This window comes from Streptomyces sp. NPDC048603 (assembly GCF_043199475.1).
Classification (GTDB): domain Bacteria; phylum Actinomycetota; class Actinomycetes; order Streptomycetales; family Streptomycetaceae; genus Streptomyces.
Window position 1 is genome coordinate 1 of record NZ_JBICVY010000002.1, and the last position, 55,906, is coordinate 55,906.

The window sequence follows — 55,906 nt, forward strand, 5'->3', positions numbered from 1 at the left end:
GGCCAGCCGCCCATCCGGGCGGACGCGGAATCGAAGTCGATCAGATCTACGTCATCCAGCTCGGCCCACGCGCACCAGATCGCTACGCGCTTCTCATTTCTCGGCGGATGCGGGCCGCCGGGGCCGGACATAGACCGCCCACGATCGCTACGCGCTCCTGCCGGACGGCGGGCGCGGACTGCCGGGGGCTGGGTGGATGACGCCAACGATCGCTACGCGCTCCTGCCGGACGGCGGATGCGGTCCGCCGTGGGCGGGGCGTGGATCGCCATCAGTGCTCCGATGTCCTCCGACGTCCTCCGAAGTCCTTTGATGGGTGCGGGGATCGGCAGGATGGAAGTGAGGATCCGGGATCGCGAGGGGATGCCCTCCAGCCCCTCCCTCAAATGTGCAAACTGGGTGATTTTGGAGCGGCTGGGGAGGTGGTGGCGGTGGGAGGGTCGCCTGTCGGATTCTCAGTTCCATTGGGTCGACTTCCGGGACCGGAAGGCCCGACAGGCGGGCCGTCAGCTGTCCGATCTGGCGGATGGCATCAGCCGGTGGCCTCTTCGCCTGCCACCGGCGGCCGGGATGCCGCCTGTCCGCCCGTACTACGTGCATGCCTCCGCGCGTTGTCGTGCCGGAAGGCCCCGGCACTGGGCGACCAGCCGGTCATCATCCCGGCAGAAGCGCGCGTACCGAGCGTGGGCGGCTTCTTCCCAACCCCCGGCAGCCCGCACCCGCCGCCCGGCAGAAGCGCGTAGCGATCGATGGCGGTCTATGTCCGGCCCCTGGCGGGCTGCATCCGCTGAGAGACAGGAGCGCGTAGCGATCTGGTGCGCGTGGGCCGAGCTGGTGTGCTGGGATCTGATCGACTGTGACTCTGCGTCCGCCCGAATGGGCGGCTGGCCGAGCAGGGCCGCCGCTCGTGCCCGCCAACGTCACAGCCAGGCCGGCCTTGGGTCCCTCCATGCCATTCCCCCGGGGGCCGCCCGACAGTCCTTGTCGTTCCGGGACGGACGTCGGGGTCAAGGGTGGCCCGAAGGGCCATCGCCGGAGGCGACGCGACAACGTCGCGCCCTTGACGCCGGCGGCCGGCACGGAAAGACACTGGGACTGACGGGCAGCCCCCGGGCACCTCCCTGACGCCGTCCAGGCGAAGCCTCGGCGACCCCCACCCCACCCCGCCCGCTTCGCGGGAAGCGGCCGGGTCGGAGCGTGCTCCGCTACCCGCCCCACTACTCGCTCCGCTCGTGGTGCGGTGCCGGGAGGTGGGTGGGCAACCCCCGACCGGGCCCGGCATGGCTCAGGGGGTGAGGCGGGCCGTGGTCATGATGTTGTTGAGCAGGTCGGCCTGTTCCAGCGCGTCGTCCAGGGCGTGGTGCGTGTGCCGGCGGCGGGAGAGCAGGTCGCGGGGCATGGTGCCCTTGTTGACCGCGCGGAGCGGCAGTCCGGCCTTGGTGGCGTAGAGGGTCTTCATGTCCAGGCAGCCGGAGTGCCCGAAGGGGCTTTCGCCGGTGAAGCGGATCAGGTACCAGTAGACGAAGGTCCAGTCGTAGGCGGCCGGGTAGCCGCACATCACCGGCTGGCCGGTGCCGTCCGAGACCTGTCGGACCCAGGCCGTGAACTCCCGCATGGCGGTCTCCGGCGCAGCGCCCTCGGCGAGCAGCCGGTCACGGTCCAGGCCGCTGACGGCGAGTGCCTCCGGGACGAAGTCCTCGCTGATCGGGCGGAGTTCGCGGTAGAAGGTGTGCTGCTCCGGGTCCGCGGGGGCGTAGCCGTCCGCGTCCTGACGGCCGGCGACCGCCGCGCCGATGCTGATCATCGAGTAGGGGCCGGGAATGGGGCCGTCGGCCTCGATGTCGACGGAGATGTAGAGGCTTGGTTTGATCCTGCGGGCTGCCATGCCGGTGAGCATGGCAGCCCGCGGGGCGGTACCCCCAGCGAATTTCGCCGCCGGCACGGCGGCGGGGCTACGGCGCCGGGGTCAGGTACATCCCGGTGTGGTCCTGGCTCGCGGTGTTCCTGCAGGACGAGGCGGACCCGGCCGGCTGTCCCACGGCCAGGGCCAGGCAGCGGCCCAGGGCCAGCTGGCCGTAGTGGTTGGGGTGCATGGACTCCTGGACCGGACCCTGCGTCTCGTTGTTGTCGATCCAGCGCGCCCATTCGCTGGTGCCGGCGGAGGCCGGCACGGTGGAGCTCACCTGCTTGCTCGACTTGGCGCACACCTCGCGGCCCTGGAGCATGTCCCGCAGGTCCAGGAACTGCACCCCCTTGGCCGTCGCGACCGTCTTGAGCCGGTTCGCCATCTGCGGCACCAGGGAGTCCCGCGCCCAGTCGGAGTCCCGGTTCCAGAAGGGGCAGCCGCCGGTGTTGTAACGGCTCCAGTCGCTCTGCGGGTACCGGTTCTCCGCACCGCGCGGGATCGGGGACGGGTAGGACTGCAGCACGATCCGGTAGGCGGAATCGGCGTACCCGGCGGCCCGCATCACGGCCCGGATCTCGTCCACCGACTTGCCGACCTTGGTCATCACCCCGTCGATCTTCTGGTCCACCGCGTACTGCTGGTCGTCGTGGCAGTAGGAGTTCCACAGCACGAAGTCGTAGGCGCAGTTCTCGATGATGTCCGCGAAGCCGAGGTCGTTGCCGCCGACGGAGAGCGTGATCACGCGGACGTCGTGGGTCGCGGCCACCGCGGCCAGCTGGTCGGCCTGCGGGGCCTCGCCCTTGAAGGACAGCCCGCCGCTGACGGACCGGAACACGTTGTCCGTGACGGCACCGGAGCAGGCCAGGTTCACGGCCACCTCGGCGATCGGTCCGGCGCTGCGCACCTCGGAGGAGTCCGAGCGGTGGCAGCCGTTCGCGGCCGTGGTCCCGTATACCTTCGACGGGTCGTACGACGATCCGCTGAGCCAGGCGCGGTCGGTGCCGTTCCGGTTGCCGGAGTTGGTGAGGCTGTTGCCCTTCCAGCGGCCGGCCTCGCCGGATATGTAGCTGTCGCCCATGGAAACGACGGCGGTGGGACCCTGCCCGGGGCCGGCCGCAGCCGTCCCGGCGCCCGCGGTCAGCACACCCGTGAGAGCCAGCGGGAGGGTCAGCATGGCGCCGGCCAGTCGTCGTCCCCGACGGGCTGTCGGCCGGCCCTTGTTCGCATTGCGGAATCCGGTCACTGCGGAACTCCTGCGTTCGGCCACGCCGAAGACAGGAACAACTCCGCTGCGTGGCTTGGTGAGTGGGGGTACCGCCGGCCGGTGGCTGGCCAGAATGTGGCACGCGCCGAGTTGTTACCGCTAGGTAGCGTCAGGTTACGAGTGAGTAACGACCGACCGGTCGTTCGGCGCGGGGTCCGGCGTAGCCGTGGGCACTCAGTTCAGGACGTCGCCGAGCCGCTCTTCGACCTCGGTCAGGACGAGGTCCTCCAGGGCGTCCCGCCACCGGGCGAACGCCTCCGCGGCGTCCCGCCAGGCCGGGGCGGTTCGTCTGCGCAGGCGGTCGGCGACCCGGCCCGCGAGGTGGCCGATCAGCGCGACCGTCAGGGGCAGGAAGAAGGCGATGGCCAGGACGAGGGCCGGCGGCGGATGCCTCGGCGAGCAGGGCGGACCGCCCGGCCATGAGGTCCGCGCGCTGCGGGAGCACGGGCGCACATCCTGCCGTGCCGTGTGCGCCCCTCGCGCCCCTGCCCTTGGAGGCGTCCCGCCCCACAGCGGCCGGTGTGCGGGAAACGCCGCCGCCCCCGGTGCCGTGGGCACCGGGGGCGGCGGCTGTCGACTTCGACCGCTGTGCGAGTCAGCCGAAGAGGATCAGTTGGCGACCAGTCGCTCGTACGCCGGGAGGGTCAGGAAGTCCGCGTAGTCCGCGTCCAGGGAGACCTGGAGGAGGAGGTCGTGGGCCTGCTGCCACTTGCCGGCCGCGAAGGCCTCATCGCCGACCTCGGCGCGGATGGCGGCCAGTTCCTCGGCCGCGACCTTGCGGGTGAGGTCCGCGGTGGCCGTCTCGCCGTTCTCGAAGACGACGCCCGCGTTGATCCACTGCCAGATCTGGGAGCGGGAGATCTCGGCGGTGGCCGCGTCCTCCATCAGGTTGAAGATGGCCACGGCCCCCAGGCCGCGCAGCCACGCCTCGATGTAGCGGATGCCGACCTGGACGGCGTTGCGCAGGCCGTCGTAGGTGGGCTTGGCGTCCAGCGAGTCGATCGCGATCAGTTCGCCCGGGGCCACCGAGACGTCCTCGCGGAGCCGGTCCTTCTGGTTCGGCTTCTCGCCGAGGACCGCGTCGAAGGAGGCCATCGCGATCGGCACCAGGTCCGGGTGGGCGACCCAGGAGCCGTCGAAGCCGTCGCCCGCCTCGCGGTCCTTGTCGGCCTTGACCTTCTCGAAGGCGACCTTGTTGACCTCGGGGTCCTTGCGGGACGGGATGAAGGCCGCCATGCCGCCGATGGCGTGGGCGCCGCGCTTGTGGCAGGTGCGGACCAGGAGTTCGGTGTACGCCCGCATGAACGGGGCGGTCATCGTCACCGCGTTGCGGTCCGGCAGGACGAACTTCTCGCCGCCGTCACGGAAGTTCTTGACGATGGAGAAGAGGTAGTCCCAGCGGCCCGCGTTCAGGCCGGCGGCGTGGTCGCGCAGCTCGAAGAGGATCTCCTCCATCTCGTACGCGGCCGTGATGGTCTCGATCAGGACCGTCGCGCGGACGGTGCCCTGCGGGATGCCGACGTAGTCCTGGGCGAAGACGAAGATGTCGTTCCAGAGGCGGGCCTCCAGGTACGACTCGGTCTTCGGCAGGTAGAAGTACGGGCCCTTGCCGAGGTCGATCAGGCGCTGCGCGTTGTGGAAGAAGTAGAGGCCGAAGTCCACCAGCGAGCCGGAGGCCGGGGCGCCCTCGAACTGGATGTGGCGCTCCTCCAGGTGCCAGCCGCGGGGCCGCATCACGACGGTCGCGAGCTCCTGGGCGGGCTTCAGGGCGTAGGACTTGCCCGTGCGCGCGTCGGTGAAGTCGATCCGCCGCTCGTAGGCGTCGATCAGGTTGACCTGGCCGAGGACCACGTTCTCCCAGGTGGGGGCGGAGGCGTCCTCGAAGTCGGCGAGCCAGACCTTCGCGCCCGAGTTCAGGGCGTTGATGGTCATCTTGCGGTCGGTCGGGCCGGTGATCTCCACACGGCGGTCGTTCAGCGCGGCCGGGGCCGGCGCGACCTTCCAGTCACCCTCGCGGATCTGTGCGGTCTCCGGGAGGAAGTCGAGCGTGGAGGTGCGGGCGATCTCGGCGCGGCGCTCGGCGCGCCGGGCGAGCAGTTCGGCCCGTCGGGGGGCGAACCGCCGGTGGAGCTCGGCCACGAAGGCCAGCGCCGCTTCCGTGAGGACTTCGTCCTGTCGGGGCAGGGGTTCGGCATCGACGATGGCCAGCGATGACGGCGCTGGTGCGGACATATCTGTCACTCCTTGCAGCGGCGGTGCCTGGCGGCCGCGGGGAATGCTCGCGCGCGGGACGGCACGGAGTGCCGTCGAGTGTGGAGAGTTCCAAAAACGGTCGCGGGCGCCGTCTGTTTGGTTCAGGGCGCTTCTGACCAGTGGATAGTAATTTCCTCATGGTGGAAGTTCAATGGTTTGTTGATGTCGAGATTCTCTGAGTCGACAGAAATGTGGGCGCTCATGGCGCTCAGTGCCACACCGATCACACCCTGCACCCCCGGACCTGCGGTGGAGTCGTTCCGAGGCCGTCCGGCGGTGCGCGGCCGCACCGCCGGACGTGCTGCGGCTCACACCTCGTCGAGGCGTGCCAGGTCCGCCGGCACGTCGATGTCGTAGGGCTCCGCCACATCCGCGCACTCCACCAGAGTGAGCTCCGCGGCGTGCGCTGTCAGGTGGACACGCGCACCTTTGTCCCCGGTCGCCGTGGCCACGATGTCCGGCCAGCGGTCCGCGCCGAACAGCACAGGGTGCCCGCGCTCGCCGTCGTACGCCGCCGCGACCAGGCTCGCGGGGGTGCGGTACCCGGCCCGCACCCGGGCCACCGCGGCCGGCCCGATGCCCGGCTGGTCCACCAGCGAGACCAGCGCCGCCGAGGCGCCCGTACCGGCCAGCGAGGCGAGGCCGACCCGGAGCGAGGACCCCATGCCCTCCGCCCAGTCCGGATTGTCCAGCACCACGCAGCCGGAGAGGTCGGCCCGTTCGCGCACCTCGGCGGCCGAGGCGCCGAGGACCACGTGGACCGGGCCGCAGCCCGCCTCGCGCAGCACCCGGACGGCGTTCTCGACGAGCGGCCGGCCGCGGTAGGGGAGCAGCGCCTTGGGGCGGCCGCCGAGCCGGCGACCGCCCCCGGCGGCGAGCAGCAGCCCCGCGATCAGAGGGCCGCCGGATGCGCCCCGGCCGGCTGGGGTGGCTGAGGTGAGTGGTTCGGCTGACATGTCAGCGATTCTCGCCCGTCCCGCCCATGTCGTGGCCGCCGCCGGAACAGGCCCCGTACGGCGGCCAGCGCGGCCCCGATCCGGACCGGCTCGGCGATCCGGTTCTCCGCGGCGAGCAGAAGAGCGCGTTCGTCGCGATCCGTGAGGATGTCGTACATACCTGAAACTCCTTGCCGATCGGGGGCCAATACAGCGAGTCTGGACCCCGATTGGCCTGGCAGGCAGAGCCAATCGGGGGAGGTTGGCATGGCAAACGGGCGAGTGGTCCAGACGGCGGACAGAACCATCGGCAGCCGGCAACTGGCCGCGATGCTGCCCGCGGAGGTCCGGGCCCGCCCCGGCTACCGCACCCTCGCGGACGCCGTCCGCACCCTGCTCCTCGACGGCCGCGTCGCCCTGCACGTGCGGCTGCCCGCGGAACGCGAGCTCGCCGAGGCGCTCGGCGCCAGCCGTGCCACCGTCACCGGCGCCTACGACCTGCTGCGGGAGAGCGGCTACGCCCGCAGCCGGCGCGGCTCCGGCACCTGGACCGAACTCCCCGAAGGGCACCGGCCCGTCGGCGCCCACATGCTGCTCGGCACCGGCGGCGACCACGAAGAGGGCATCGACCTGGCCATCGCCGCCATGGGCGCCCCCGGAGGCAGCCTGACGGAGGCCCTGACCTGGGCCGCGCCCCGGCTGCCCGCGGCCGCCGCACTGCCCGGCTACCACCCGTTCGGACTGCCCGACCTGCGCGCGGCCGTCGCCGACCGGTTCACCGCGCGGGGCCTGCCGACCCGCCCCGACCAGATCCTGGTCACCGCGGGCGCCCAGCAGGCCCTCGCCCTGGTCATCTCGCTGCTCTGCCGGGCCGGCGACCGGGTGGTCACCGAGAACCCGACCTACGCCAACGCCCTGGACGCCGTACGGCTCGCCCGGCTGCGCACCGCCTCCATCGCGGTCTCGGACACCGGCTGGGACATGGAGGTCGCCGAGTCCACGCTCCGCCAGACAGCGCCCCGGCTCACGTACGTCATCCCCGACTTCCAGAACCCCACCGGCGCGCTGATGCCCGGGGAGCAGCGGCTGCGGCTGCTCGCCGCGACCCGCAGGGCCGGCAGCCTGCTGGTGGTCGACGAGACCATCGCCGAGATCGCCCTGGACGTGCCGGCGCCGCCCCCGCTGGCCTCGCTCGCCCCGCGCGGCGGCGCCGACCACGTGATCACCATCGGCTCGCTGAGCAAGACCCACTGGGGCGGGCTGCGGGTCGGCTGGGTCCGCGCCACCGCGAAGCTGATCGCCGAGCTGACCTCGGTCCGGGTGGCCGCGGACATGACCGGCTCGGTGCTGGACCAGCTGGTCGCGATCCCGCTGCTGGAAGGCCTGGAAGCCGGTATGCCGGCCCGCCTGGACCTGCTCCGCGGACAGCGGGCGGCGCTGGTCGAGGCGCTGGCGCGGCACACCCCGGAATGGTCCTGGACCCTGCCCCCGGGCGGTCTCTCGCTCTGGGTGGACCTCGGTGAGCCGGTCAGCTCGGCCCTGGCCGAACGGGCGGCAGCCGCCGGGGTCCACATCGGCCGGGGTGCCCGCTTCGGGGTGGACCCGGGCACCTTCGAGCACCGCCTGCGCATCCCGTACACCCTGCCGGCCGGGCAGCTGGACGAGGCGGTCCGGCGCCTCGCGGCGGCCTTCCACGACGGGGTGCCGCTCCCGCCGTCGGTGGACCGTCCGTACTGGGTGGCCTGACCGGCCTCAGCGGCGCGCGGCCGTTTCCCGCGGCCGTGTGGTGCCGGCCGTTGCTCTGGCCGGGGCGGCCGTACCGCACCGCCGTGGTGGGCGGGCGGCCGCGCAGCCACCGCCGTGTGGGCAGGCGTGCCGCAGGGCGGCACGGGTGGGCACACGGCACACCGGCCCGCGCCGGTTCGCGCAGCGTGTGCCTGCGCCCCGACCCCGCAGACGGGTCGGACCCCGTCCGGGCGGAGCTCCGCTCCCGGCGGTGCCGGGTCCGGCGGAGCCCCGCCCAGGCCTGGGGGCAGCGGCTGCGGCCGGGGCCGGCCATGGCTTCGGTGGGGCGGGAGCGTTGCCTGCGGGGCGGCGTTCCGGTGTGCCCACCCGTTCCGCCCTGCGGAACGCCTGCCCACACCTTTCGCGGAGCCGCCTGCCCACACCTCGGCGGAGGCGCCGCCCACACCTCGGCGGGGGCGCCGCCCACACCTCGGCGGAGGCGCCGCCCACACCTCGGCGGGGGCGCCGCCCACGCCTTTGGCGGAGCCGCGCCCACACCGGCGGGGGAGGCGGCGCGCAGGCCTCGGCGGGGCCTACGGGGTGCGGATCAGGCGGCGGGCTCCGGCTGCGGCGACCGCTGCCGTGCGGGAGTCCACGCCCAGCTTCGCGTAGATGTGCACCAGGTGGGACTTGACCGTGGCCTGGCTCAGGAAGAGCCGCTTCGAGATCTGCTGGTTCGACAGCCCGTCCGCGACCAGCTGGAGCACCTCCAGCTCCCGCTTGGTCAGGGCCTCCGCCGGCGTCCGCATCCGGTCCATCAGCCGCAGCGCCACCGCCGGGGCCAGCGCCGACTGCCCGGCGGCGGCGGTCCGAACGGCCGCCGCCAGCTCCTCCGGCGGGGCGTCCTTGAGCAGATAGCCCGAGGCGCCCGCCTCCACCGCCGCCAGGATGTCCGCGTCCGTGTCGTACGTGGTCAGGACGAGGACCCGGGGGGCGCCCAGCCGGGCGGTGATCGCCGCGGTCGCCTCCGAGCCGTGCATGCCCGCGCCGAACTGCAGGTCCATCAGCACCACGTCCACGGCCGCCTCCGCCGACGCGGCCAGTTCCACCGCACGCTCGGCGGTCGCGGCCTCGGCCACCACGGCGAAGCCGGGCTCGGTGTCCAGTACGGCGCGCAGCCCGGCCCGTACCACCGGGTGGTCGTCGGCGAGCAGCAGCCGGATCGGGCGGTCGGGCTGGTCGGGCCGGTCGGTCATCGGGATGCCTCCACTGGCAGCGGCAGGGTGACGGCCACGGCGGTGCCCTGGCCGGGGGCGGACTCCACGGTGAAGGTGCCGCCCAGCGACTCGGCCCGGGACCGCATGGCCGGCAGCCCGAAACCGCCCCCGTCGGAGGCCGCCGCCGAGCCGGGGTCGAAGCCCCGGCCGTCGTCGACGACGTCCAGGGCCACGGAGGAGTCCATGAAGGTCAGGGTGATCTCGGCGCGTCCCGCCCCCGCGTGCCGCACCACGTTGGCCAGCGCCGACTGGGCGATCCGCAGCATGGCCACCTCGTACGGCGTGGGCAGCGGCACCGGGCCGCCGCTCACCGAGAACCGGGCCCGGAGCCCCGGCGCGGCCGAGCACAGGCGCTCCAGCGCGGCCGCCAGCGAACCGTGCGCGAGGTCGGGCGGGGTGAGTGCGCGGACGAACCGCCGGGCCTCGGCGAGGTTCTCCTGGGCGGCTTCGCGGGCCCGCGCGATGTGCGCCAGCGCCGCGGCGGGCCCGGCCGCGTGCTCGGCCGGGGCAGTCGACGTAGCAGGCGCGGTCGCGGTAGCCGGCGCCGTCGACGCAGCCGGGGCAGCCGACGTCGCCGACGCGTCCACCACGGCCGGTGCCGTCGACGCGGCCGGGTCGGCGGTGCCCTCGGAGAGCGACCGTTCGGCCGCCCGCAGCAGCAGCTGGATGGACGACAGGCCCTGGGCGAGGGTGTCGTGGATCTCCCGGGCCAGCCGTTCCCGCTCCGCCATGATCCCGGCCCCGCGTTCCGCCGCGGCCAGCTCGGCCCGGGTGGCGATGAGCTCGTCGATCAGCTCGCGCCGCCGCTCGCTCTCCCGGTACAGCGCCTGGTAGCCGAGGACCGTGGCGATCGCCACCGCCCCGCCCAGCAGCGGCCCCAGGAAGGCGCCCGGCGTGACCGCGCCCGCCGTACTGTGCGCGAGGAAGCCGCCGATGGCCGCGGCGGCCGTTGCCCCGACCGCGGCCACGCCCCAGCGCAGCGGCAGCAGGTGCAGCTGGAGGAAGTACAGCGGGAAGGCGATCCACAGCCCGTCGGGGGAGACCGCCAGCAGGGCGAGCCAGGCCGCGCCGAGAGCGGCCAGCCAGAGCGCGGCGGCGCGCGGGGAGCGGCGTACGGCAGGGGTCCGTACGCCGGCCGCGTAGACGGCGGCCAGCAGCACGGCCGCGGTGACCGCCCAGCCGGCCCAGGGGGACCGGTCGGCCAGGGCCCTCGCGCAGGCCAGCGCGAGCAGTCCGGACAGCAGCGCGTGCAGGCACAGGCGCAGCACCCGGGAGACCGGGGTCAGCGCACGAGCCGGGGGAGGGAGGGCGGGCGAAAGCACAGACATGACCCGAACAGCCTAGAACGACCCCCGGCGGCCCCGGTCAACCAAAAGTTTGATGTCCGCACGGTCCCTTCGATACGAGGATCGCTCCCGTGGCGCGATGCCTCGCCGCCACACCCGCGAGCAGGGTGGGGATCATGTTCGTCGCATGGAGAGACCTACGCTTCGCCAAGGGCCGCTTCGCCCTCATGGGCGCCGTCGTCGTCCTGATCACACTGCTCGTGGGCCTGCTGTCGGGACTGACCGCCGGCCTCGCCCGGGAGAACGTCTCGGCCGTCACCGGCCTGCCCGCCACGCACCTGGCCTTCGCCGTGCCCGCCGGGGACCGGCAGGTGTCGTTCACCGACTCGCGGGTGCCGGAGAAGGCCTGGCTGGAATGGCGGAAGCGCCCCGGCGTGCGGTCCGCCGACCCCCTCGGCATCCGCACCACCAACGCGGTCTCCGGTGAACGCACCGCCGCCGTGTCCGTCTTCGGCGTCGAGCCGGACGCCGGTCTCGCCCCCGACCGCCTCGCCCGGGGCGAGGTGATCCTCTCCGAGAAGGCCGCGAAGGAGCTCGGCGGCCTGCGGGCCGGCGGAACGATCGGGATCGGCTCGCTGGAGCTGACCGTCCGGGCTGTCTCCGGCACCGCCGCCTACAGCCACACCCCGGTGGTGTGGGCGGACCTCGGCGACTGGCAGCGCATCGCCAACCCCGGCACCTCCGCCGACACCCTGGCGACGGTGATCGCCCTCGACGCGGAGCCCGGGACGGACCTGGCCGCGGGCGACGAGGCCGCCGCCACCCGCACCGAGACCGTCGACGGGGCGCTCGGCGCCATCGGCTCCTACCAGGCGGAGAACGGTTCGCTGCAGCTGATGCGCGGCTTCCTCTTCGCCATCTCCGCCCTGGTCACCGGGGCCTTCTTCACCGTGTGGACCATCCAGCGCAGCGGCGACGTCGCCGTGCTGAAGGCGCTCGGAGCGTCCACCCCGTACCTGCTGCGGGACGCCCTCGGCCAGGCCCTGATCATGCTGGTCGCCGGCACCGGCCTCGGTTCCGCGCTGGCCGCCGGCGTCGGGGCGCTGATCAGCGGCGGGGACGTGCCCTTCGTGCTCGACGCCCCCACCGTGCTGGCCCCCGCCGCCGTGATGACCGTTCTCGGCGCGGCCGGAGCGGCCCTGTCCATCCGCCGGATCACCGCCGTCGATCCCCTGACCGCCCTCGGGAGCGCCCGATGACCCTGCTCGTCGACGACGTCACGCTCACCTATCCGGACGGCGACGGCCGGCTCATCGCCCTGGACCGGGTCCGCCTCGACGTGCCGGCCGGGACCATGACCGCGGTCGTCGGACCCTCCGGCTCGGGCAAGTCCAGCCTGCTGGCGGTCGCCGCGACGCTGGTCACCCCCGACTCCGGCCGGGTGGTGGTGGCGGGCCGGGACACCACGGGGCTGTCCGCCGCCGAGAAGTCCGCCCTGCGCCGGGGCCGGATCGGGATCGTCTTCCAGCACCCGAACCTGCTGGCCTCGCTGACCGCGGTCGAGCAGCTCCAGGTGATGGCCCACCTGACCGGACGGCGGCCCTCCCGGCAGCTGCGCCGCCGCGCGCTGGAGCTGCTGGCGGCGGTCGGCCTCGCGGACAAGGCGGACCGGCGCCCGCACCAGTTGTCCGGCGGGCAGCGGCAGCGGGTCAACATCGCCCGCGCCCTGATGAACGAACCGTCGGTGCTGCTGGTCGACGAGCCGACCAGCGCGCTGGACCACGAGCGCGGCGCGGCGGTGCTGGACCTGCTGGCCACCCTGACCCGGGAGCGCTCCACCGCGACCGTGCTGGTCACCCACGACCGGTCGCACCTGGCCGCCGTCGACCACACGGTGACGATGACCGACGGCCGGCTGTCCGAGGGCAGCCGGCCCGCCGACCCGGCCGCCGCTCCGGCGCCCGCCTAGCGGGAGCCGGAGCCGGGCGGTGCAGGGACCACAGGGGGGTTCCGGCCCGGCCCGGCCGGATGACACGGGGCCCGGCTGCTCGGGGAGGGGCGGCCGGGCCCCGGACGCGCCGAAGGCCCCGTACGGCCCCCACAGGGGCTCGTACGGGGCCTTCGGTGCCGTGTGTACGCGGGTCGTACGCGGGTCGTACGCGGGCGTGTGCGTGAGCTCCGGGAGCTACGCCGGGTTCTGGTTGGCGAGGGCCACCGACAGCTCGGCCGCGATGCCCTGCAGGATCGGCACGAAGGACTCCGCCACCGCCTCGGTGACCCGGCCCGCCGGGCCCGAGATGGAGATCGCGGCGGCGGTCGGCGAGTTCGGCACCGAGACGGCCAGGCAGCGGACGCCTATCTCCTGCTCGTTGTCGTCCACCGCGTAGCCGGCCTTGCGGACCTGCTCCAGCGCGTCGAGGAAGCCCTCGGGGGTGGTGATGGTCTTCTCGGTCGCGGCGGGCATGCCGGTACGGGCGAGCAGCGCGCGGACCTCGTCGGCGGGGGTGTGCGCCAGCAGCGCCTTGCCCACACCGGTGGAGTGCGGCAGCACCCGGCGGCCGACCTCGGTGAACATGCGCATGGAGTGCTTGGAGGGCACCTGCGCGACGTACACGATCTCGTCGCCGTCGAGCAGTGCCATGTTCGCCGTCTCGCCGGTCTCCTCGACCAGCCTGGCCAGGTACGGGCGCGCCCAGGTGCCGAGCAGCCGGGACGCGGACTCGCCGAGCCGGATCAGACGCGGCCCGAGGGAGTACCTCCGGTTGGGCTGCTGGCGTACGTAGCCGCACGCGACCAGGGTGCGCATGAGACGGTGGATGGTGGGCAGGGGCAGGCCACTGGCGGCGGAGAGCTCGCTCAGACCGACCTCGCCCCCGGCGTCGGCCATCCGTTCGAGCAGATCGAAGGCGCGCTCGAGGGACTGGACGCCACCGGTTGCGGCGGTCGTCTTGGCGGAAGCGTCGGTGGTGCTGGCGCTGGACGTCGGCACGGCGCGGTCCTTTCGGTGCTGGCAGGCAAGGAAGCAGCCTACCCGGCGGTGGCCGTCGGCCACAGTCCCGGGGAGATCGCGTCTTTGCCGGTCAGAGGGGGTTTGTCCGGGTGGCGGACATCCTCGGGCCGGTGCCTGCCGTGCTGCCGGTGGTGGTAGCTACGTTCTGTAGAGCGAAATCTTAATTCCATTCTGTGGAAACCTCCAAGAGGGACTCGGGCGTGTGGGGTGTCCCTCCGGGCGGTCTTGACTGGTCACGAATCGGGGTGAAGACTCCGTCAACAGAACGTTGAATTTCGCTCTGTGGAAGTAGATGGGGAGGTTCCGGGTGTCCGACGTGGCTGTGGAACTGGTACTGCGCTCGACGCGCGTCATCACCCCGGAAGGGACGCGCGCCGCTTCGGTGGCCGTCGCCGCCGGGAAGATCGCGGCCGTGCTGCCGCATGATGCCGAGGTGCCCGCCGGTGCCCGCCTCGTGGACCTCGGCGAGGACGTCCTGCTGCCCGGCCTGGTCGACACCCACGTCCACGTGAACGACCCGGGCCGCACCGAGTGGGAAGGCTTCTGGACGGCCACCCGCGCCGCCGCGGCCGGAGGCATCACCACGATCCTCGACATGCCGCTCAACTCGCTGCCGCCCACCACCACGACCGCCAACCTGGTCGTGAAGCAGGACGTGGCCCGCGCGAAGGCCCACGTCGACGTCGGCTTCTGGGGCGGTGCCCTGCCGGACAACGTCAAGGACCTGCGCCCGCTGCACGACGCCGGCGTCTTCGGCTTCAAGTGCTTCCTGTCGCCCTCCGGCGTGGACGAGTTCCCCGAGCTCGACCAGGAGCAGCTGGCCGCGTCCCTCGCCGAGGTCGCCGGCTTCGGCGGCCTGATGATCGTCCACGCCGAGGACCCGCACCACCTCGACTCTGCGCCCGTCGTGCCCGGCCCGAAGTACGCCGACTTCCTGGCCTCCCGCCCGCGCGACGCCGAGAACACCGCGATCGAGAACCTGATCGCCCAGGCCAAGCGGCTCGGCGCCCGGGTGCACGTGCTGCACCTGTCCTCCAGCGACGCGCTGCCGCTGATCGCCGCCGCCAGGGCCGAGGGCGTCCAGATCACCGTCGAGTCCTGCCCGCACTACCTCACCCTGACGGCCGAGGAAGTGCCCGACGGCGCCAGCGAGTTCAAGTGCTGCCCGCCCATCCGCGAGGCGTCCAACCAGGACCTCCTGTGGGGCGCGCTCGCCGACGGCACGATCGACTGCATCGTCTCCGACCACTCGCCCTCCACCGCGGACCTGAAGACCGACGACTTCTCCACCGCGTGGGGCGGCATCTCCTCCCTGCAGCTGGGCCTCCCGGCGATCTGGACCTCGGCGCGCGAGCGCGGGCACTCCCTCGAGGACGTCGTCCGCTGGATGTCCGCCGCGCCGGCCAGGCTCGCGGGCCTGTCCCAGAAGGGCGCCATCGAGGTCGGCCGCGACGCCGACTTCGCGGTCCTGGCCCCTGAAGAAACGTTCACTGTGGACCCGGCCGAGCTCCACCACCGCAACCAGGTCACGGCGTACGCGGGCAGGACCCTGCACGGCGTCGTGAAGTCCACCTGGCTGCGTGGGCGGCAGATCGCCGACCACGGCACCCCGTCCGAGCCCACCGGCCTCCTCCTCGAAAGGCAGAACTGAAAGTGGCGATCCCTTCCTTCACCGGCAACGCGAACCCGTACGGAGGCGGCGACCCGTACGCCGACTACCGCTCGGCCGAGTTCCCGTTCACCCAGTACGCCAACCTCGCCGCGCGTGAGCTCGGCGCCGGTGTCATCGCCGCCAACGACGAGTTCTTCGCCCAGCGCGAGAACCTGCTGATCTCCGAGGCCGCGCACTTCGACCCCGAGGACTTCGGGCACAAGGGCAAGGTCATGGACGGCTGGGAGACCCGCCGCCGCCGCGGCGTCTCCGCCGAGAACCCCTGGCCGGCCGCCGAGGACCACGACTGGGCGCTGGTGCGCCTGGGCGCCCCCGGCCTGATCCGCGGCATCGTCGTGGACACCGCCCACTTCCGCGGCAACATGCCGCAGTCCGTCTCCATCGAGGCCACCAACTGGGAGGGCGCCCTCGCGCCGACCCCGGAGGAGCTCCAGGGCGACGACGTGAAGTGGACGACCATCGTCGCGCGCACCCCGGTCGGCGGCCACGCGGCCAACGGCTTCGAGGTCACCGTCGAGCAGCGCTTCACGCACCTGCGCGTCAACCAGCACCCGGACGGCGGCATCGCCCGTCTCCGCGTCTACGGCGAGGTCCTCCCGGACCCGAAGTGGCTCGAGGCCCTCGGCTCCTTCGACGTGGTCGCGCTGGAGAACGGCGGCGCCGTCCAGGACGCGTCGAACCGCTTCTACTCCCCGCCGACCAACACCATCAACCCGGGCCGCTCCCGGAAGATGGACGACGGCTGGGAGACCGCCCGCCGCCGTGACAACGGCAACGACTGGATCCGCTACCAGCTGGTCGCCGAGTCCGAGATCCGCGCGATCGAGATCGACACCGCCTACCTCAAGGGCAACTCGGCCGGCTGGGCCTCCCTGTCGGTCAAGACCGGCGAGGAGGGCGAGTGGCAGGAGTTCCTGCCCCGGACCCGCCTGCAGCCCGACACCAACCACCGCTTCGTGCTGGACGCCCCGGCGGTCGGCACCCACGTCCGGATCGACATCTACCCGGACGGCGGCTTCTCCCGCCTGCGCCTGTACGGCTCGCTGACGGAGAACGGCGCGGCCGCGCTGACCGCCCGCAACCAGGAGCTGGGCGGCTGACGCTGCCGTGACGACGTCCCCGGGGGCCGACACCCCCGGGGCGTACTGGGGTCCCCGACCGGCCCCGGACAGCCCGTGGGGCGCACCCGAGCATTCCGCTCCGGTGCGCCCCGTCGGCATTTTCCGGCCGTACGGCAGCATCCCCGGCCGGACGGAGTGGGCGTCCGGAGTCAGGCGGCGTGGCCGCCGTCCACCGAGAACTCGGCGCCGGTCACGTACGCCGCCTCCGCGCTCGCCAGGTAGGCGACCATCGAGGCGATCTCCTCGGGCCGGCCGAACCGGCCCACCGCCGTCATGTCCGCCTGGCCCTTGGCGAACGGCCCGTCAGCCGGGTTCATGTCGGTGTCCACCGGCCCCGGGTGCACCAGGTTCGCGGTGATCCCGCGCTCACCGAGCTCGCGGGCCAGCGCCTTGGTCATGCCGGACAGCGCCGACTTGCTCATCGCGTACAGGGTTCCGCCCGGGCCGGGCACCCGCTGCGTCATACAGCTGCCGATGGTGACGATCCGTCCGCCCTGTCCCATCCGCGCCGACGCGGCCCGTGCGGCCAGGAACGCGCCGCGGACGTTGACGGAGAGCACCCGGTCGATGTCCGCGAGGGTGAGGCCGCCGATCGGGCCGAGCACCCCGATCCCCGCGTTGTTGACCAGCACGTCGAGCCCGCCCAGGGTGTCGGCGGCCCATTCCACGGAGCCGGCCGCCTCGGAGGCGTCGCCGGCGTCGGCGCGTACGGCGTGGGCCCGGCGGCCGAGCGCTTCGATCCGCCGGACCACCCCGCCCGCGGCCTCCTCGTTCCCGGCGTAGGTGATCGCCACGTCCATGCCCTCCCGGGCCAGTCGCAGCGCGATCGCCGCGCCGATGCCCCGGCTGCCGCCCGTGACCACCGCGGTCCTGCTGTCCATGAACTTCTCCTCGCCGATTGGTTGTTCGTTCAACGAGTTCTATGGAACCGGGGCGTGGAGGCGCACGCTGGCAGGAAACCGACCTGGCGTTTCACGGGAGCGCGTGCGGGCGGGAGGGCGGTGACCGGTGTGCGGCCGTGGCCGCCGCGGCGGTGACCGGTGTGGGGCCGCGCCTGACCGGTGTGGGCCCGTTCCGACCGCCGCGGCGGGCACCGCTACAGTTCGCGGCGGATCAGGTTGGTCCACTCTTCGGCAGGGGCTTCTCACATGTTCAAACGCCATCTCCCCGTCGTGGCCGCGGCCGTCGGCTGCCTCGTGCTCTCCGCCTGTTCCGGCGTTCCGGGATCCGCGACCGACGGCCACGGCCCCGTGGGGACGCCCACCCCCGCCACGCCCTCGGGCGCGCGTACGCCTCCTGCGCCTTCCTCCTCGGTTCCGCTGCCGACGCGGGGAGCGGCCGGCGCAATACCGGACACCGCGCGGCTGAGGCAGCTGGTGCTGCAGCCGGGCGAAGCCGACGGGGTCCAGGGCCCCGGCGCCGGCGTCCACGACATGCACCCGTCCGAGCTCGACGGCGACGCCGGGGCGGAAGTGGGACCGGCCCCGTGCCGGACCATGTGGGCCTTGCTCAACCAGCGGGGCGCCCAGGCGGCCGTCACACAGACCTTCGGATCCGTTCCGCCCGGGAACCCGCAGGTGACCTTCCTCGCGTCCCATGCGGGGACGGGTGCGACGACGGCCTTCGGGCAGCTGCGTGCGGCCCTCGCCGCGTGCCCCCCGCACGCCTCCGACGGCAGGAAGGCGACGGTGCGGTACGAGGACCTCGACGCAGCGGGGTTCCCCGAGGACACGCTCCGCATCCGGATCACCGTCCAGGACGAAGGCTCCGACCAGCCGGCCGACGTCTTCGACCGCATCGTGGCCCGGGTCGGCGTGTGCATCGTCGACATGGTGGGGATGGGGCCGGAGCCGCAGCCCCGCCTCGCCGAGCAGCCCGTTCTCCGGCAGATCCAGCGGGTCCGGGCCGCGCAGGGACTGTGAGGCCGGCCCGGCCGGTCCCCGTCGCGTCACGGCCGGCCGCGTCCCGGTCCGCTCAGGACGCCCGCCAGACCGACATCTCCACCGTCACGTGGGCCGCCGCGGGCGTGGCGGTCGACTTCCCCTGGACCACGAGCAGTGCGATGTCCCCCGACGGGTGCCGGACACAGATCTGGCTGCCGACGGCCGCTCCGGCCAGGGGCAGGGTGCGGGCCTCCTCGGGTGACTGCCCGAGCTGGTCGGCGACGTCGAGGGCGGCCCGGCAGGTGGCGAGGGTGGCGCTCTCCTCCAGGTAGTGCATGGCGAACCTGCTCGTGCCGCTTTCCAGGGCGCAGCCGACCGAGTGCGCGCTCTTGCAGGTGAAGCGGATGTCGCCGGAGCGGTCCTCGCGGTCGACGGGCTCCTTGATGCCGACCGAGGTGTTCGCGTCCAGCCACTGCACGGCGTACGGAACGGGCCGCGGCGGCCCGGACGGCGCCGGAGCGGGCGAGGAGGCCTGCGCCCGGCCGCCCTTCCCGTCCCCGGCCTTCCCGTCCCCGGCCTTTCCGTCTCCGGCCTTTCCGTCTCCGGCCGTTCCGGGGAGCGCGGTTGATCCGCCGGACCGGGGTGTCTGCCCGCCCGGCTGCGCGTTCTGCCCGGTCGACTGCGACGGTCCCGTGCTCCGGTCCCGGAACCGGTCCACCGCGTCCCGCACCGTCAGGGCCGCCCCGGTCAGCAGCAGGGCCCCGGCGGCCACCGCCACGGCGGCGATCACCGCGGTACGCCGCCTGCGGGAGCGGCCCGGCCCGGAGCCGGACGGCGCTGCCCGATCCGCGGTCGGCGCCGGGGGCCCCTGGGGCAGGGTGCCGGCGGTCAGGGTGCCGACCGGGGTGGGGTCCGGAACCGGGCCGGGGACGACCACCTGCGGCCCCATGACCTCCCGCCACACGCCGGGGCCGCCGCCGGCGTCCGGATCCCCGCCCAGATGCTTCCGGCACCACTCCACGATCTCGCCCGGGGTGGCCCGGTCCGCCGGATCGGCGGCCAGGCAGAGGCCGAAGAGCGGCCGCAGCGAGGACGGCAGGGCCGACAGGTCGGGCTCGTCGTGGACGATCCGGAACAGCACGCTCAGGTGGGGCCCGTCGCCGTAGAGCGGCTTGCCCAGCGCCGCGTACGCGGCGGTCTGGCCCAGTGCGAAGACGTCGGTGGCGGCGGTGACCGCACCGGCCGTCGCCTGCTCGGGCGCCATGAACTGGGGTGTGCCGATCGCGGCGCCCGTGGCCGTGTGCGAACTGACGCCCGAGGCCAGCGAGATCCCGAAGTCGATCACCCGCGGCCCGTCGGCGGCCAGCAGGACGTTCGACGGTTTCAGGTCCCGGTGCACGATGCCCGCCCCGTGGACGGCCTGCAGGGCCTCGGCCACCCCGGCGACCAGCCACAGCACGGCGGCCACGGGCAGCGGTCCGCGGAGCGCCACGGCGTCCGCCAGCGAGGGTCCGGGCACGTACAGCGTGGCCAGCCAGGGCACCGGGCTCTCGGTGTCGGCGTCGATCAGCTCGGCGGTGTACGCCCCCCGCACCCGCCGGGCCGCCTCCACCTCGCGGCGGAACCGCCGCCGGAAGTCCGGGTCCTCGGCCAGTTCCGGCCGGACCACCTTGATGGCCACCGGGCGGCCGCCCTGGGTGTGCGACAGGTAGACGCGGCCCATGCCGCCCGCCCCGAGGCGGGCCGCGAGCCGGTAGCCGCCGACCACGCCCGGGTCGTCCGCCTGCAGGGGCCGGAACACCTCGGCCGTGCCGTCCATCGGTCTCCCCCGATCCACTGGTCAACCGTCGGTTGACGGACAGCAGCCTAAGGGGCGGCATCGGCCGGATTCGTCCGGGTGGCCGCGCGTGCCGCGGCGATGAGTTCCGGCAGGAGCGGGAGTCTGAACGGGGGACGGAACCCGACCGAGACCAAGGAGCGCGGAGCCATGGGCAGACTGACCCTCACCACCTTTGTGACCCTCGACGGTGTGATGCAGGCCCCCGGAGGCCCGGAGGAGGACACCACCGGAGGCTTTGAATACGGAGGCTGGGTCGCCCCCTACCTCGACGACGAGTTCGGCGGCTTCATCACCCAGGTCTTCGACCGGGCGGGGGCCTTCCTGCTCGGCCGGCGGACGTACGAGATCTTCGCCGGGTACTGGCCCGAGCACGACGATCCCGCGGACCCGGTCGCCTCGAAGCTCAACGCCCTGCCGAAGTACGTGGCCTCCACCACGCTGGGGGAGTCGGACGTGGACTGGGCGCACACCAGCGTCATCGACGGCGGGCAGCTCCAGTCCGAGGTCGTGCGGATCAAGGACGCCCTCGACGGGGAGCTCCAGGTCCACGGCAGCGGGATGCTCGCGCAGTACCTGCTCGCCCGCGACCTGGTGGACGAGTTCCACCTGCTCGTCTTCCCGGTCTTCCTGGGGGCGGGGCGCCGGCTGTTCCCGACCGGGGGGCTGCCGACGGCGTGCGAGCTGGTGGCGCACCGGACGACGGAGAAGGGCACGACGATCCACACCTACCGACCCGCGGGCCGCGCCACGTTCGGCCTGGTCGGCACCTGACCCCGCCGGGGGCTCTGCCCCGCCCTGGCTGGGGCGCGGCTCAGCCGAGGTGTGGGCGGCGCCTCCGCAGAAGGTGTGGGCAGGCGTTCCGCAGGGCGATGGGGGTCCCCCCTGCTCGAGCGAATTCGAGAGCTTGGGGGTGGGGGTCCCCCCGGACGGAGTCTGGGGGAGGTGGGCACACCGGAACGCCGCTCCGCAGGCTCGCTCCCGCCCCACCGAAGCCATGGCCGGCTCCGGCCGCAGCCGCTGCCCCGGGTCCGGGCGGGGCTTCGCCGTCCCCGGCGCCGCCCGGGAGCAGTGCTCCGCACGGACGGGGCCGACCCCGGAGCGGGGTCGGGGCGCGGGCACACGCTGCGCGTCCGGCGCGGGCCGTCGTGCCGTGTGCCCACCCTCCCCCAAGCTCTCGAATTCGCTCGAGCAGGGGGGACCCCCATCGCCCTGCGGCACGCCTGCCCACACGGCGGTGGCTGCGTGGCCGCCCCGCCGGCCACGGCCAAGGGAACGGCACGCCCGCCCGCGCGGCGCGGGGCTGTGGCGGGAAGGGGCGGGCGCCTGGGGCCGGGTAAACGCGTCGACCCGCAAGATCGGCAGCGGGTACGGTGGGCGCGCCCCCGTGCGAGCCGCCGAAGTCTCCACCCCCCGCAAGCGGTTGGAGACCGCATGACCACCGCCGCCCCCGCGCCACCCCTCGCTCCCCACCGCCGCCGGGCACGGTCCGCCGATCTGCCCGTCCTGCTCGTCGCCGTCGTCTGGGGCGGCAGCTACCTCGCCGCCAAGGGCATCACCACCGCGAACACCGTGATCGCCGTACTCGTGCTGCGCTTCGGCGTGGTGCTCCCCGTGCTCCTGGCCGCCGCCCGCCGGCGGCTGCGGGCCCTGCGCCCCGGCCAGGTACGGGCCGGCGCGCTCCTCGGGCTGGTCCTCGGCGGGATCTTCCTGCTGGAGACCTACGGGGTCGTGCACACCTCGGCCACCAACGCCGGCCTGATCATCAGCCTGACCATGATCTTCACCCCGCTGGCCGAGGCAGCCGTCCGGCGCACCCGCCCCTCCGGGGCCTTCCTCGCCGCCGCGGGGCTCTCCGTCGCCGGAGTCGTGCTGCTCACCCAGGGCGGGGGGTTCACCGCCCCGTCCCTCGGCGACCTGCTGATCCTCTGCGCGGCCCTCGCCCGCACCCTGAACGTGCTGCTCACCGCCCGGATGGCGGAGGTCAGGGACGCCGACTCGCTGTCCCTGACCACCGTTCAGCTCGGCGGGGCCTTCCTGGTGTTCGCGCTGCTGGCCGCCCTGCCCGGCACCGGGGCCGGCCCCTGGTCCGCGGCCGCCGCTTTCGGCCCCGCCGAATGGGCCGGGCTCGCCTTCCTCGCCGTCTTCTGCACCCTCTTCGCCTTCTTCGTGCAGACGTGGGCCGTCCGCCGGACCTCCCCCTCCCGGGTCAGCCTGCTCCTGGGCACCGAACCCCTCTGGGCGGCCGTGGCCGGCATCCTGCTCGGCGGCGAGCAGCCCGGCCCGGCCGGTATCGCGGGCGCCGCCCTGGTGCTCGCCGGGACCGCCTGGGGCCGCCGCGCCGCGGCGTGAACGCCCCGCGCGGCGGCGTGAACACGTGTCCGGATAGCGACCCCGTCGGCTGAGCGGCCGCTTACGCTGCCCGGAACGACGGGGGAAGGGACTGGACCCATGCCGAGCCTGGACATCAGCGCATACGCACCGGACTTCAACGAGAATCCGTACCCGTACTACGCGAAACTGCGCGAGGCCGGGCCCGTGCACCGGATCACCTTCCCGGGCGGCGGCCAGGCCTGGCTGGTGGTGGGCCACGAGGAGGCCCGCCAGGCCCTCACCCACCCCGCCTTGTCCAAGGACTGGCGGCAGGCCACCGGATACTTCGACGGACTCGTCCCCAGCCCCGCCAACGACCACATGCTCGACTCCGACCCGCCGCGCCACACCCGCCTGCGCAAACTGGTCGCCCGCGGGTTCACCGCCCGCCGGGTGGAGGCCCTCCGCCCCCTCGTCCAGCGCACCACCGACGACCTGCTGGAGCAGCTGGCCGGCCGCGCCGACCGCCGTGCCGACCTCATCCAGGCGCTCGCCTTCCCCCTCCCGATGACGGTGATCTGCGAGCTGCTCGGCGTACCCGACCTCGACCGCGACCCGTTCCGGCGCTGGTCCAACGAGATCGTCGCCCCCACCACGCCCGAGAACACCTCCCGGGCGCTGGCGGAGGCGTCCGCGTACCTGACCGAGCTGATCGAGGACAAGCGGTGCAGCCCCGGTGACGACCTGATGAGCGCGCTGATCCGGACACGCGACGCGGGCGACCGGCTCAGCCCCGACGAGCTGATCGGCATGGCCTTCCTGCTGCTGGTCGCGGGCCACGAGACCACCGTCAACCTGATCTCCAACGGCGTACGGGCCCTGCTCGACCACCCCGCCCAGCTCGCCGGCCTGCGGGCCGACTGGGGGCTGCTGGACGGTGCGGTGGAGGAGATGCTCCGCTACGACGGCCCGGTGGAGAGCGCCACCACCCGCTTCACCACCGAGGAGACCGTCCTCGCGGGGGTCCGCATGCACGCGGGCCAGGCCGTGATCGTGTCGCTGGCCGGAGCGGACCGCGACCCGGAGCGGTTCCCCGCGCCCGACACCTTCGACATCCGCCGCGCCCCCCAGGGCCACCTGGCCTTCGGCCACGGCATCCACTTCTGCCTGGGCGCCCCGCTCGCCCGGATGGAGGGCCGGATCGCGATCCGCTCCCTGCTGGAGCGGTTCCCCGAGCTGGCCCGGGACCCGGACGCAGGACCGCCGGTCTGGCTGCCCGGAACCCTGATACGCGGGGTCACGAGCCTCCCGGTCCGCTGGTGAACCCGGACGGCGCCGGCGGCTGCGGGACGGAGGCGGAGCCGTCCGCCACCGGTGTGCGTCCCGCCGGCCGACACCGCCCCACGGCCCTGCCGCTCAGCAGGTCACAGGCCGGGCACCTCGGCCAGGGGCACCGGCCTGTGCTCCCGGCGCGAGATCTCGCACGCCTCCGCGACCCGCAGGGCCGCCAGGCCCTGCCCGCCGTCGCAGGGGTTGCTCCCCTCGCCGCGGACCAGCCGGACGAACGCCGCCAGCTCCGCCTCGTACGCCGGCCCGAACCGTTCCAGGAAGCCCGTCCACGGCCTGCGCGCGGGCGGCGGGCCGTGAGGCTCGGTCGAGGCGATCGGCGTACGGTCGTCCAGCCCGGACGAGACCTGGTCCAGCTCCCCGGCAAGCTCCATCCGCACGTCGTACCCGGCGCCGTTGCACCGGGTCCCGGAGCAGGCCGCCAGCGCCCCGCCGTCGAGCCGGAGCACACAGGCGGCCGTGTCCACGTCACCGGCCGCCCGGAACTGCGGCGGACCTGCGTCCGAGCCCATCGCGTACGCCTCGGTGACCTCCTGCCCGGTCACCCACCGCACCATGTCGAAGTCGTGCACCAGGCAGTCCCGGTACAGGCCCCCCGAGGTCTCCAGATACCCGGCGGGCGGCGGCGCGGGATCCGCGGTCATGGTCCGTACGGTGTGCAGCCGGCCCAGCGCCCCGGACCGCACCAGCTCCCGGGCCGTCCGGTAGCCCGCGTCGAAGCGCCGCATGAACCCCAGCTGGAGCACCCCTCCGGCCGCCGCCACCTCCCGGAGCACCGCCAGGGTCCCGGCCAGGTCGGGAGCCACCGGCTTCTCGCAGAACACCGGCAGCCCGGCCCGCACGGCACGGATCACCAGCTCCGGATGCGAGGCCGTGGAACTGGCCACGACCAGGGCGTCCACGCCCCAGTTGAACACCTCGTCCACACCGGGCGCGGCGGTCGCCCCCAGTCGGGCGGCCACCTTCGCCGCCCGCGCCGGATCGGCGTCGGCGAGGAGCAGGGACCCCGCCTCCGGGTGCCGGCCGAGCGCGGCCGCATGGAACGAGCCGATCCGGCCCGTACCGATGATCCCGATGCGCATGGACTCAACGTGACGCGGTGCGCGGCGCCTGTCAATCTGCCCCGATGGCCCTTCATGGTCCACTGTGGCGGATACTGGGCGGCCGGCACCACAATGACCGGCTTTGCATCCATGACACCCATGCAATCCATGGGATCCATGGCTCTTACGGCTCGAAGGGACGGCACGGGGACGTGACCAGGGTTGGGACAGGGAGACGCGTGATGGGCGCCGTGCTCGCAGCGGCACTGGGGGCCACCGCCCTCGCCGGCTGCAGCAGCACCGGCGGCAAGCGCGCGGAGGAACGGGCCAGGGCGGCGCAGGGCCGTCCGGCCGTCTCCACCCCGCGCTGGACCTTCGCGATGATCACCCACGCGGGAGACGGCGACACCTTCTGGGACATCGTGCAGAAGGGCGCCAAGGAGGCCGCGGCGAAGGACAACATCAAGTTCGTCTACGCCCACGACGACCAGGCCCAGCAGCAGGCGCAGTACGTGCAGGGCTTCATCGACCAGAAGGTCGACGGGATCATCGTCAGCCTCGCCAAGCCCGAGGCCCTCAAGGACGTGCTCGCCAAGGCCGTGAAGGCCGGCATCCCGGTGATCACCGTCAACTCGGGCTCCGCCCAGTCCAAGGAGTACGGGGCCCTGACCCACATCGGGCAGGACGAGGAGATCGCGGGCGAGGCCGTCGGCACCGAACTCGGCAAGCGCGGCCGCAAGAAGGCCGTCTGCGTGCTGCACGAGCAGGGCAACGTGGGCCACGAGCAGCGCTGTGCCGGAGCGAAGAAGACCTTCCCCGGCACCATGGAGAACCTCTATGTCGAGGGCACCAACATGCCCTCCGTCCAGGCCGCCCTCCAGGCGAAGCTCCAGGCCGAGCCCGACCTGGACGCCGTGGTCACCCTCGGTGCGCCGTTCGCGGCGACCGCCGTCAAGGCCAGGCAGTCCGCGGGCAGCAAGGCCGAGGTGGACACCTTCGACCTCAACGAGGCCGTGGCCCGCGGCCTGAAGTCCGGCGACCTCGGCTTCGCCGTCGACCAGCAGCCCTACCTGCAGGGCTACGAGGCCGTCGACCTGCTCTGGCTCTACCGCTACAACGCCGACACGCTCGGCGGCGGCCGGCCGGTGCTGACCGGCCCGCAGATCGTCACCAAGGACGAGGCCGCCGAGCTGGAGGAGTTCATCAAGCGGGGCACCCGATGAGCGCGGCCACCGCCCCGCCGGCCGGCCCGGCCCCCGCAGCCCGCGACGAACGCCTCGCGCACGTGTCCCTCGTACGGCGGCTGCTCGGCCGGCCCGAGCTCGGGGCCGTCGTCGGAGCCGCCGCCGTCTTCGTCTTCTTCTCCTTCGCGGCGCCCAGCTTCCTCCAGGCCTCCAGCCTCAGCACGATCCTCTACGCGTCCTCCACCATCGGGATCATGGCGGTCCCCGTGGCGCTGCTGATGATCGGCGGCGAGTTCGACCTGTCGGCGGGCGTCATGGTCACCACCGCGGCCCTGGTCAGCTCGATGTTCAGCTACCAGATGACCGCCAACGTGTGGGTCGGCGTCGGGGTGTCCCTCCTGGTCACCCTGGCCATCGGGTTCTTCAACGGGTTCATGCTGACCCGGACGAAGCTGCCGAGCTTCATCATCACCCTCGCCACCTTCCTGATGCTCACCGGCCTCAACCTCGGCTTCACCAAGCTGATCAGCGGCACCGTCTCCACCAAGACCATCTCCGACATGGAGGGCTACCCCTCCGCCCGCGCGCTCTTCGCCTCCCAGTGGACCGCCGGCGAGGTCACCCTGGAGATCACCATCCTCTGGTGGATCGCCCTGGTCGCCGTCGCCACCTGGATCCTGCTGCGCACCCGCGCCGGGAACTGGATCTTCGCGGTGGGCGGATCGGCGGACGCGGCCCGCGCCGTCGGCGTCCCGGTCGTCAAGACCCGGATCGGCCTCTACATGGGCGTCGCCCTGTGCGCCTGGATCTCCGGGCAGCACATCCTGTTCTCGTACGACGTCGTCCAGTCCGGCGAGGGCGTCGGCAACGAGCTGCTGTACATCATCGCGGCCGTCATCGGCGGCTGCCTGCTGACCGGCGGCTACGGCTCCGCGATCGGCGCGGCCGTCGGCGCCTTCATCTTCGGCATGACCAGCAACGGCATCGTCTACGCCCAGTGGAACCCGGACTGGTTCAAGTTCTTCCTCGGCGCGATGCTGCTGCTGGCCGTGCTGCTCAACGCATGGGTCCGCAAGAGGGCGGAGGCACGGGCATGAGCACATTGCGGACGAACGCGGACACCACGGCGGGCGCCGCGGCGGGCACCCCCCTGGTGAAGCTGACCGGCGTCAGCAAGCACTACGGCAGCATCCGCGCCCTCCAGGACGTGTCCCTGCAGGTCTCGGCCGGTGAGATCACTTGCGTCCTCGGCGACAACGGCGCCGGCAAGTCCACCCTCATCAAGATCATCGCGGGGCTGCACCGGCACGACGCCGGCACCTTCGAGATCGAGGGGGAGGAGACCGTCCTCGCCAACCCGCGAGCCGCCCTGGACCGCGGCATCGCCACCGTCTACCAGGACCTCGCCGTGGTCCCCCTGATGCCGGTCTGGCGCAACTTCTTCCTCGGCTCCGAACCGACGAAGGGCCGCGGGCCCCTCCGCCGCCTCGACGTCGGCCTGATGCGCCGCACCACCCGGTCCGAGCTCCTCCGCATGGGCATCGACCTGCGGGACGTGGACCAGCCCATCGGCACCCTGTCCGGCGGCGAACGGCAGTGCGTGGCCATCGCCCGCGCCGTGTACTTCGGGGCGAAGGTGCTGGTGCTCGACGAGCCGACGGCCGCACTCGGCGTGAAGCAGTCCGGGGTGGTCCTCAAGTACGTGGCGGCGGCCCGGGACGCCGGACTGGGTGTGGTCCTCATCACGCACAACCCGCACCACGCCCATCTGGTCGGCGACCGGTTCGTGCTGCTCAAACGCGGTGTCATGGCGGGCTCGCACACCCGGGACTCGATCACCCTGGACGAGCTCACCCGGCAGATGGCGGGCGGCAGCGAGCTGGAGGAGCTGAGCCACGAACTGGCCCGGGTGGCAGAATCGAGCAGTACGGCCGACCTCGCCGCCGACAAGGCCGATGACGACAGGGACGAGTAGCACTCGATGAGCACGTACCGCGACTTCACGCACCGCGGGTCGGCGCGCGGCGCCGTCCTGCGGACCGCCGGGACCCGCGAACGCCGCTCGCACCTGACCGCCCCCCGCGTCCCGACCGTCGGCATCGACATCGGCGGCACCAAGGTGATGGCGGGTGTGGTCGACGCCGACGGCACCATCCTGGAGAAGATCCGCACCGAGACCCCGGACAAGTCCAAGAGCCCGAAGGTGGTCGAGGACACCATCACCGAGCTGGTGCTGGACCTCTCCGACCGGCACGACGTGCACGCCGTCGGCATCGGCGCGGCCGGCTGGGTCGACGCCAACCGCTCCCGGGTGCTGTTCGCCCCGCACCTGGCCTGGCGCGACGAGCCGCTGCGCGACGCCCTGCAGGCCCGGCTGGCCGTCCCCGTGATGGTCGACAACGACGCGAACACCGCCGCCTGGGCGGAGTGGCGGTTCGGCGCGGGCCGTGGCGAGGACCACCTCGTGATGATCACCCTGGGGACCGGGATCGGCGGCGCGATCCTGGAGGACGGGCAGGTCAAGCGCGGCAAGTTCGGCGTGGCCGGAGAGTTCGGCCATATGCAGGTGGTGCCCGGCGGGCACCGCTGCCCGTGCGGCAACCGGGGCTGCTGGGAGCAGTACAGCTCCGGGAACGCCCTGGTGCGCGAGGCCCGCGAGCTGGCCGCCGCCGACTCCCCGGTGGCGTACAACATCATCGCCCGGGTCGGCGGGAACATCCTGGAGATCACCGGACCGCTGATCACCGAACTGGCCCGCGAGGGCGACGCCATGTGCGTGGAGCTGCTCCAGGACATCGGGCAGTGGCTGGGCGTCGGCATCGCCAACCTCGCCGCGGCCCTCGACCCGTCGTGCTTCGTCATCGGCGGCGGCGTCAGCGCGGCCGACGACCTGCTCATCGGCCCGGCCCGGGACGCCTTCCGGCGCCATCTGACCGGCCGGGGCTACCGGCCGGAGGCCCGGATCGCCAAGGCCCAGCTGGGCCCCGAGGCCGGTATGGTCGGTGCCGCCGACCTGGCCCGGCTGGTCGCCCGCCGCTTCCGGCGGGCCAAGCGCCGCCGCGTCGAACGGTACGAGCGCTACGAACGCTACATGGGCCGGCTCGGCGCCGACCGGCCCGGCCGGACCGCGCGTCCCGAGGAACAGGAACCGCATTGACCCCGCCCACCACCCCGCCGACCGCCCAGAGCACCCAGGTCGGCGAAGGCTCGCCGGCCGGCCCGCCGCCGGCCGTGCCCCGCCAGGCCTCGGTCACCGGCGGCGGCACGCCCGCCGAGGACCGCCGGCACGTCGTCCGGCGCCGCTGGCTCACCGCGATCATCATCGTGCTGCTGATCGGCGTCCCGGCGGGCTACCTGGTGGTCTCCGCCGAGCAGAGCCGCAGCAGCGGCCGCGACAAGGAGGCCAAGGTGGCCGCCACCCAGGTGCGGGCCGGCTGGCCGTCCCGGGTGCAGCGGAGCATCTACGAGGTGCCGGTGCCGGACTGGTCCACCGGGGTGGGCTTCTACGAGACCAACAACTGGCGCACCAGCCGGCTGTACGTGCAGTTCACCACCAACCCGGTGGACCTGGACTTCTTCCTCAAGGCCATCGGCAGCAGCCGGGCCGCGCTCACCCCCGGCGTGTCCGTGGGGGAGCGGGACGCCGGTGTGGCCGGCTGGAGCTGGGCCCCGGACCGCCACTGGTACGGCACCACCCACGACCAGCCGAACCCCCGGCCCACCCAGGACGTCACGGTCGACCTGACCGATCCGGAGAAGCCGCGGGTGTACGTGGTCTCGACCGCCACCCCGTGAGGCCGCGGCAGTCCCTACCCTGGGGATCATGAAGCTCACCAAGAAGCTGCACTCCTGCATCGCGCTGGAGAAGGACGGGCAGGTCCTCGTCATCGACCCGGGTGCCTTCAGCGAGCCCGACGCGGGGCTCGGGGCCGACGCCCTGCTGGTCACGCACGAGCACCCCGACCACTTCGACGAGGGCCGGCTGCGGGCCGCCCTCGACGCCAACCCGGCCGCCGCACTGTGGACCCTGCGCAGCGTCGCCGAGCGGCTCGCCCCCGCCTACCCGGGGCGGGTGCACACCGTCGGCCACGGCGACGCCTTCACCGCGGCCGGCTTCGACGTCCAGGTGCACGGCGAGCTGCACGCCGTGATCCACCCGGACATCCCGCGCGTCACCAACGTCGGCTACCTGGTGGAGGGCTCCCTGTTCCACCCCGGGGACGCGCTGACCGTGCCCGGTACGCCGGTGGAGACCCTGATGCTGCCGGTGCACGCGCCGTGGAACAAGGTCGCGGAGGTGATCGACTACGTCCGGGAGGTCAAGCCGCTCCGTGCCGTCGACATCCACGACGCGTACCTCGCCGACATCGCCCGCCCGATCTACGACACGGCCCTGGAGAACCTGGGCGGGGCGCCGCACGGCCGGATGACCGCGGGGGAGAGCACCACCCTCTGACCGCCGCCCTGTGACCGCCACGCTGTGACCGCCGCCGGGTGCCCGCCCGCCCGGTGAACGTCACCGGGTGACTGTCGGTGCCGGGCGGTAGGTTGGTCGGCATGCGTATCGCCACGTTCAACGTCAACTCGATCACCGCCCGGCTGCCCCGGCTGCTGGCCTGGCTGGAGAGCTCCGGCACGGACGCCCTGTGCATCCAGGAGACCAAGTGCTCCGCCGAGCAGTTCCCGTACGACGCGCTGCGCGAGCTGGGCTACGAGGCCGCGGTCAACGCCACCGGCCGGTGGAACGGCGTCGCGCTGCTCTCCCGGGTCGGCCTGGAGGACGTGGTGACCGGCCTGCCCGGCGGCCCGCTCTACGAGGGCGCCGACGAGCCGCGCGCCGTCTCCGCCACCTGCGGCGGGGTCCGCCTCTGGTCGGTCTACGTGCCCAACGGCCGCGAGGTCGAGCACGACCACTACGGCTACAAGCTGGAGTGGTTCCGCGCGCTGACCGAGGCCGTCGCCGAGGACGCGGCGGGCAGCCGCCCGTTCGCCGTGCTCGGCGACTACAACGTGGCCCCGACCGACGAGGACGTCTACGACCCGGCGGTCTTCGAGGGCCTCACGCACGTCACCCCGGCCGAGCGGGCCGCCCTGGAGACGCTCCGCGGCGCGGGCCTGTCGGACATCGTGCCGCGCCCGCTGAAGTACGACCGCCCGTACACGTACTGGGACTACCGCCAGCTCTGCTTCCCCAAGAACAAGGGCATGCGCATCGACCTGGTCTACGGCAACGAGCCGTTCGCCAAGGCCGTCAAGGACGCCTACGTCGACCGCGAGGAGCGCAAGGGCAAGGGCGCCTCGGACCACGCGCCGGTCGTTGTCGATCTCGACGTCTGATGCGACGCTGGAGGCTATGAACATCCCTTTCCTGGACAACTGGCTGAATCGACTGAATCGGCACGAGACCGGGCGGGGTGCGGCGCTCGCCGCGGCACTCGCGGAGGACCCGGAGGGGATCGGCGAACTCTTCTCGGAGTGCGAGATGCTGCGCGTCCAGGCGAGGGCGGACGGGCTGGAACTCGACGAGAGCCCGGCTTCACTGGAGGCCCTGGACCAGCTGATGCCGCGCTGGCGCCGCGATCCGGAGAACACGCCCTGGCTGGGCAACGACGCAGGCTTCTACCTCGGCACGGTGATCGTCCGCACCGTGCCGGGCGCGGCCTGGCAGGTGTGGCCGGGCGGCCAGCCCTTCGTCCGGCTGGCCGGCGGCCGCGAACTCAACGTGATCGAGGCGGGCGTGGCCTGGGCCATGACCGGCTCCCCGGAGCTCTGCCAGACCTACGCGGAGGCCGCCGAGACCAGGGGCCCGGCGGGCCGGAAACACAGGGTGGCCCGCCCGGCGGTGGTGCCGGACGGGCCACGCGACCTGTCCAGGGAGTTGTCCAGGGAGCAGGACACGGCCTAGCTCTGGCTGTTGATGAAGCCGATCAGGGCGGAACCCCACCAGCCGACCTGGCTGACGGTGGCGGCGATGCCGGACTGGACGAGCAGCCGGCGCGGGACGGCCGGGAGGCCCTTGTTCCGGTAGGGGGTCAGACGCTGGCCGAGGCCGTGCGCGTAGAGCCCGTTGAGGGTCACGGCCAGCACCAGGCCCAGCTTGACCAGGGTCAGGGGGTTGTCCAGGTCGGGCCGGAGGAGCGTGCCGGTGACGGTGAGGCCCGCCAGTCCGACCCAGATCGGGGTCGCCAGCGCGTTGGAGGCGTCCAGGATGTGGGTCAGCCGACGGCGGCCGGCCAGCCACAGGACGGCGATCCAGTCCACCGCGAGGACCGCACCGAACCCGACGATCAGGGCCGCGACGTGCAGGAACCGGGCCACGGTCTGGAGCGTGGCATCGGCGTGCAGGTGGCCGGCGGTCCAGCACATCACCGCTTCGGTGCCGCAGGCCAGTACGCCGAGGGCGATGAGCACCAGCACCGGCGTGACCTTGGGGTCGGCGGACCGCCCGTCGTCGGGCGACGAGAAGACGGGGTCGGGTGCGAGCGCGCTCATCGGTCAGGCCTCGTGGGTCGGCGCCACGACCGGGCCGGCCGTGCGGTGGGTGCGTCTGGACATGCGGAATCCTCGATTCCAGTGCGGGCGATCAGTCAGTAAGGTAAGGCGTACCTAAGAATCTGTCCATACGATGTTGAACGATCTCGCACCTCGGACGGGGCGATCCGCGTGCGGCCCCTTGGGTCGGCCGCCCCGCCGGATGATTCGGTCTACCTTGCGCTTTATGTCTCTTTCGGGCGTGTCGAGGTGAACTGCCCTTCCCCGGGTGGATAGCTTGCGCTGACCTCGACACAGCCGAGAGCCAACAAGGTGGGCAGCGCATGGCCGTCGATCCGTTGATCGAGCTGCGGGACGTCAACAAGCACTACGGGGAACTCCACGTCCTGCGGGACATCAACCTCACCGTCGGCCGCGGGGAGGTGGTGGTGATCATCGGCCCCTCCGGCTCCGGCAAGTCCACCTTGTGCCGGACCATCAACCGGCTGGAGACCGTCGAGTCCGGCACCATCTCCCTGGACGGACGCCCGCTGCCCGACGAGGGCAAGGAACTCGCGGGGCTGCGTGCCGAGGTCGGCATGGTCTTCCAGTCCTTCAACCTCTTCGCGCACAAGACCGTGCTCGCCAACGTCTCGCTGGCCCAGGTCAAGGTCCGCAAGCGGAAGAAGGACGACGCCGACCGGCGCTCCCGCGAGCTCCTCTCCCGGGTGGGCCTCGCCGACCAGGCCCAGAAGTACCCGGCCCAGCTCTCCGGCGGCCAGCAGCAGCGCGTGGCCATCGCCCGCGCCCTCGCCATGGACCCCAAGGCGCTGCTCTTCGACGAGCCCACCTCCGCCCTCGACCCCGAGATGATCAACGAGGTACTGGAGGTCATGCAGCAGCTCGCGCGGGACGGCATGACCATGCTGGTGGTCACCCACGAGATGGGCTTCGCCCGCTCAGCCGCCAACCGCGTGGTCTTCATGGCCGACGGGCGGATCGTCGAGGACCGGCCCCCGGAGGAGTTCTTCACCGCTCCCGAGAGCGAGCGGGCCAGGGACTTCCTCTCCAAGATCCTCAAGCACTGAGCGGGCGGCCACCATGCACAGCACCCGTATGCCCGTCGTCTCCCGACTGCCCGTCGCCTCCCGTCTGCCCGTCCTCGCCCTGCTGCTCGTCCTCCTGGCCGCCGCCACCGCCACCGGCTGCGGCCAGGAAGGCAGCCCCCCGGTCAAGGGCCCCCAGCCGGAGGACCTGCCCGAGTACCGGGTGGCCACCGACTTCCGACTGCCCGACTCCCGCACCTGGGAGCAGGCGAAGAAACGCGGCCGCCTGGTCATCGGAGTCAAGGAGGACCAGCCCTACCTGGGCGAGAAGGACCCCGCCACCGGCCGCTACTCCGGATTCGACATCGAGATCGCCAGGATGCTCGCGGCCTCCCTCGGCTTCGACCCGGACAAGCAGATCGAGTTCCGGACCGTCGCCTCCGCCAACCGCGAGACCGCGCTGCAGAACGGCCAGATCGACTACTACGTCGGCACCTACACGATCAACGACAAGCGCAAGAAGCAGGTCGGCTTCGCCGGGCCCTACTACATGGCCGGCCAGTCCCTGCTGGTCCGCAAGGACGAGAAGGACATCAAGGGGCCGCAGGACCTGGCGGGCAAGCGGGTCTGCTCCGCCACCGGCTCCACGCCCTACCAGCGCCTCCAGAGCGAGTACCCGGAGACGGAGCTGGTCTCCTACGACACCTACAGCGTGTGCGTGGACAACCTGCTCAGCTACCAGGTCGACGCGGTCTCCACCGACGACACCATCCTCCTGGGCTACGCGGCCAAGGTGCCCGACGAGCTCAAGGTCGTGGGCGAGCCCTTCTCCAAGGAGCCCTACGGCGTCGGCGTGCCGCGCAACGACACCGCGCTGCGCTTCGCCCTCGACGACGCGCTCGCCGCGCACGAGAAGAACGGCGACTGGAAGAAGGCGTACGACGCCACCCTCGGGCTGTCCGGAAACCCGGCCCCGCAGCCGCCGCCCATCGACCGCTACCCGGCGAGCTGAGGGGAGCCGTACCCGCATGGACGTACTGGTCCAGAACTTCTCCACCTACGCCGAGGGATTCCTCGGCACCGTCGAACTCACCGTCTGGTCCTCCCTGCTCGCCCTGGTCCTCGGCTTCCTGATGGCCTCGTTCCGGGTCGCGCCGGTCGGCTCCTTCCGGGTGTTCGGCACGGTCTGGGTGAACGTGCTCCGCAACACCCCGCTCACCCTGCTCTTCTTCGCCGTCATGCTGGGCCTGCCCCGGTTCGGCCTGGTGCTGCCCTTCGAGGTGTTCGCCGTCCTCGCGCTCGGCTGCTACACCTCCGCCTTCATCTGCGAGGTCCTGCGCTCCGGCATCAACACCGTGCCCACCGGGCAGGGCGAGGCGGCCCGGTCGCTCGGCATGTCCTTCGGGCAGACCCTGGGCACGGTGGTGCTCCCGCAGGCGTTCCGATCCGTGATCCCGCCGATCGGGTCCACCCTGATCGCGCTCGCGAAGAACTCGGCGATCGCGGGCGCGTTCAGCGTCACCGAACTGCTCGGCACCTACAAAACCCTGAGTGAACTGGGCTACAGCATCATCTGGACCTTCTTCTGGATCGCAGTGGGCTACCTGATCATCACCCTGTCCATCAGCGCGCTGTTCAACGTGCTGGAGAAGCGCTACGGAGTCCCCCGATGACCGCACTCGGCCTGCACGGGGACACCCGGTCCACCGCCCTCTACGACCACCCGGGACCCAGGACCCGGCGCCGGCACCTCCTGTACGGGGTGCTGTCCACGGTGGTCCTCCTGGCCCTGGCCGCCTGGATCCTCTACCTGCTGTTCGACACCGGCCAGTTCACCGAGGCCAAGTGGAGCCCCTTCACCTACGAGGGGATCCAGGAGCTGCTGCTGCGGGGCCTGGGCAACACCCTGAAGGCCTTCGCCTACGCCTCGGTGCTGTCGCTGCTGCTCGGCGCGGTCCTGGCGGCCGGAAGGCTGTCGGTGCACCGTCCGCTGCGCTGGCTGTCCACCGTGTGCGTGGAGTTCTTCCGGGCCATGCCGGTGCTGGTGATGATCTTCTTCATCTTCGTGGCGCTGAAGGTCCAGCCGCTGCCCGCACTGGTGGCCGGTCTCACCCTCTACAACGGCTCGGTGCTGGCCGAGGTGTTCCGTACCGGCGTGAACGCGGTGGACCGCGGGCAGCGGGAGGCGGCGTACGCCCTGGGCATGCGCAAGACCCAGGTGACGACGTACGTCCTGGCGCCGCAGGCGGTCCGGGCGATGCTGCCGGCCATCATCAGCCAGCTCGTGGTGGCGCTGAAGGACACCTCGCTCGGATTCCTGATCACCTATGAGGAGTTCCTGCACGCCGGCAAGCTGATCGCCTCGAACCTCGACTACGACCTGCCGTTCATCCCGGTGGTCCTGGTCATCTCGCCCGTCTACATCGGCATGTGCATGTTGCTGTCCTGGTTCGCGACCTGGGTGGCCAAGCGGGAGCGCCGCAGTCTCAAGACCCGGGCGGTCAAGGTCGCCCCGGCCGATCCGGGGGCGGTGCTGCCGGGACCGGGACAGGGCTGACGGCGAGAGCCGCCCCGTCCCGGCCGCAGCCGGAGATCACTGCTCGCGCAGCGGGACCGAGAGGTACGAGGGATCGGACCGCGGCGAGGAGAAGGTCAGCTGTGCGCCGGCGGGGTCGTGCTCGATGTGAAGCGCCCTCCTCCCTTCGCAGGCTCGGGAAGGAGGGTCGGCCGACGGGGAATCAGCCGCCGTTGGCGGCGCTCTTGGCCTTCCACTCCTCCCAGGACAGGTTCCACTCGGTGTACCCGTTGCCGAGCTTGGCGTCGCCCTTCGAGCCGCCGCCCGAGACCTCGACGACGTCTCCGATCTGGGCCATCGAGAACAGGGCCGCCGCGTTGCCGCTGCTCATCCCCACGCATCCGGAACTGGCGTTGACACGGCCGAACTTGCCCTCGTTCCACGGGGCGGCGTGGATGTACATGCCGGACCAGGTCACCCGCATCGAGGAGTCGACCATCTTGTTGTAGGCGTCGCCGAGGCCCACCGTCTCGGAGTTCATGTTGATGGTGCCCTCCTTCGACATCAGCGCCATCTTCCCGGACCAGGAGGCCTTCTGGCCGCCGGGCGTGCCCGCCGACACCGGGATCGTCTTGACGGTCTGGCCGTCCTCGGTCACCGTCATCTGCTTGGTGTCGAGGTTCACCAGGAGCCGGCGATCCTTGCCGATCTTGAATTCGGTGTTGTAGTCGCGGACGAAGTAGCCGCCGCCCTGACCGGAGTTCACCCCGTTGAGGTCCATCTGCACCTTCACATCGGTGCCGGACTTCCAGTACTCCTTCGGCCGCCAGTCCACCCGGTCCTTGCCCGAGTAGTCCGTCATCCAGCCCCAGGACCCCTCGGTGTTGTTCGAGGTGGTCACCTTCAGGTGCTTCTCCACCTCGGCCTTGTTCTTCACCGGGTTGTCGAAGACCAGCGAGACCGGCTGGGCCACACCCACCGTGGAGTTCTTGCCCGGGTAGATCGAGACCTTGTTCACCTTGTCCGCGGCGCTCGTCTTGAACTGCGCGGTCGCGGTCTGGCTGTCGGCGTTCTGGGCCTCCACCTTGTACTGCCCGCCCGGCGAGGCGTTCCGCTCGGAGGTCCAGGTCCTGCCGTCGGCGGATATCTGCCCGACCAGTTCCCCGCCCTTGGCGTCGGTCACCTTCACCTGCGTCAGCTTGCCCTCGGCCAGGGTCACCTTGACCGGCTCGCCTGCCTTGACCTCGCTGCCGGTCAGGTTCACCGAGATCGCCATCGGCCCCTTCGGCTTCAGCTCGGCGTTCTTGCCGTCACCACTGCCCGAGCCGCCGCCGGAACCGCCCGAGCAGGCGGTCAGCGCGGCGGCCAGCAGTGCGGATCCCGCGATGGCGGCAATGCGTGCGGTACGGCGTGTGCGGCTCAACGAAACCCCTCCGAATGAATGACGTCCGTAAACCAAGAGCGGACCCGGGTGACTTTAGGTTCCGGAATCCGCGGAAAAAATCCGGAATCAGGTTGTGACGTCGACCGCAGCAGAACAGTCATCATCCGGTCACAATCGCCGCGCACTTCGGTCATGGACGGCTGTGAGAGTCCTGGACATCCCCCCTCTCACCCCGTACCGGAAGGACCACCGCCGTGTGCGCACTGCTCACCACCCCCGCCGGCCGTTCCCGGCTCGACCAGGAGGCGGTCGTCCGCACCCTGTCGGTACCCGAGTACCAGGCATTCCTCACCGGACAGCGGCACGCCGGCTTCCTGCAGTACCCCTCCTGGGCCGGAGTGAAGGACCACTGGCGCTCGGAACTGCTCGGCTGGGGACCGCCGTCCGGCGGCACCGAGGGCGGCGGCCTCGTCCTCTACCGCCAACTCCCCGGCACCCGCAAATACTTCGCCTACCTCCCCGAAGGCCCCGTCGCCGACTGGTCCGACCCCGACATCGACCGCTGGCTCACCCCGCTCCTCCGCCACCTGCGCGCCGCCGGCGCCTTCGCGGTCCGGATCGGCCCCGCCCCCGCCTACCGCCGCTGGGACGCCGCCGCGGCCAAGTCCGGCACCGGACCCGGCCGGCAGATATCCGACGTCCTGGCCAGCGAGGTCGACCCGCTCGGCACCGCCGTCGCCGACCGCCTCCGCACCCGCGGCTGGCACCGCTGCGGCGGCGAGGACGACGGCGACGCCCAGCCCCGCCACGTCTTCCGGGTCCCGCTGGCCGGCCGCACCCTGGACGACCTGTGGTCCGGGCTGAACCAGGAATGGCGCCGAAACATCCGCAAGGCCGAGAAGGCCGGCGTCGAGACCGTCCTGGGCACCGCCGACGACCTGCCCGAGTTCTACCGGCTTTTGCGCATCACCGAGGAGCGCGACGGCTTCCGGCTCGGCCGCTCCCTGGCGTACTACCAGAAGCAGTACGAGGTCCTCAACGCCGAGGCACCCGGCCGGATGCGGCTCTACCTGGCCCGCCACCAGGGCGAGATCCTCGCCGCCCACACCATGATCGTGGCCGGCCGGCGGGTCTGGTACCAGACCGGCGCCTCCGCCGACCACCGCCGCGAGGTCCGCCCCAGCAACGCCCTGCAGTGGCGGATGATGGCCGACGCCCACGCCCTCGGGGCCGACGAGTACGACATGCGCGGGGTACCCTCCACCCTCGACCCCGACGAACGCTCGTTCGGACTGCTGCGCTGGAAGCTCGGCACCGGCGGACAGGTCGTCGAAACCCTCGGAGAGTGGGAGATCCCCATGGCGGGATACGCCAACACGGCGCTGTACAAGGCGTTCCAGACCTACCTGGCCCGCCGGTGACCGACAGCACCGCCCTCGCACGGACCCCGGACGGCGCCGCCGCGGCACCGGAACGGAAGACCCCCGAGCGGAAGAGCTCGGTACTCCGCAGCGGCGCCCTGATGGCGGCCGGCTCGGTGGTCTCCCGCGCCACCGGCTTCGTCCGCTCCGCCGTGGTCGTCGCCGCCCTCGGCACCGGACTGCTCGGCGACACCTACGCCGTCGCCAACACCGTCCCGAACATCCTGTACATGCTGCTCATCGGCGGCGCCCTCAACGCGGTGTTCGTCCCCGAGCTGGTCCGCGCCGCCAAGGAACACGCCGACGGCGGCCGGGCCTACACCGACCGGTTGCTCACCGCCTGCACCGCCGCCCTGCTGGTGCTCACCGCCGCCGCCGTGCTGGCCGCACCTCTCATCGTGGCCGCGTACACCCCCTACGAGGGCGCCGACGCGAGCACCACCGTGGCACTGGCCCGCTACTGCCTCCCGCAGATCCTCTTCTACGGCCTGTTCACCCTGCTCGGACAGGTCCTCAACGCCCGCGGCCGGTTCGGTGCCATGATGTGGACGCCCGTCCTCAACAACATCGTGATCATCACCGTGTTCGGGCTGTTCCTCTACGTCTCCCACGACGCGGCCGACGGCCTGACCGCGGCCGAAACCCGCCTCCTCGGCCTCGGCACCACCGCGGGCATCGTCGTCCAGGCCCTCGCCCTCGTCCCGTCCCTGCGCGCGGCCCGCTTCCGCTGGCGGCCCCGCTTCGACTGGCGCGGCAGCGGCCTGGCCCGCCCGCTGCGCAACGCCGGCTGGACGGTGATGCTGGTCCTCACCAACCAGATCGCCTACTGGGTGGTGACCCGCCTGTCCACCGCCACCGGCCGGCAGGCAGAGCTGGCCGGCATCGCCGGCGGCGCGGGCTACACCGCCTACAGCAACGCCTACCAGCTGTGGATCGTCCCCCAGGGCATCATCACCGTCTCCCTGGTGACCGCCCTGATGCCCCGGATGAGCGCCGCCGCCACCGACGGCGACCTCACCGCCGTCCGCCGCGACGTCTCGCACGCCCTGCGCACCAGCGCGGCCTTCGTGGTCCCCGCCGCCTTCCTGTTCGCCGCCCTCGCCCCCTGGGTCATGGGCAGCGTCTTCGAGTACGGGCGCACCGGCGCCCCCGACATCGAGGTCATGGCGGGCATGCTGGCCGCGTTCGCCCCCGGCCTGATCGCCTTCTCCGGCCAGTACGTCCTCTCCCGGGGCTTCTACGCCCTCTCCGACACCCGTACCCCGTTCCTGCTGAACCTGGTCATCGCCGCCCTCAACGCCCTGCTGTCGGCCGCCGCCTACTGGCTGCTGCCCGCCCGCTGGGCCGTCACCGGCATGGCCGGCGCGTACTCGCTGGCCCTGATGGCGGGCTGCGCCGTCACCGCGTACACCCTCGCCCGGCGGCTCGGCCCGCGCGGTGGCACCCGTACCGAACGCCGCACCTCGGCCCTCCGCACCCACCTCCGGCTGCTGCTCGCGGGCGCGCCCGCCGCCGCGGCCGGTTGGGCCGCCGCCCGGGCCGCCGACGGCCTCGGGAACATCCCGGCCCTCGCCGCGGGAACCGCCGCCCTGGTCCTCGTCGTCGTCGCCCTCGCGGGGCCGCTGCGTCTCACCGAGATCAGCGGACCGCTCGGCTCGCTGCGCCGCCGCATCGGCCGTTAGCGGGTGACGAACAGGAGCGACCAGTGGGGATACTGACCGGATGCCACGCGTACTGCTGATCGAGGACGACCCCTCCGTACGGGAAGGGGTCGGGCTCGGGCTGCGCCGCCGGGGACACGACGTCAGCGCCGCCGAGACCGGTGAGACCGGCCTCGCGCTGATGGCGTCGTTCCGCCCCGAACTGGTGCTGCTGGACCTGATGCTGCCCGGGATCAACGGCGTCCAGGTGTGTCGCCGCATCCGCGAGAACAGCCAGGTCCCCATCATCATGCTGACCGCGCGCGGCGACGACTTCGACGTCGTCGTCGGACTGGAGGCGGGCGCCGACGACTACATCGTCAAACCCGCCCGCACCGAGGTCATCGAAGCCCGGATCAAGGCCGTGCTGCGCCGGCTCGCCGACCCGGCCGGGCGGCCCGGCACCGAGGTCCACGGCGAACTCGCCATCGACCGGGCCGGCCTGACCGTCGCCAAGAACGGCGAACGCCTCGCCCTCGCCCCCAGCGAACTCAAACTGCTCCTCCACCTGTCCGCCTCGCCCGAACAGGTCTTCAGCCGCCAGCAGCTGCTGGAGTACGTCTGGGAGCACAGCTACCACGCCGACGCACGGCTGGTCGACGCCTGCGTCCGGCGCCTGCGCACCAAGATCGAGGACCCGGCCGCCGGTCCCCGCTACATCCAGACCGTGCGCGGTTTCGGCTACCGCTTCGGACCCCTGTGACCCGCCCGTCCACCGGCCGCCCCGCGGCCGCCGCACCCCGGAGGCGTGCCCGCCGGTGATCCGGATCCGGCCGCTCGGCCTGCGCACCCGCCTGATCGCGGCCTTCCTGCTGGTCGCCGCGATCAGTGCGGTCACCACAGCCGCCTTCACCTACCGCGAGGCCCGCACCGCGATCCTCACCCAGAGCCAGGACATCGCCGTCAGCACCCTCCGGGAACAGGTCGAGAGCCGTTCCCCGGTCTCCCTCCCGGTCACGGAGGGCAGCCTGAACCGGATGGTCACCGACATCGCCAGGCGCAGCAAGCCGCACGCCTGGGCCGTGTACGGCGAGTACGGCTCACTGCGGGCCTCCAGCACCGGCGAACCGGCCCCCGCCCTGATCGGCGCCGGACTGCGGGCCCGCACCGAGGCCGCCCCGGCCGCGGTGTTCCAGCGCGTCACCGGCCCGGACGGCACCCCGACCCTGGTCGTCGGCATGCCGGTGTTCTTCGAGCACACCGGGGTCCGCGAACCCACCCGGCTCGTCTTCTACGTCACCATGCCGCTCGTCCCCGAACAGGCCACCGTCGGCCTGATGGTCGAAGCGGCCCGCAGCGGTGCCCTGCCCGGCCTCGCCATCGCCCTGGTCCCCGCCCTGCTCGCGGCCCGCAGCGTGCTCCGCCCGGTCCGCGAGATGCGGCGCGCCACCGAGCGGATCGGCAGCGGCCGGCTCGACACCCGGATCGAGGTCCGCGGCGCGGACGAACTCGCCGGGCTGGCCCGCACCTTCAACGAGACCGCCCGCGCCCTGGAACGGTCCGTGGACGAACTCCAGCAGGCCGGGGCCCGGGCCCGCCGCTTCGCCGCCGACGTCTCCCACGAACTGCGTACCCCGCTGGCCGGAATGCTGGCCGTCACCGAGGTGCTCGACGAGGACGCCGAACGCCTCGACCCGGACACCGCCAAGGCCCTGAGACTGATCAGCTCCGAGACCGGCAAGCTCGCCGTGCTCGTCGAGGACCTGATGGAGATCTCCCGGTTCGACGCCCGCGCCGCCGAACTCAACCTGGACGAGGTGGACATCGCCGAAGCGGTCACCAAGACCCTGCAGCGCCGCCGCTGGGGTCCCGAGCAGGTGACGACCGAACTCCCGAGGGACATCCGCGCCCGGCTCGACCCCCGCCGCTTCGACGTGATCCTCGCCAACCTCGTCGGCAACGCCCTCAAGCACGGCGAGGCCCCCGTCCGGGTCACCGTGCAGACCCGCGCCGCCACCGGCTCCGGGGACGGAGCGCGGCTGCTCCTCGAAGTCGCCGACAGCGGCCCCGGCATCGCCCCCGAAGTGCTGCCGCACATCTTCGACCGCTTCTTCAAGGCCGACGCCTCCCGCGCCCGGTCCGCCGGCAGCGGCCTCGGCCTGGCCATCACCCTGGAGAACATCCGGCTGCACGGCGGGACCGTGCGCGCCGCCAACGGGCCGGCCGGCGGCGCCGTGTTCACCGTCGACATGCCCCTGGAGGCCCGGACATGACCCGCCCCGGCCATCCCCACCCCGACCGTCACCGCCGCCTCCGCGCCGCGGCCGCAGTGGTGCTGCCGGCCCTGCTCGCGGCCGGCTGCGGAGTGAAACCCACCGGAGTGGTCGAGAGCGGCCGCCCCGCCACCCTCACCGTCGCCGGCGAGGGGGATCGCAGCTCGATGATCTACCTGATCGGCCCGACCGGCCTGATCACCCCGGTGCAGCGCCACCACTACCCGCCGTACTCCGCTCCGGACCTGCTGCGGCTGCTGGCGATCGGCCCCACCGAGGAGGAGCAGAAGGTCGGACTCCGCTCCGACCTGCCCACCGTCCCCGATCTGAAGGAACGCCTGCGGCCCGCCGTCATCGACTACCCGAGCGGCTCCGGCGGCGCCACCCGGGCCACCCTGGCCTACCCGGTCGCGGACCTGACCGAGGCCGCCCGCCGCCAGCTCGTGTGCACCATCGCCTTCTCCACCTCCCAGGGCGGCCGCACCCCCGTCATCCTGACCGGCCCCGACACCTCCCTCCCCCCGACCCCCTGCGGCATCGGCACCTGACCCACCCCGCCGTGGGCGGCCGCCCGTTCCCACCCCCGGTGTGGGCAGGGGCCCGTACCCACCCCCGGTGTGGGCGGTCGCTCGTTCCCACCCCCGGTGTGGGCAGGGGCCCGTACCCACCCCCCCGGTGTGGGCAGGCGTCCCGCAGGGCGGGACGGGTGGGCACACCGGGACACCCCCGCTCAGCGTCCGTACCCCGCCCACCCGAAGCCCCGCCCCGTGCACCCGGCGGGGCCGCGCTCCCTTGTGCCCCAGGTAGCCAGAGGCCACCGTGGCCACCATGGACACCGCAGCCCCCGACGTCTTCGACCCCCGCCTGTACCTCGACGGCATCCCCCACGACCGCTACCGCCACCTCCGCGACCGGCACCCGGTCGCCTGGCAGCCCGAACCGGAGGTCCTCGGCTGGCCCGCCGGCCCCGGCTTCTGGGCGGTCACCCGGCACGCCGACGTCGTCCACGTGCTGCGCGACCACCGCACGTACTCCTCCCACCTCGGCGCCACCCAGATCCGCGACCCCGCCCCCGCCGACCTGCCCTTCCTGCGCCGCACCATGCTCAACCAGGACCCTCCCGACCACGGCCGGCTCCGCCGGCTCGCCGCCCGCGCCTTCACCCCGGCCCGCGTGGACGCCTTCGCGGCCCGGGTGCGCGACCGCGCCCGCACGCTGCTCACCGCCGCCCGCGACGTCACCGAGGACGGCACCGCCGACGTGGTCCGCACCGTCACCGACGAGTACGCCCTGCTCAACCTCACCGACCTGCTCGGCGTCCCCGCCGCCGACCGCGGACTGCTGCTGGACTGGACCGTACGGATCATCGGCTACCAGGACCCGGAGGACGCGCCCCCGCCGGTCCTGGGACCGGACGGCCGGCCCGTCAACCCGCGTTCGCCCGCCCTGCTCGGCGAGATGTTCGGCTACGCCCGCGAGCTCGCCGCGTACAAGCGGGCCCACCCCGCCGACGACCTGATGACCGCGCTCGCCCACGCCGGACTCGACGACGCCGAACTGGAGCTGTTCTTCTTCCTGCTCACCGTCGCCGGCAACGACACCGTCCGCAGCGCCGCGCCCGGCGGCCTGCTGGCCCTGGCCGGCGCCCCGGACGCCTACCGGCGGTTCGCCGCCGGGGAAGCCGACCCCGCCCGCGCCGTGGACGAACTCCTGCGCGTCCACCCGCCGGTGCTCAGCTTCCGCCGTACCGCGGCCCAGGACACCGTGCTCGCCGGTCAGCGGATCCGGACGGGCGACAAGGTGGTCGTCTTCCACGCCTCCGCCAACCACGACGAACGCGTCTTCGCCGACCCGCACCGCCTCGACCTCGACCGGGCGCCGAACCCGCACGTGTCCTTCGGTGACGGCCCGCACGTCTGCCTCGGCGCCCACTTCGCCCGGCTGCAGCTGCGCGTCTTCCACGAGGAGTGGCGCGCCCTCATGCCCCCGCCGGAACTCGCCGGCCCACCACGGCGGTTGGTGTCCAACTTCATCAACGGCCTGACGCGGCTGCCGGTTCGGGTGCGGCAGGTGTGACGGCAGCCCGCGTGACCTCGGCGGCCAGCTCGGTCACGTCGGGCCCGTAGGCCTGCGAGTTGACCACCTTCAGCACCAGACAGAAGGAATCCGACTTGTACTTCCGGGCCAGCCGCTCGTGGTGCCGGGCCAGGTAGCGGGCCGCCGCCTGGTTGCTGACGGCCGTCTGCCCGGACAGCAGGAAGACCGGGCGGCCGCCCTCCCCGCCCATCAGACGGGCCAGCAGCACGAAGTCCTCCTGGCCCTCCTGCCACCGGTAGGTCTCGCCGCCCACCCGGATCGTGCCCCGGTCCTCGCGCCGTTCGGCGTCGACCTTGATCCGTACCCCCGGCAGCATCGATGCCAGGTGGGCCGCCGTACGGGTGTTGGAGGTCGGGCCGCCGACGCAGAACTCGGCGCGCTCGCCGAAGCCCTGGCGGGTCTCGTCGTGCGAGACGATCTGGACGTTCGCCCCGCAGTCCTTGATCAGCGCGGAGAGCTCCAGCAGCGCGAACGCGTCGTTGCGGTGCACCGAGGTCTCGGCGGCCCGCATCTGCCGGCCCACCACGAACAGGCAGTCGGAGCCGGCCGGCAGTCCGAAGAACGCCTGCTTGCGGCGGAGCGCACGGCGCCAGAGGTAGGTCCGGGTGAACCAGCCGAAAGCACCGCTCAGCCCGGCGGCTATCAGTCCGAGCAGGATGTCGCGCACGTCCTCGTCCATGCGGCGGATGGTAGCCGCACCCGTGCGCCCCTGACGCGGGGGGTGCGGTGAAGTTAAAGTGCCGACTTCAGGTCTTCAGGGCCGTCGACTGGAGGAACGCATGCGTCGTCCCGCCGCACGTCAGTTAGCGCTCGTCGCCCTCGCCGGGGCCCTGGTATCCACCGGCGCCGCCGCCCCGCCCACCCCGGCGACCGTCCCGCCGAAGGTCCCGGAGGCGGTGGGCTGGGGCGGAGCCGTCGCCAGCGTCGACGCCGACGCCTCGGCCGCCGGCATCTCCGTACTGCGGTCCGGCGGCAACGCCGTGGACGCCGCCGTGGCCACCGCGGCCGCCCTCGGCGTGACCGAGCCTTACTCGGCGGGCATCGGGGGCGGCGGCTACTTCGTCTACTACGACGCGAAGTCCCGTACGGTGCACACCGTCGACGGCCGGGAGACCGCCCCGGCCAGTGCCACCCCGGAGCTGTTCCAGGAGAACGGCGTGCCCATCCCCTTCGCGGAGGGCCAGACCAGCGGCCGCGGGGTGGGCGTGCCGGGCACCCCCGCCACCTGGCGGACCGCCCTCGACGCCTGGGGCAGCCGTCCGCTGGACAGGCTGCTGAAGCCGGCCGAGAAGCTGGCGCGGGACGGCTTCACCGTGGACGCCACGTTCCGGGCCCAGACCCAGGCCAACGAAGCCCGCTTCCGGGACTTCCCCGCCACCCGCGAGCTCTTCCTGCCCGGCGGCGCGCTGCCGGTGGTCGGGTCCACCTTCAAGAACCCCGACCTGGCCGACACGTACGCGGAGATCGCGCGCAAGGGCACCGGCGCCATGTACCGGGGTCCGATCGCCGACGACATCGTCCGCACGGTCCGCACCCCGCCCAAGGATCCGGCCGCCACCCGCGTCGTCCGGTCCGGCGACCTGACCGCGCGCGACCTGAAGGCGTACCGGACGAAGCGTCAGGACCCCACGCACATCCGCTACCGGGGCCTGGACGTGTACAGCATGGCCCCGTCCTCCTCCGGCGGCACCACGGTCGGCGAGGCCCTGAACATCCTGGAGGGCACCGACCTCTCCGGCCTCGGCGAGGCCGAGTACCTGCACCGCTTCATCGAGGCCGCCCGGATCTCCTTCGCCGACCGGGGCCGCTGGGTGGGGGATCCGGCCTTCGAGGACGTACCGACCCGCGGCCTGCTCTCGCAGCGGTTCGCGGACTCCCGGGCCTGCCTGATCCGCCCCGACCGTACGCTCACCAGCCCGCTCGCCCCCGGCGACCCGCGGAACCCGGCGCCCTGCGCGACCGGCGGGCAGGCGGCCCCGACCACGTACGAGGGGGAGAACACCACGCACCTCACGGTCGCGGACCGCTGGGGCAACGTCGTCTCCTACACCCTCACCATCGAGTCGACGGGCGGCAGCGGGATCACGGTCCCCGGCCGCGGCTTCCTCCTCAACAACGAACTGACCGACTTCTCCTTCGCCCCCGCCTTCCCCGGCGTCCCGGACCCGAACCTGCCCGGCCCGGGGAAGCGTCCCCGGTCCTCCATGTCCCCGACCATCGTCCTGCAGGACGGCCGTCCGCTGGTGGCGGTCGGCTCGCCGGGCGGCGCGACCATCATCACCACCGTGCTGCAGACCCTCACCGGGCACCTGGACCGCGGACTGCCGCTGGTCGAGGCCATCGCGGCACCGCGCGCCAGCCAGCGCAACCAGACCAGCACCGAACTGGAACCGGGTCTGTGGGACAGCCCGCTGCGGGCCGAACTGGAATCCCTGGGCCACGCCTTCCGGCTCAACCCGGAGATCGGCGCCGCGACCGGCGTCCAGCGCCTCCCGGACGGCCGCTGGCTCGCCGCGGCCGAGAAGACCCGCCGCGGCGGCGGCTCCGCCATGGTTGTCCACCCATCCGGCACCCGCTGACCGCCCAGCCGCCGCCGTGTGGGCACACGGCACGACGGCCCGCGCCGGTCGCGCAGCGTGTGCCCGCGCCCCGACCCCGCACACGGGGTCGGGCCGGGCTCATGCCGGGCCCATGCCCGGCTCACGCAGCCGTCAGGACACGCGGACCATCCGGCGTAACGGCCACCGTGTGCTCGGCATGGGCCGCCCGACTGCCGTCGCTCGTGCGCAGCGTCCACCCGTCGCCCGCCGTCAGATAGTCGTCCCCGCCGCCGGCGATCAGCATCGGCTCGATCGCGATCACCATGCCGGGGCGCAGCCGCATGCCGCGCCCCGGCCGGCCCTCGTTGGGCACGCCCGGGTCCTCGTGCATGGAGCGGCCGATGCCGTGGCCGCCGAAGCCGTCGGGCACGCCGTACCCGGCGGCGCGGCAGACCGTCCCGATGGCGTGCGCGATGTCGCCGATCCGGTTGCCGGGCCTGGCCTGTTCGATGCCGGCGGCGAGGGCCGCCTCGGCGGTCGTGATCAGTTTCCGGTCGGCGGGCCGCTCCCGGCCGACGGTGAAGCTGACGGCGGCGTCACCGACCCAGCCGTCCAGCCTCGCCCCGCAGTCGACGCTGACCAGGTCCCCGTCCCGGAGCCGGTAGCCGTCAGGGATTCCGTGCACGATGGCGTCGTTGACGGAGGTGCAGATCACCCCGGGGAACGGCGCCGGAGCGAACGACGGCCGGTAGCCGAGGAAGGGCGAATCCGCCCCCTCCGCGCGCAGCACGTCCCGGGCGACCCGGTCCAGGTCCAGAAGGGACACCCCGACACCCGCGGCGTCCCGTACGGCGGCCAGGGCGCGGGCGACCACCCGGCCGGCGGCCCTCATCTCATCGATCTCGCGTTCGGTCTTCAGCTCCACCATGCCAATAACTATACCGGTATAAGAATCCCGCTCGGGGTATCGCCACCGGGCGGGGGAGCGGTATTAAAATGGGCGCATGGTCCGGACCCCCCTCACCCCCGAAGAGCGCGAGCGCGGCGAGCGGCTGGGCCGTCTGCTGCGGGAGGCGCGCGGCAGCCGCAGCATGGTCGAGGTGGCCGCCTCGGCCGGCCTCTCCGCCGAGACCCTGCGCAAGATCGAGACGGGCCGGGCGCCGACCCCGGCCTTCTTCACCGTCGCCGCCGTCGCGGAGGCGCTCGGGCTGTCCATGGACGACCTGGTCCGACTGTGCACCCCGGTGGCGGCCCCACAGGCCGCCTGACCCTGCGGCCTGCCCGACCCGTGGCCCGGCTCACCCGTGGGCCCGCCCGACCCCGTGGGCCCGCCCGACCCCGTGGGCCCGCCCGACCCCGCGGGCCCTGCGGATCGCGGTGCGCGGCCGATCGGCCCAATCGGCGATCCGGGCACCCCGCCGACGGGCACACCTGAGCGCGTGTCAGCACTGAACGCCGCCAAGCGGCTCGGAATCGCACTCGTCGGTGCCCTCCTCGCGACCGGCCTGCTCGTCGCGGCCGGATCCGCCCCCGACGGGCGGGCCGCGGCCGGCCTCGGCCACGGCCCCGGCCGCCGGTGACCCGCCCGGCCGGAAGGCGTAGGCTCCGGTCATGGCCGGAACCGTGACGCTAGAGGAGCTCGGGCGGAGCCCGTACGTCAGTCTCACCACCTTCCGCCGGGACGGCACCCCCGTGGCCACCCCGGTGTGGGCCGTGTACGACGCGGGCGAGCTGTTCGTCTGGACCCGTTCGGACTCGTGGAAGGTCAAACGGATCCGCAACAACGGGCGGGTCACGCTGACCCCGTGCGACGTGCGCGGCCGGATCGCGCCCGGCGCACCCGTACTCGAGGCCACGGCGCGACTGCTGGACGAGGGCGGGCTGCGACGGGTGCGGAAGCTGATGGCGCGCAAGTACTCCTGGCGGTTCTGGGCGCTGGACCTGCCCGCTGCCGCAGTCCGGCTCGGGAAGCGCCCGCACACCGGGATCGCCGTGAAGGTTTGAGACTCCTGTAGTCCGCCCGTAACACGGGTGCGGTCCAATGCCGTCATGGAGACCGTGACTCCGCACGACGGCGCGCCGGCGATCAGCAGGCTGGCCTCCTGGATCCGTGACGTGACGACCCGTCTCGACCCGGGTTCGGGCTGGTACGGCGAGTTCCTGCGCCGCGACCCGGAGGGCATGCGGGCCTGTCTGGACGGCACCGCGCTGGTGCCCTGGGACGTGCTGGAGTCGCTGCTCCACGACCTGGCGGCGATCCGCGGGCCCGAGGCCGCGGCCGGGGCGGGCCGGTGGGCGGCGGAGCTCCGCCGGGCGGCCACGGCCGAATACGACGGCCGGCCGGGCGGTGCGGAGGAACTCCGGCACCTGCTCGCCGTCGCCGCGGCCCAGCGCTCCTCCTCCGAAGCGGCCCTGCGCACGCTCTCCGCCGGCCTCGCCGCAGCCACCGACCCGGCCGAGACCGACTTCCTCACCCGCGAACTGACCTGGACCCAGGACGACCTGACCCGTGCGGCCTCCCGCTGCACGGACCTGGCCGCCCGCCTCGCATCCGTCACGGAGCAGCGCCCCGCGCCCGCGGCGGCCGCCCCCACACCCGCCGCCGACCGGCCCCGGAAGCCCGGAGTGCCGGCCCGGCCCCCGGCCCCGGAGGGAACGACTCACCCCGCGCCGCACCGCCCCGTCTCCCCGGTACGGCCGGCGGAGGGACAGGCGTCCGGCACGGCCGGTACGGGTGCCGCCGGAGGGCCCGCCGAGGCGGCTGCCGCGCGGCGGTGGCTGCGCGGGTCCGGGCGGCGTACGGGCGGGGCGCGGTACGCCGGGGCCGAGGGCGGCGGGCCGGCCGTGCTGCCGGACCTCGGCGGAGCCTTAGCGGGCGGAGCCTCCCCTCGCGGCGCCCGCTTCGGCCCCCCGGCGGACCGGACCCCCTCCGCGGCCGACACCCCGCCGGCCCCACCTCCCGCGGAGACCCCCGAGCCCGCACGGCAACCCGCTGCCGCGCCCGCGGATGCCTGGTCCGCCGCCCCCGCGCCCGGGACGGGGCACTGGCAGAGCGTCGTACCGGCGGGCCGCCCCGGGCCCGGGGCCCCTTCCGCCGGGGAGCCCGGGCCGGCGCCGGGGGACGGTTCCGGGGCGGGGCCCGCCGTGCCGCAGTTCGTGGCGGAGCTCATCGCGCTGCGCGGGCAGGGCCGTTCCGGCGAGGCGCACGTACTGCTGTGCGAGGCGGCCGCATGGCCCGCCGAGGCGCTCCCCGGGCTCGCCCGGGAGCTGGAGCGCGCCGGGCTCGGAGCGGACTGGGCCACGCTGCTGTGGGAGGCGGCGGCGAGCCTGCCGCCCGACCGGCTGGCCGCCGCCGCGGCCGCGCTCGGCACGGCGGGCCTTGACACCGACCGCGGCCGGCTGCTCCGCCAGGGCGTCACCCGCCCCGCCGCCGAGATCGCCGAGGCGGCCCTCGCCCTGGACGCGGCCGGCCGCCGCGCCGAGGCCGACATGCTGCTCTCCGCCTTCGTCCGGGTCCGCAGCCCCGAGGACGCCGCCCGGCTGGCCCGCCGCGACCCCCACGCGCTCGCCCCGCGGCTGCTCGACGCCGCCGGCCGGGTCTCCGCCGCCTGCCGGCACGGCCTGGTCCACGCCCTGCGCGTGGCGGGCGTAAAAGCCGATCGCGGATGACCTGAAACGACCGCAACCGACCTTTCTCGGAACGGACTTGATCGACTGCTCCGACCGTGCGCGGTGGTCTTGCCCCGAAGTGTGCCGAGGCTTACGGTCTCGTACCTACGCACACCGTCTACGTGCGTAGAGGCGAGGAGCAGCTCATGGCCCACATCGTCCGCGCCGCGCTGGTCCAGGCCACCTGGACCGGCGACACCGACTCGATGATCGCCAAGCACGAGGAGCACGCCCGCCGGGCCGCGGCCCAGGGCGCGCAGATCATCGGCTTCCAAGAGGTCTTCAACGCGCCCTACTTCTGCCAGGTCCAGGAGCCGGAGCACTACCGCTGGGCGGAGCCCGTCCCCGACGGCCCCACCGTCCGCCGCATGCAGGACCTCGCCCGCGAGACCGGCATGGTGATCGTCGTACCGGTCTTCGAGGTGGAGAGCTCCGGCTTCTACTACAACACCGCCGCCGTCATCGACGCCGACGGCAGCTACCTCGGCAAGTACCGCAAGCACCACATCCCCCAGGTCAAGGGGTTCTGGGAGAAGTACTACTTCCGCCCCGGCAACCTCGGCTGGCCGGTCTTCGACACCGCCGTCGGCAAGGTCGGCGTGTACATCTGCTACGACCGGCACTTCCCGGAGGGCTGGCGCCAGCTCGGCCTGGCCGGTGCCCAACTGGTCTACAACCCCTCCGCGACCCACCGCGGCCTCTCCGCCCACCTCTGGCAGCTGGAACAGCCCGCCGCGGCCGTCGCCAACGAGTACTTCATCGCCGCCATCAACCGCGTCGGCCGCGAGGAGTACGGCGACAACGACTTCTACGGCACCAGCTACTTCGTCGACCCGCGCGGCCAGTTCGTCGGTGAGACCGCCGGCGACAAGGAGGAGGAACTCCTCGTCCGCGACCTGGACTTCGACCTCATCGAACAGGTCCGCACCCAGTGGGCCTTCTACCGCGACCGCCGCCCCGACGCCTACGGAGGGCTCGTACAGCCGTGACCCACCCGAACAACGCCACCGCCCTGCACTCCCGCCACCAGGCCGTCCTGCCGGACTGGCTGGCCCTGTACTACCAGCGGCCCCTGGAGATCACCCACGGCGAGGGCCGACACGTCTGGGACGCCGACGGCAACCGCTACCTCGACTTCTTCGGCGGCATCCTCACCACCATGACCGCCCACGCCCTCCCCGAGGTCACCAAGGCCGTCGCCGACCAGGCCGGGCGCATCATCCACTCCTCCACCCTCTACCTCAACCGCCCCATGGTGGAGCTCGCCGAACGGGTCGCGGCCCTCTCCGGCATCCCCGACGCCCGGGTCTTCTTCACCACCTCCGGCACCGAGGCCAACGACACCGCCCTGTTGCTCGCCACCGCCCACCGCCGCTCCAACCAGATCCTGGCGATGCGCAACAGCTACCACGGCCGTTCCTTCTCCACCGTCGGCATCACCGGCAACCGAGGCTGGTCCCCGACCAGCCTCTCCCCGCTCCAGACGTACTACGTGCACGGCGCCGTCCGCGGCCGCGGCCCCTTCGCCGCCCTCGACGACGCGGCCTTCACCGCCGCCGCCGTGGCCGACCTGGAGGACGTACTCGGCCAGACCCGCGGGGGAGTGGCCGCCCTGATCGCCGAACCCGTCCAGGGCGTCGGCGGGTTCACCTCCCCGCCCGACGGCCTCTACGGCGCCTTCCGCGAGGTGCTCGACCGCCACGGCATCCTCTGGATCAGCGACGAGGTGCAGACCGGCTGGGGCCGTACCGGCGACCACTTCTGGGGCTGGCAGGCCCACGCGCAGAACGGCCCGCCGGACATCCTCACCTTCGCCAAGGGCATCGGCAACGGCATGTCCATCGGCGGGGTCGTCGCCCGCGCCGAGATCATGAACTGCCTCGACGCCAACTCCATCTCCACCTTCGGCGGTTCCCCCGTCACCATGGCGGCCGGCCTGGCCAACCTCGGCTACCTGCTGGAACACGACCTCCAGGGGAACGCCCGCCGCGTCGGCGGCCTGCTGCTCGAACGCCTGCGCGCCATCGGCGCGGGCATCCCCGCCGTCCGCGAGGTCCGCGGCCGCGGCCTGATGGCCGGCATCGAACTCGCCCGGCCGGGCACCGACCAGGCCGACCCCGAAGCGGCCGCCGCCGTCCTGGAGGCGACCCGCGAACGCGGTCTGCTCATCGGCAAGGGCGGCGGCCACAACACCAGCGTGCTGCGCATCGCCCCGCCGCTCTCCCTCACCGTCGCCGAGGCGGAGGAAGGCGCCGGGATCATCGAAGCGGCGCTGCGCACCCTGTGAACACCCGGTTGAACACCCGCAGCCTCCAGCAGAGGGGGGAACCGTGACCACCCGCACCCTGATCCGCGGCGGCCTCGTCATCACCGCCGCGGACGAACTCCACGCGGACGTCCTCATCGAGGACGGCCGGGTCGCCGCCCTGGCCGCCACCGGCTCGGCGGCTGCCGGGAGCTGGACGGCCGACCGTACGATCGACGCCACGGGGAAGTACGTCATCCCCGGCGGGGTCGACGTCCACACCCACATGGAGCTGCCCTTCGGCGGCACCTTCGCCTCCGACACCTTCGAGACCGGGACCCGGGCCGCCGCCTGGGGCGGCACCACCACCATCGTGGACTTCGCCGTCCAGAGCGTCGGACGGTCCCTGCGCGAAGGACTCGACGCCTGGTACGCCAAGGCCGACGGCAACTGCGCCGTCGACTACGGCTTCCACATGATCCTCTCCGACGTCAACGAGCACACCCTGAAGGAGATGGACCTCCTCGTCGAGGAGGGCGTCAGCTCCTTCAAGCTGTTCATGGCCTACCCCGGGGTCTTCTACAGCGACGACGGGCAGATCCTGCGCGCCATGCAGCGCGGCGCCGCCAACGGCGGACTGATCATGATGCACGCGGAGAACGGCATCGCCATCGACGTCCTCGTCGAGCAGGCCCTGGCCCGCGGCGAAACCGACCCCCGCCACCACGGCGAGGTCCGCAAGGTGCTGCTGGAGGCCGAGGCCACCCACCGGGCCATCCAGCTCGCCCGGGTGGCCGGCTCCCCGCTCTACGTGGTCCACGTCTCGGCGGAGGAGGCCGTCGCCGAGCTCGCGGCAGCCCGGGACAAGGGACTGCCCGTCTTCGGGGAGACCTGCCCGCAGTACCTCTTCCTCTCCACCGACAACCTCGCCGAACCCGACTTCCAGGGCGCCAAGTACGTCTGCTCCACCCCGCTGCGGCCCCGGGAGCACCAGGCGGCGCTGTGGCGGGGCCTGCGCACGAACGACCTCCAGGTGGTCTCCACCGACCACTGCCCGTTCTGCTTCCGCGGGCAGAAGGAACTCGGCCGCGGGGACTTCTCCAAGATCCCCAACGGCCTCCCGGGTGTGGAGAACCGCATGGACCTCCTCCACCAGGCCGTGGTCGACGGTCACATCAGCCGGCGCCGCTGGATCGAGATCGCCTGCGCGACCCCGGCCCGGATGTTCGGCATGTACCCCCGGAAGGGCACCATCGCGCCGGGCTCCGACGCCGACATCGTGCTCTACGACCCGCACGCCGAGCAGGTCATCTCCGCCGAGACCCACCACATGAACGTGGACTACTCGGCGTACGAGGGCAGGCGGATCACCGGACGCGTCGAGACCGTGCTCTCCCGCGGCGAACCCGTCGTCGACGCCCGGCAGTACACCGGCCGGGCCGGACACGGCACGTTCGTCCACCGCTCCACCTGCCAATACCTGTAAGGCTGCACCGTCCTAAGGAACCGGCATGGACTTCGGTCTCGTCCTGCAAACCGACCCGCCCGCATCCCAGGTCATCAGCCTGATGAAGCGCGCGGAACGCAACGGCTTCCGCTACGGCTGGACCTTCGACTCCGCCGTGCTGTGGCAGGAACCCTTCGTCATCTACAGCCAGATCCTGGCCAACACGCAGAAGCTGCACGTCGGCCCGATGGTGACCAACCCGGGCACCCGCACCTGGGAGGTCACCGCCTCCACCTTCGCCACCCTCAACGACATGTACGGCAACCGCACCGTCTGCGGGATCGGCCGCGGCGACTCCGCGATGCGCGTCGCCGGCCGGGCCCCCAACACCCTGGCCCGCCTCGGCGAGGCCATCGGCGTCATCCGCGACCTCGCCGAGGGCCGTCAGGCGGTGGTGGACGGCAACCCGATCCGCATCCCCTGGATCAAGGAGGGGAAGCTGCCCGTCTGGATGGCCGCCTACGGGCCGAAGGCCCTGGCCCTGGCGGGAGAGAAGGCCGACGGGTTCATCCTCCAGCTCGCCGACGTCTACCTCACCGAATGGATGGTGCGGGCGGTCCGCGACGCCGCCGCCAAGGCCGGCCGTGACCCGGACGCGATCACCATCTGCGTGGCCGCCCCGGCGTACGTCGGGGACGACCTCGCACACGCCCGCGACCAGTGCCGCTGGTTCGGCGGCATGGTCGGCAACCACGTCGCCGACCTCGTCTCCCGCTACGGCGAGCATTCCTCGATGGTTCCGGACGAGCTCACCGAGTACGTCAAGGCCCGCCAGGGCTACGACTACAGCCACCACGGGCGGGCCGGGAACCCGTCCACCGACTTCGTCCCGGACGAGATCGTCGACCGGTTCTGCCTGCTCGGCCCGCCGGAGGCGCACATCGAGAAGCTCCGCGCCCTGCGCGCCCTCGGAGTCGACCAGTTCGCCGTCTACGACATGCACGACGCGAGGGAGGCCACCATCGACGCGTACGGGCAGCACGTCATCCCCGCCCTGCGCGACTGACCGACGTCGCCCGCCCGCCGGGAGGCCTCCGCCCGCC

At 72.9% G+C, this 55,906-nt stretch carries 50 protein-coding genes and 1 pseudogene; 36 read left to right on the top strand and 15 right to left on the bottom strand.

Annotation, left to right across the window (positions count from 1 at the left end; all coding sequences use genetic code 11):
* Nucleotides 1-1,284: 1,284 nt before the first annotated feature.
* The 5 genes from ACGFQ9_RS03720 to ACGFQ9_RS03740 all read right to left on the bottom strand — a co-directional run bounded on the left by ACGFQ9_RS03720 (nucleotide 1,285) and on the right by ACGFQ9_RS03740 (nucleotide 6,378).
* Nucleotides 1,285-1,884, bottom strand: a complete 600-nt coding sequence (locus tag ACGFQ9_RS03720) for a 3'-5' exoribonuclease domain-containing protein (protein WP_393570837.1) — start codon at nucleotides 1,882-1,884, stop codon at nucleotides 1,285-1,287.
* A 67-nt stretch (nucleotides 1,885-1,951) separates the two neighbouring features.
* Nucleotides 1,952-3,148 (bottom strand): GDSL-type esterase/lipase family protein, encoded by a 1,197-nt coding sequence (locus ACGFQ9_RS03725; RefSeq protein WP_393570839.1) that lies wholly within the window; start codon nucleotides 3,146-3,148, stop codon nucleotides 1,952-1,954.
* A gap of 195 nt (nucleotides 3,149-3,343) precedes the next feature.
* The gene (locus ACGFQ9_RS03730) at nucleotides 3,344-3,622 is read right to left on the bottom strand and encodes a hypothetical protein (RefSeq protein ID WP_393570841.1); all 279 of its coding nucleotides are present in this window, start codon (nucleotides 3,620-3,622) and stop codon (nucleotides 3,344-3,346) included.
* Between the two features lie 156 nt (nucleotides 3,623-3,778).
* Entirely contained in the window at nucleotides 3,779-5,401 is a 1,623-nt protein-coding gene (aceB, locus tag ACGFQ9_RS03735) for a malate synthase A (protein ID WP_393570843.1), read from the bottom strand.
* 329 nt (nucleotides 5,402-5,730) lie between these two features.
* Nucleotides 5,731-6,378: an NTP transferase domain-containing protein gene (locus ACGFQ9_RS03740; protein WP_393570844.1), complete on the bottom strand. Its 648-nt coding sequence runs from the start codon at nucleotides 6,376-6,378 to the stop codon at nucleotides 5,731-5,733.
* 246 nt (nucleotides 6,379-6,624) lie between these two features.
* On the opposite strand from ACGFQ9_RS03740, the gene ACGFQ9_RS03745 reads away from it, so the two are divergent.
* Nucleotides 6,625-8,103: a PLP-dependent aminotransferase family protein gene (locus tag ACGFQ9_RS03745; RefSeq protein ID WP_393570845.1), complete on the top strand. Its 1,479-nt coding sequence runs from the start codon at nucleotides 6,625-6,627 to the stop codon at nucleotides 8,101-8,103.
* A 572-nt stretch (nucleotides 8,104-8,675) separates the two neighbouring features.
* On the opposite strand, the gene ACGFQ9_RS03750 is transcribed toward ACGFQ9_RS03745, so the two are convergent.
* Together ACGFQ9_RS03750 and ACGFQ9_RS03755 are read right to left on the bottom strand one after the other, a co-directional pair.
* Entirely contained in the window at nucleotides 8,676-9,338 is a 663-nt protein-coding gene (locus tag ACGFQ9_RS03750) for a response regulator (protein ID WP_393570847.1), read from the bottom strand.
* On the bottom strand, nucleotides 9,335-10,687 hold the full coding sequence (locus ACGFQ9_RS03755) for a sensor histidine kinase (protein WP_393570849.1): 1,353 nt from the start codon (nucleotides 10,685-10,687) through the stop codon (nucleotides 9,335-9,337). Before ACGFQ9_RS03755 ends, ACGFQ9_RS03750 begins: the two co-directional genes overlap by 4 nt.
* Before the next feature lie 134 nt (nucleotides 10,688-10,821).
* Here ACGFQ9_RS03755 and ACGFQ9_RS03760 point away from each other — a divergent pair, with 134 nt between their 5' ends.
* Together ACGFQ9_RS03760 and ACGFQ9_RS03765 are read left to right on the top strand one after the other, a co-directional pair.
* Complete coding sequence (locus ACGFQ9_RS03760) at nucleotides 10,822-11,904, top strand: ABC transporter permease (protein WP_393570851.1); 1,083 nt, start codon at nucleotides 10,822-10,824, stop codon at nucleotides 11,902-11,904.
* Nucleotides 11,901-12,614 carry an ABC transporter ATP-binding protein gene (locus ACGFQ9_RS03765; RefSeq protein WP_393570852.1) on the top strand — a complete coding sequence of 238 codons (714 nt, stop codon included), beginning with the start codon at nucleotides 11,901-11,903 and terminating at the stop codon, nucleotides 12,612-12,614. Before ACGFQ9_RS03760 ends, ACGFQ9_RS03765 begins: the two co-directional genes overlap by 4 nt.
* 216 nt (nucleotides 12,615-12,830) lie before the next feature.
* Here ACGFQ9_RS03765 and ACGFQ9_RS03770 read toward each other — a convergent pair whose 3' ends face one another.
* A complete protein-coding gene (locus ACGFQ9_RS03770) occupies nucleotides 12,831-13,634 on the bottom strand; it encodes an IclR family transcriptional regulator (RefSeq protein ID WP_393570854.1) in 804 nt (267 codons plus the stop codon).
* Between the two features lie 313 nt (nucleotides 13,635-13,947).
* Here ACGFQ9_RS03770 and allB point away from each other — a divergent pair, with 313 nt between their 5' ends.
* Together allB and alc are read left to right on the top strand one after the other, a co-directional pair.
* The gene (gene allB / locus ACGFQ9_RS03775) at nucleotides 13,948-15,306 is read left to right on the top strand and encodes an allantoinase AllB (protein ID WP_393570856.1); all 1,359 of its coding nucleotides are present in this window, start codon (nucleotides 13,948-13,950) and stop codon (nucleotides 15,304-15,306) included.
* A 2-nt stretch (nucleotides 15,307-15,308) separates the two neighbouring features.
* The gene (gene alc / locus ACGFQ9_RS03780) at nucleotides 15,309-16,427 is read left to right on the top strand and encodes an allantoicase (protein WP_393570858.1); all 1,119 of its coding nucleotides are present in this window, start codon (nucleotides 15,309-15,311) and stop codon (nucleotides 16,425-16,427) included.
* Nucleotides 16,428-16,597: 170 nt separating this feature from the next.
* Here the strand turns inward: alc and ACGFQ9_RS03785 are convergent, their stop codons facing one another.
* Nucleotides 16,598-17,329 carry an SDR family oxidoreductase gene (locus tag ACGFQ9_RS03785; protein WP_393570860.1) on the bottom strand — a complete coding sequence of 244 codons (732 nt, stop codon included), beginning with the start codon at nucleotides 17,327-17,329 and terminating at the stop codon, nucleotides 16,598-16,600.
* Between the two features lie 267 nt (nucleotides 17,330-17,596).
* On the opposite strand from ACGFQ9_RS03785, the gene ACGFQ9_RS03790 reads away from it, so the two are divergent.
* On the top strand, nucleotides 17,597-18,370 hold the full coding sequence (locus ACGFQ9_RS03790; protein ID WP_393570862.1) for a hypothetical protein: 774 nt from the start codon (nucleotides 17,597-17,599) through the stop codon (nucleotides 18,368-18,370).
* Nucleotides 18,371-18,422: 52 nt separating this feature from the next.
* Here ACGFQ9_RS03790 and ACGFQ9_RS03795 read toward each other — a convergent pair whose 3' ends face one another.
* Nucleotides 18,423-20,150, bottom strand: coding sequence for a serine/threonine-protein kinase (locus tag ACGFQ9_RS03795; RefSeq protein WP_393570864.1), 1,728 nt, complete (start codon nucleotides 20,148-20,150; stop codon nucleotides 18,423-18,425).
* Nucleotides 20,151-20,318: 168 nt separating this feature from the next.
* Here ACGFQ9_RS03795 and ACGFQ9_RS03800 point away from each other — a divergent pair, with 168 nt between their 5' ends.
* From ACGFQ9_RS03800 to ACGFQ9_RS03810, 3 genes are all read left to right on the top strand, one after another.
* On the top strand, nucleotides 20,319-20,942 hold the full coding sequence (locus ACGFQ9_RS03800) for a dihydrofolate reductase family protein (RefSeq protein WP_393570866.1): 624 nt from the start codon (nucleotides 20,319-20,321) through the stop codon (nucleotides 20,940-20,942).
* 660 nt (nucleotides 20,943-21,602) lie between these two features.
* Nucleotides 21,603-22,520 (top strand): DMT family transporter, encoded by a 918-nt coding sequence (locus ACGFQ9_RS03805; RefSeq protein WP_393570868.1) that lies wholly within the window; start codon nucleotides 21,603-21,605, stop codon nucleotides 22,518-22,520.
* Nucleotides 22,521-22,619: 99 nt separating this feature from the next.
* Nucleotides 22,620-23,804: a cytochrome P450 gene (locus ACGFQ9_RS03810; RefSeq protein ID WP_393570870.1), complete on the top strand. Its 1,185-nt coding sequence runs from the start codon at nucleotides 22,620-22,622 to the stop codon at nucleotides 23,802-23,804.
* 101 nt (nucleotides 23,805-23,905) lie between these two features.
* Here the strand turns inward: ACGFQ9_RS03810 and ACGFQ9_RS03815 are convergent, their stop codons facing one another.
* Nucleotides 23,906-24,910, bottom strand: coding sequence for a Gfo/Idh/MocA family oxidoreductase (locus tag ACGFQ9_RS03815; protein WP_393570872.1), 1,005 nt, complete (start codon nucleotides 24,908-24,910; stop codon nucleotides 23,906-23,908).
* 203 nt (nucleotides 24,911-25,113) lie between these two features.
* On the opposite strand from ACGFQ9_RS03815, the gene ACGFQ9_RS03820 reads away from it, so the two are divergent.
* The 8 genes and pseudogenes from ACGFQ9_RS03820 to ACGFQ9_RS03855 all read left to right on the top strand — a co-directional run.
* The gene (locus ACGFQ9_RS03820; protein WP_393570874.1) at nucleotides 25,114-26,094 is read left to right on the top strand and encodes a sugar ABC transporter substrate-binding protein; all 981 of its coding nucleotides are present in this window, start codon (nucleotides 25,114-25,116) and stop codon (nucleotides 26,092-26,094) included.
* On the top strand, nucleotides 26,091-27,152 hold the full coding sequence (locus ACGFQ9_RS03825) for an ABC transporter permease (protein WP_393570876.1): 1,062 nt from the start codon (nucleotides 26,091-26,093) through the stop codon (nucleotides 27,150-27,152). Before ACGFQ9_RS03820 ends, ACGFQ9_RS03825 begins: the two co-directional genes overlap by 4 nt.
* A complete protein-coding gene (locus ACGFQ9_RS03830) occupies nucleotides 27,149-28,030 on the top strand; it encodes an ATP-binding cassette domain-containing protein (RefSeq protein WP_393570878.1) in 882 nt (293 codons plus the stop codon). Before ACGFQ9_RS03825 ends, ACGFQ9_RS03830 begins: the two co-directional genes overlap by 4 nt.
* 6 nt (nucleotides 28,031-28,036) lie before the next feature.
* On the top strand, nucleotides 28,037-29,212 hold the full coding sequence (locus tag ACGFQ9_RS03835; RefSeq protein WP_393570880.1) for an ROK family glucokinase: 1,176 nt from the start codon (nucleotides 28,037-28,039) through the stop codon (nucleotides 29,210-29,212).
* Nucleotides 29,209-29,850, top strand: a complete 642-nt coding sequence (locus ACGFQ9_RS03840) for a hypothetical protein (RefSeq protein ID WP_393570882.1) — start codon at nucleotides 29,209-29,211, stop codon at nucleotides 29,848-29,850. The genes ACGFQ9_RS03835 and ACGFQ9_RS03840 overlap by 4 nt, the downstream gene beginning before the upstream one ends.
* Before the next feature lie 28 nt (nucleotides 29,851-29,878).
* Nucleotides 29,879-30,511 (top strand): MBL fold metallo-hydrolase, encoded by a 633-nt coding sequence (locus ACGFQ9_RS03845; RefSeq protein ID WP_393570884.1) that lies wholly within the window; start codon nucleotides 29,879-29,881, stop codon nucleotides 30,509-30,511.
* Nucleotides 30,512-30,612: 101 nt separating this feature from the next.
* Entirely contained in the window at nucleotides 30,613-31,392 is a 780-nt protein-coding gene (locus ACGFQ9_RS03850; protein WP_393570886.1) for an exodeoxyribonuclease III, read from the top strand.
* A 16-nt stretch (nucleotides 31,393-31,408) separates the two neighbouring features.
* Nucleotides 31,409-31,852, top strand: a pseudogene (locus tag ACGFQ9_RS03855) (DUF6278 family protein); the annotation flags it as partial.
* A 104-nt stretch (nucleotides 31,853-31,956) separates the two neighbouring features.
* Here the strand turns inward: ACGFQ9_RS03855 and ACGFQ9_RS03860 are convergent.
* The gene (locus tag ACGFQ9_RS03860) at nucleotides 31,957-32,547 is read right to left on the bottom strand and encodes a hypothetical protein (protein WP_393570888.1); all 591 of its coding nucleotides are present in this window, start codon (nucleotides 32,545-32,547) and stop codon (nucleotides 31,957-31,959) included.
* Between the two features lie 323 nt (nucleotides 32,548-32,870).
* On the opposite strand from ACGFQ9_RS03860, the gene ACGFQ9_RS03865 reads away from it, so the two are divergent.
* The 4 genes from ACGFQ9_RS03865 to ACGFQ9_RS03880 are packed head-to-tail and all read left to right on the top strand — an operon-like array spanning nucleotide 32,871 to nucleotide 36,129.
* Nucleotides 32,871-33,614 (top strand): amino acid ABC transporter ATP-binding protein, encoded by a 744-nt coding sequence (locus tag ACGFQ9_RS03865; RefSeq protein WP_393570890.1) that lies wholly within the window; start codon nucleotides 32,871-32,873, stop codon nucleotides 33,612-33,614.
* Between the two features lie 28 nt (nucleotides 33,615-33,642).
* Nucleotides 33,643-34,584: a glutamate ABC transporter substrate-binding protein gene (locus ACGFQ9_RS03870; RefSeq protein WP_393571828.1), complete on the top strand. Its 942-nt coding sequence runs from the start codon at nucleotides 33,643-33,645 to the stop codon at nucleotides 34,582-34,584.
* Nucleotides 34,585-34,600: 16 nt separating this feature from the next.
* Nucleotides 34,601-35,245 (top strand): amino acid ABC transporter permease, encoded by a 645-nt coding sequence (locus tag ACGFQ9_RS03875; protein ID WP_393570892.1) that lies wholly within the window; start codon nucleotides 34,601-34,603, stop codon nucleotides 35,243-35,245.
* Nucleotides 35,242-36,129, top strand: coding sequence for an amino acid ABC transporter permease (locus tag ACGFQ9_RS03880; RefSeq protein ID WP_393570894.1), 888 nt, complete (start codon nucleotides 35,242-35,244; stop codon nucleotides 36,127-36,129). The genes ACGFQ9_RS03875 and ACGFQ9_RS03880 overlap by 4 nt, the downstream gene beginning before the upstream one ends.
* A gap of 181 nt (nucleotides 36,130-36,310) precedes the next feature.
* On the opposite strand, the gene ACGFQ9_RS03885 is transcribed toward ACGFQ9_RS03880, so the two are convergent.
* The gene (locus ACGFQ9_RS03885; protein WP_393570896.1) at nucleotides 36,311-37,510 is read right to left on the bottom strand and encodes an Ig-like domain-containing protein; all 1,200 of its coding nucleotides are present in this window, start codon (nucleotides 37,508-37,510) and stop codon (nucleotides 36,311-36,313) included.
* Nucleotides 37,511-37,791: 281 nt separating this feature from the next.
* Between ACGFQ9_RS03885 and ACGFQ9_RS03890 the strand changes: the two genes are divergently transcribed.
* The 6 genes from ACGFQ9_RS03890 (at nucleotide 37,792) to ACGFQ9_RS03915 (ending at nucleotide 44,881) form a co-directional block, all read left to right on the top strand.
* The gene (locus tag ACGFQ9_RS03890; RefSeq protein WP_393571830.1) at nucleotides 37,792-38,892 is read left to right on the top strand and encodes a lipid II:glycine glycyltransferase FemX; all 1,101 of its coding nucleotides are present in this window, start codon (nucleotides 37,792-37,794) and stop codon (nucleotides 38,890-38,892) included.
* Nucleotides 38,889-40,574, top strand: a complete 1,686-nt coding sequence (murJ, locus tag ACGFQ9_RS03895) for a murein biosynthesis integral membrane protein MurJ (RefSeq protein WP_393570898.1) — start codon at nucleotides 38,889-38,891, stop codon at nucleotides 40,572-40,574. The genes ACGFQ9_RS03890 and murJ overlap by 4 nt, the downstream gene beginning before the upstream one ends.
* Before the next feature lie 40 nt (nucleotides 40,575-40,614).
* Nucleotides 40,615-41,295 carry a response regulator gene (locus ACGFQ9_RS03900; RefSeq protein ID WP_393570900.1) on the top strand — a complete coding sequence of 227 codons (681 nt, stop codon included), beginning with the start codon at nucleotides 40,615-40,617 and terminating at the stop codon, nucleotides 41,293-41,295.
* A gap of 55 nt (nucleotides 41,296-41,350) precedes the next feature.
* Entirely contained in the window at nucleotides 41,351-42,805 is a 1,455-nt protein-coding gene (locus ACGFQ9_RS03905) for an ATP-binding protein (RefSeq protein WP_393570902.1), read from the top strand.
* The gene (locus ACGFQ9_RS03910) at nucleotides 42,802-43,353 is read left to right on the top strand and encodes a hypothetical protein (RefSeq protein WP_393570904.1); all 552 of its coding nucleotides are present in this window, start codon (nucleotides 42,802-42,804) and stop codon (nucleotides 43,351-43,353) included. Before ACGFQ9_RS03905 ends, ACGFQ9_RS03910 begins: the two co-directional genes overlap by 4 nt.
* Nucleotides 43,354-43,633: 280 nt before the next feature.
* A complete protein-coding gene (locus ACGFQ9_RS03915) occupies nucleotides 43,634-44,881 on the top strand; it encodes a cytochrome P450 (protein WP_393570906.1) in 1,248 nt (415 codons plus the stop codon).
* On the opposite strand, the gene ACGFQ9_RS03920 is transcribed toward ACGFQ9_RS03915, so the two are convergent.
* Nucleotides 44,838-45,581, bottom strand: a complete 744-nt coding sequence (locus tag ACGFQ9_RS03920) for a hypothetical protein (protein ID WP_393570908.1) — start codon at nucleotides 45,579-45,581, stop codon at nucleotides 44,838-44,840. The genes ACGFQ9_RS03915 and ACGFQ9_RS03920 overlap by 44 nt on opposite strands.
* Before the next feature lie 100 nt (nucleotides 45,582-45,681).
* On the opposite strand from ACGFQ9_RS03920, the gene ggt reads away from it, so the two are divergent.
* Nucleotides 45,682-47,481, top strand: coding sequence for a gamma-glutamyltransferase (ggt, locus tag ACGFQ9_RS03925; RefSeq protein ID WP_393570910.1), 1,800 nt, complete (start codon nucleotides 45,682-45,684; stop codon nucleotides 47,479-47,481).
* Nucleotides 47,482-47,602: 121 nt separating this feature from the next.
* Here ggt and map read toward each other — a convergent pair whose 3' ends face one another.
* Nucleotides 47,603-48,370: a type I methionyl aminopeptidase gene (map, locus tag ACGFQ9_RS03930; RefSeq protein WP_393570912.1), complete on the bottom strand. Its 768-nt coding sequence runs from the start codon at nucleotides 48,368-48,370 to the stop codon at nucleotides 47,603-47,605.
* Between the two features lie 76 nt (nucleotides 48,371-48,446).
* Here map and ACGFQ9_RS03935 point away from each other — a divergent pair, with 76 nt between their 5' ends.
* The 8 genes from ACGFQ9_RS03935 (at nucleotide 48,447) to ACGFQ9_RS03970 (ending at nucleotide 55,869) form a co-directional block, all read left to right on the top strand.
* A complete protein-coding gene (locus ACGFQ9_RS03935; protein WP_393570914.1) occupies nucleotides 48,447-48,710 on the top strand; it encodes a helix-turn-helix domain-containing protein in 264 nt (87 codons plus the stop codon).
* Between the two features lie 171 nt (nucleotides 48,711-48,881).
* Nucleotides 48,882-49,022 (top strand): hypothetical protein, encoded by a 141-nt coding sequence (locus ACGFQ9_RS03940; RefSeq protein WP_393570916.1) that lies wholly within the window; start codon nucleotides 48,882-48,884, stop codon nucleotides 49,020-49,022.
* A gap of 43 nt (nucleotides 49,023-49,065) precedes the next feature.
* Nucleotides 49,066-49,446: a PPOX class F420-dependent oxidoreductase gene (locus tag ACGFQ9_RS03945; RefSeq protein WP_393571832.1), complete on the top strand. Its 381-nt coding sequence runs from the start codon at nucleotides 49,066-49,068 to the stop codon at nucleotides 49,444-49,446.
* Nucleotides 49,447-49,491: 45 nt separating this feature from the next.
* A complete protein-coding gene (locus tag ACGFQ9_RS03950) occupies nucleotides 49,492-51,111 on the top strand; it encodes a hypothetical protein (RefSeq protein WP_393570918.1) in 1,620 nt (539 codons plus the stop codon).
* Between the two features lie 146 nt (nucleotides 51,112-51,257).
* On the top strand, nucleotides 51,258-52,100 hold the full coding sequence (locus tag ACGFQ9_RS03955) for a nitrilase-related carbon-nitrogen hydrolase (RefSeq protein ID WP_393570920.1): 843 nt from the start codon (nucleotides 51,258-51,260) through the stop codon (nucleotides 52,098-52,100).
* A complete protein-coding gene (locus ACGFQ9_RS03960; RefSeq protein WP_393570922.1) occupies nucleotides 52,097-53,398 on the top strand; it encodes an aspartate aminotransferase family protein in 1,302 nt (433 codons plus the stop codon). The genes ACGFQ9_RS03955 and ACGFQ9_RS03960 overlap by 4 nt, the downstream gene beginning before the upstream one ends.
* Nucleotides 53,399-53,441: 43 nt before the next feature.
* Nucleotides 53,442-54,842, top strand: a complete 1,401-nt coding sequence (hydA, locus tag ACGFQ9_RS03965) for a dihydropyrimidinase (protein WP_393570924.1) — start codon at nucleotides 53,442-53,444, stop codon at nucleotides 54,840-54,842.
* A gap of 25 nt (nucleotides 54,843-54,867) precedes the next feature.
* Nucleotides 54,868-55,869 (top strand): TIGR03842 family LLM class F420-dependent oxidoreductase, encoded by a 1,002-nt coding sequence (locus ACGFQ9_RS03970; RefSeq protein ID WP_393570926.1) that lies wholly within the window; start codon nucleotides 54,868-54,870, stop codon nucleotides 55,867-55,869.
* Nucleotides 55,870-55,906: the final 37 nt, after the last annotated feature.

Coding starts and splice junctions, on each gene's coding strand:
- ACGFQ9_RS03720 (WP_393570837.1), bottom strand. CDS start 1,884: ATGGCAGCCCGCAGGATCAAACCAAGCCTCTACATCTCCGTCGACATC.
- ACGFQ9_RS03880 (WP_393570894.1), top strand. CDS start 35,242: ATGACCGCACTCGGCCTGCACGGGGACACCCGGTCCACCGCCCTCTAC.
- ACGFQ9_RS03815 (WP_393570872.1), bottom strand. CDS start 24,910: ATGCGCATCGGGATCATCGGTACGGGCCGGATCGGCTCGTTCCATGCG.
- ACGFQ9_RS03950 (WP_393570918.1), top strand. CDS start 49,492: ATGGAGACCGTGACTCCGCACGACGGCGCGCCGGCGATCAGCAGGCTG.
- ACGFQ9_RS03825 (WP_393570876.1), top strand. CDS start 26,091: ATGAGCGCGGCCACCGCCCCGCCGGCCGGCCCGGCCCCCGCAGCCCGC.
- ACGFQ9_RS03850 (WP_393570886.1), top strand. CDS start 30,613: ATGCGTATCGCCACGTTCAACGTCAACTCGATCACCGCCCGGCTGCCC.
- ACGFQ9_RS03920 (WP_393570908.1), bottom strand. CDS start 45,581: ATGGACGAGGACGTGCGCGACATCCTGCTCGGACTGATAGCCGCCGGG.
- ACGFQ9_RS03795 (WP_393570864.1), bottom strand. CDS start 20,150: ATGGACGGCACGGCCGAGGTGTTCCGGCCCCTGCAGGCGGACGACCCG.
- ACGFQ9_RS03970 (WP_393570926.1), top strand. CDS start 54,868: ATGGACTTCGGTCTCGTCCTGCAAACCGACCCGCCCGCATCCCAGGTC.
- allB (WP_393570856.1), top strand. CDS start 13,948: ATGGGGAGGTTCCGGGTGTCCGACGTGGCTGTGGAACTGGTACTGCGC.
- ACGFQ9_RS03805 (WP_393570868.1), top strand. CDS start 21,603: ATGACCACCGCCGCCCCCGCGCCACCCCTCGCTCCCCACCGCCGCCGG.
- ACGFQ9_RS03910 (WP_393570904.1), top strand. CDS start 42,802: ATGACCCGCCCCGGCCATCCCCACCCCGACCGTCACCGCCGCCTCCGC.
- ACGFQ9_RS03750 (WP_393570847.1), bottom strand. CDS start 9,338: ATGACCGACCGGCCCGACCAGCCCGACCGCCCGATCCGGCTGCTGCTC.
- ACGFQ9_RS03835 (WP_393570880.1), top strand. CDS start 28,037: ATGAGCACGTACCGCGACTTCACGCACCGCGGGTCGGCGCGCGGCGCC.
- ACGFQ9_RS03820 (WP_393570874.1), top strand. CDS start 25,114: ATGGGCGCCGTGCTCGCAGCGGCACTGGGGGCCACCGCCCTCGCCGGC.
- ACGFQ9_RS03955 (WP_393570920.1), top strand. CDS start 51,258: ATGGCCCACATCGTCCGCGCCGCGCTGGTCCAGGCCACCTGGACCGGC.
- ACGFQ9_RS03800 (WP_393570866.1), top strand. CDS start 20,319: ATGGGCAGACTGACCCTCACCACCTTTGTGACCCTCGACGGTGTGATG.
- ACGFQ9_RS03765 (WP_393570852.1), top strand. CDS start 11,901: ATGACCCTGCTCGTCGACGACGTCACGCTCACCTATCCGGACGGCGAC.
- ACGFQ9_RS03915 (WP_393570906.1), top strand. CDS start 43,634: ATGGACACCGCAGCCCCCGACGTCTTCGACCCCCGCCTGTACCTCGAC.
- ACGFQ9_RS03755 (WP_393570849.1), bottom strand. CDS start 10,687: ATGTCTGTGCTTTCGCCCGCCCTCCCTCCCCCGGCTCGTGCGCTGACC.
- ACGFQ9_RS03740 (WP_393570844.1), bottom strand. CDS start 6,378: ATGTCAGCCGAACCACTCACCTCAGCCACCCCAGCCGGCCGGGGCGCA.
- ACGFQ9_RS03810 (WP_393570870.1), top strand. CDS start 22,620: ATGCCGAGCCTGGACATCAGCGCATACGCACCGGACTTCAACGAGAAT.
- ACGFQ9_RS03760 (WP_393570851.1), top strand. CDS start 10,822: ATGTTCGTCGCATGGAGAGACCTACGCTTCGCCAAGGGCCGCTTCGCC.
- ACGFQ9_RS03830 (WP_393570878.1), top strand. CDS start 27,149: ATGAGCACATTGCGGACGAACGCGGACACCACGGCGGGCGCCGCGGCG.
- ACGFQ9_RS03875 (WP_393570892.1), top strand. CDS start 34,601: ATGGACGTACTGGTCCAGAACTTCTCCACCTACGCCGAGGGATTCCTC.
- ACGFQ9_RS03935 (WP_393570914.1), top strand. CDS start 48,447: ATGGTCCGGACCCCCCTCACCCCCGAAGAGCGCGAGCGCGGCGAGCGG.
- aceB (WP_393570843.1), bottom strand. CDS start 5,401: ATGTCCGCACCAGCGCCGTCATCGCTGGCCATCGTCGATGCCGAACCC.
- ACGFQ9_RS03860 (WP_393570888.1), bottom strand. CDS start 32,547: ATGAGCGCGCTCGCACCCGACCCCGTCTTCTCGTCGCCCGACGACGGG.
- ACGFQ9_RS03865 (WP_393570890.1), top strand. CDS start 32,871: ATGGCCGTCGATCCGTTGATCGAGCTGCGGGACGTCAACAAGCACTAC.
- ACGFQ9_RS03870 (WP_393571828.1), top strand. CDS start 33,643: ATGCCCGTCGTCTCCCGACTGCCCGTCGCCTCCCGTCTGCCCGTCCTC.
- map (WP_393570912.1), bottom strand. CDS start 48,370: ATGGTGGAGCTGAAGACCGAACGCGAGATCGATGAGATGAGGGCCGCC.
- ACGFQ9_RS03785 (WP_393570860.1), bottom strand. CDS start 17,329: ATGGACAGCAGGACCGCGGTGGTCACGGGCGGCAGCCGGGGCATCGGC.
- ACGFQ9_RS03845 (WP_393570884.1), top strand. CDS start 29,879: ATGAAGCTCACCAAGAAGCTGCACTCCTGCATCGCGCTGGAGAAGGAC.
- ACGFQ9_RS03745 (WP_393570845.1), top strand. CDS start 6,625: ATGGCAAACGGGCGAGTGGTCCAGACGGCGGACAGAACCATCGGCAGC.
- ggt (WP_393570910.1), top strand. CDS start 45,682: ATGCGTCGTCCCGCCGCACGTCAGTTAGCGCTCGTCGCCCTCGCCGGG.
- ACGFQ9_RS03900 (WP_393570900.1), top strand. CDS start 40,615: ATGCCACGCGTACTGCTGATCGAGGACGACCCCTCCGTACGGGAAGGG.
- ACGFQ9_RS03790 (WP_393570862.1), top strand. CDS start 17,597: ATGTTCAAACGCCATCTCCCCGTCGTGGCCGCGGCCGTCGGCTGCCTC.